This is a genomic window from Citrobacter sp. GW821-FHT02E08, assembly GCF_059421685.1.
On the sequence record NZ_JBWKVL010000021.1, the window covers coordinates 1 to 57,671 of the forward strand.

Consider the following 57,671-nt stretch of genomic DNA (forward strand, 5'->3'; position numbering starts at 1 on the left):
GGCAGACGGAATAAGGCGAATATATCGCGAAGCGACGATTTTCCCGCCGGGAGCCAGGGTTGCAAGGGAGGCGGCGGTGAGCCTCCCTTGCACGTTCACAGGTAGTGTGGCTTCAGAGAAGCAATGAACATAAGGTGAACGTCACCCTTCGCCAGAGTGACAGGTTCTCTAATCAGCATTACAGACGCGATTAGCACCCTTTCCCGAGAAGGCTAGCGCTTAAATGGCCGACTTCGGCCGCAGATTCTCATCAAATTGCAGACGTTTACGGCCCGATTCCTCTTCCCGCAGCGGCTCCACCTGATGCATCGTCAGTTTGCAACGCTCTACCAGCACCTGATACTCACGCGTGCCCTGCTGCTTCCACGCCATCTCCTGTGCGCTCAGCGCACGAATCGCTTTCGCCGGGCTACCGATAATCAGGTAGCCCGCTGGCATTTCGGCTTTCGCTTTCACAAACGCGGCGGCACCGACGATGCTGTTTTCACCGATCACCGCCCCGTCCATCACCACCGCGTTCATACCAACGAGCGCGTTGCGACGGATAGTACAGCCGTGCAGAATCGCACTGTGCCCAATATGGCCGTTCTCTTCCACCACGGTGTCCTGCTCAGGAAAACCATGCATCACGCAGTTATCCTGAATGTTCGCCCCATCTTTAACGACGATACGCCCAAAATCTCCCCGCAGACTGGCGTTCGGCCCCACATAGACCCCTTTGCCCAGGATCACATCGCCAATCAATACGGCCGTCGGATGTACATAACTCTCTTCAGGCACCACCGGGGTCAATCCATCTATTTGATAAACTGGCATACTGCCTCCTGATCTACGCTCAGACCGCCAAAACGCTGGAACCAGAGACTGCCCGGCGACGGCAATTCTCCTACCGAGGTTTCCCCTTTTTCACTGACAAACGCCAGCGCGCCTGGGGCAACACGTTGATAAATATTGATACATAACTGACGCGCCGTCTGTCCTGCCCAATGCGCCGGTAATAACTCTTCGGGCAATAGCGGATCTTTGAGCACCACGCGTCGATAAAAATGGATTAACAGCAGTTGAATATGAAACGCGCGCTGCGGGGTTAATTCGTCTGGCCCCACCTCTTTCAACAGGGGCAGCAACGGGCGAAATGCGTCGATAAACGACTCATACATGACGTTTTGCTCGGTGAGTTGCCAGCACTCTTCAACCCGGGCACGCAGCGCCGCGCGCGACAGTGCCAGCGGAGAATGCGCCTCAAAGCAGATAACGTTCTCCGCGACACCGGCCTCGTGCAACAACGACTGCACATCCGCAAGCTGTTGTGACGGCGACGCCATCAGACTGGGTGCCAGGGTACCAAACCCCTGCCAGATCAGCTGTTTTTTCACATCCGCGAGGGTGTTTTTGTCTAACCCTTCAGACAACAGCAGCAGCCATTTGCCATCCCATGCGGGCTGTTCCGCGCGATAGATTTTGTTTTCTGCTCGTCGGGTTAAACGCAGACCTTTGTCACTCAGACTGTAGAAACTACGGCGGCCCAGACGCGAAACATTCAGCCAGCCCTCTTTATTGAGTCGAAACAGCGCGGTACGCACAAAGCGCTCGCCAAAGCCCAGCCCTTCCAGCAACGCAGCCAGACTCCCGAGCCAGATTTCACCGCCGCGATGAGAGAGCGAGTCGCCATAAAGCGAAGAGATGAGTGAGGTTCCACTGATGTGGCCCGAGCTAACCGCATGCTGGATGAAGGTATCGAGTTTACTCATGTGACTCATTCTGTTGTTATTGTTCAGATTTACGCATCATAGCATAGGTTTATGCGAGGACTTTGTCGGGTGGCGCGACGCTTACCCGACCTACGGTCAACCTGTAGGCCGGATAAGGTGTTTACGCTGCCATCCGGCAAGACTTACACGTTGGCGATGTTGCGTAAATCGAACACGCGGCAGGCTTTCCCCTCTGAACGCGGAATACTGCCGCAGTTCACAATCATCACGTCAGTCGAAATACCGACCATCGATTTGATGCGGTGGCGCAACTGATGGCACACCTGGCAGCGCTGTTCATGGGTCAGCGTCAGGCTGCTCTCTTTCAGTTCCACCTTCACGGAGAGTGAATCCAGATGCCCGCGACGGTTCACCTCAAGCTGGTAATGCGGCGACAGATGCTCGAGCTTGACGATCTCTTCTTCAAGTTGCGATGGGAAGACGTTCACGCCGCGAATAATCAGCATGTCGTCGCTGCGGCCACTGATGCGGTCCATACGGCGCATTGTGCGGGCGGTGCCCGGCAGCAAACGCGTCAGGTCACGGGTACGGTAACGAATCACCGGCAACGCCTCTTTGGTCAGGGTGGTGAACAGTAATTCGCCCTGCTCGCCATCGTCCAGCGGCGTGCCATCATTCGGGTTGACGATTTCCGGGTAGAAGTGATCTTCCCAGATTGTCGGACCGTCCGCCGTTTCGATACACTCCATCGCCACGCCAGGTCCCATCACTTCGGACAAGCCATAAATATCCAGCGCGGTTATCCCCAGACGGCGCTCAATTTCTTTACGCATCGCCTGCGTCCACGGTTCCGCGCCAAACACGCCGACACGCAGAGAGCACTGACTGGCGTCGCCACCCATCTGGCGCTCCAGTTCTTCAATTAAGTTCAGGCAGTAGGACGGCGTCACCATAATCATATCGGGCTGGAAATCACGGATCAGCTGCGCCTGTTTTTCGGTTTGTCCACCGGACATCGGAATCACCGTGGCCCCTAAACGCTCCGCGCCGTAGTGCGCGCCAAGCCCGCCGGTGAACAGTCCGTAACCGTAGGCGACATGAATTTTATCTTTCGCGGTGCCGCCTGCTGCACGCAGTGAACGCGCGACAATATTCGCCCAGGTATCAATATCATTTTGGGTATAGCCGACAACCGTCGGTTTACCGGTGGTTCCTGAAGAAGCGTGGATACGCACCACCTGCTCCATCGGTACCGCAAAGGTGTCGAACGGGTAGTTATCACGCAGATCCTGTTTGGTGGTACACGGGAATTTGCGCAGGTCGGCCAGCTCTTTGAAATCGTCAGGATGCACGCCAGCGGCATCAAATTTGCGGCGATACATCGGAACGTTGTCGTAAGCATGTTTCAGCGTCCACTTCAGGCGCTGGGTTTGCAGCGCCTGTAATTCATCCAGAGACGCGGTTTCAATCGGATCCAGTTGTGTTGTTGTTTTCGTTGTCATTGTAGGGTACTCGCAGGTTGTTATGCTCAAACACGTTCCAGAATCATGGCAATGCCCTGACCCACGCCGATACACATCGTGCACAACGCGTAACGACCGTTGCGACGATGCAGCTCGTGTGTCGCGGCTAACGCCAGCCGGGCACCACTCATCCCCAACGGATGGCCTAACGCAATCGCACCACCATTGGGGTTAACATGCGGGGCATCATCTGCCAGCCCCAGCTCACGCAGCACACCCAGCGCCTGGGCGGCAAACGCTTCATTCAGTTCGATAACGTCCATGTCGTGAATACTCAGACCGGCGCGCTCCAGCACTTTGCGAGTGGCAGGCACCGGACCCAGTCCCATCAGGCGCGGCTCAACCCCGGCTGTCGCCATCGCGACAATACGTGCCCGCGGCGTCAGCCCCTGCGCAATGGCCATCTGTTCGCTGGCGACAATCAGCGCTGCGGCACCGTCGTTAACGCCTGACGCATTACCTGCGGTAACGACGCCATCACGACGAAACGGTGCTTTTAGCGCGTTGAGCTGCGCGAGGGTCGTTTCCGCACGCGGGTGCTCGTCATGTTGTGTTTCTGTTACAGCACCTTTTTTATTCTTCAACACGACCGGAACGATTTCCTGCGCCAGGATACCCATCTCTTGCGCTCTCGCCGTCCGTTGCTGACTGCGTAACGCAAAGGCATCTTGATCTTCGCGCGTTATCCTTAACAACTCAGCTACATTCTCTGCCGTTTCCGGCATGCTGTCAGTACCAAATTGCTGCTCCATGAGCGGGTTCACAAATCGCCAGCCAATGGTGGTATCAAACATCTCTGCCTGACGCGAAAATGCGCTGGTCGCCTTGCCCATCACGAAAGGTGCACGCGACATTGACTCCACGCCGCCCGCGATCAGCAGGTCGCTGTCGCCCGATTTAATGGCGCGCGCGGCAAAGCCCAGCGCGTCCAGACCAGAACCGCACAAACGGTTGATGGTGGTACCGGAAACGGTTTGCGGCAGACCCGCCAACAGTGACGACATGCGCGCCACGTTGCGGTTATCTTCGCCCGCCTGGTTGGCACAGCCGAAAATCACGTCATCAATACAGTGCGCGTCAAGCGTCGGGTTACGCACCAGCAGTTCACGCAGCGGGATGGCCCCTAAATCATCAGCACGTACGCCAGACAACGCGCCGCCGTAGCGACCAATGGGAGTACGGATTCCGTCACAAATAAATGCATCGCGCATCAGGCTTCTCCTGTAATGGTGCCGCCGGTGCGGTGAGATTTACCGCGAAACAGCGCGACCGTTTTCTGCTGTTGGTTAACAATTTCGATATCGTAAACACCGGTTTTTTTGCCCTGATGGCGAACCTGCGCGGTCGCCGTCAGAACATCGCCCACAAATCCCGGGCGTAAAAAATCAATGGTGCAGGCCGAGGCCACCGCCGCCAGACCCTGACTGTTGCAGGCGTAGGCGAACGCGGTATCCGCCAGGGAAAACAGTTGCCCGCCGTGGCAGCTCTGATGCCCATTCAACATTTGCGGCGTGACGGTCATCGTCAACACAGCAAAGCCGTCACCCATCTCAGTAATGTTGATCCCCAGCGCTTTTGCGCAGGCGTCGTTCTCGTACATAGCGTGGGCATTTTGCCAGGCGTTATGACTCATAACCAGACTCCAGAAGCGCACGCTGGCGCAGCAGTGAACAAGGGCGATAACGTTCTTCACCGTAATGGCGTTGCAGGTTTTCCAGCAGAATCAGCAGGCGTTGCCAGCCGAGACGTTCCCCCCATGCGAGAGGCCCGCACGGATAATTAACGCCAAGCCGCATGGCGGTATCGATGTCCTGTTCGCTGGCGACCCCTTTTTGCAGCGTATCCAGCGCTTCGTTCACGATCATCGCGACGGTACGCCAGACCAGTAACCCCGGATAGTCCGCGATGTGCAGCACGTTTTTCCCCTGCTGCTGCAGGTAATAAATGGCTTTTTGCGTCGCTGAGCGTGGATTGCTGTCGGCGGCGGCGACAATCGCCACATCGCCTTCCATGCGATCCACCACCACCACCGCACGCCCGGTGCGCAAGGCCAGCGCCTGGGCGGTTTCGCCCTGCGTTTCAATCAGCAGCACATCGTCAAGCTCAGTGACACCGTCACTTCTCTTTTCAATCTTCACCGGGCCGTAGCTTGCACTCACCGTCCCGACTACCTCGGCGGGGGCACGTTCGGTACGCCAGTCATAGACGCCGTGACCGCTTTTTTTGCCCAGACGCCCCGCCATTACCAGTTCTTGTTGAACCAGCGAAGGCAGAAAACGGCGTTCCTGCCAGAACGCGTTAAACACCGAGCAGGTCACCGCAAAGTTGACGTCCTGACCGATCAGGTCGGTCAATTCCAGCGGTCCCATCGGGAAACCACCGCCGCCACGCAGCGCGGCATCAATGACCTCCGGCGCTGCAACCTGTTCTTCCAGCGCGCGCCAGGCTTCCGAATAGAACGGGCGAGCCACCCGGTTGACGATAAATCCAGGCGTAGACTGGCAGCGTACCGGCTGTTTACCCCAGCTCATCGCCAGATTGCACAGTTGCTCCACCACCGCCTCTGAAGTCGCTAATCCGCTGACGACTTCAACCAGCTTCATCACCGGTGCGGGATTGAAAAAGTGCAGTCCGGCGACACGTTCAGGATGGCTAACGCTGGCGGCGATCGCCGTAATGGAGATCGACGATGTATTACTGGTCAGTAGCGTGTGAGGCTGGCAAATTTCCGCCAACTGGGAAAACAGCGCCTGTTTGATTTCAAGGCGTTCTGACGCCGCTTCAATCACCAGATCCGCCGCCGCCAGCGAGTCGATATCGGTCACCGGAACCAGTCGCGCCAGCGTCGTCTCACAGGCTGCCGCCGTTAATTTGCCGCGCGCCACGCGAGATTCGAGGCGACGGCGAATACCGTCAACACCGCGAGAAACGGCGGCCGCCGAAATGTCATACAGCAGCACCTGATGACCGTGGCTGGCGGCAACTTCTGCGATCCCCGCCCCCATCGTGCCACTGCCAATCACCGCAACGGTCTGTACACGTGTCATCATCTTATTTCCCCGTGAACTGCGGCGAACGTTTGGCGAGAAATGCGCTGACGCCTTCCCGGTAATCGGCACTTCGGCCCGCCAGACGCTGGTAATCGCGCTCCAGATCGAGCTGTGCATCCAGCGTGCTGGTTTCTGCGTGGTTGAGAGCCTGTTTGATCAATCCCAGACCAAAGGTGGGCTGCGCCGCCAGATGAAGCGCCAGTTGCTGTGCGGTGTCGGAGAGTTTTTCATCGTCCACCACCTGCCAGATCATGCCCCAGTTGTGCGCCTGCTCTGCGCTCAGCTTGTCGCCCAGCAGCGCCAGTCCCATCGCACGCGCTCGCCCCGCTACGCGCGGCAACAGCCAGGTGCCGCCACAATCAGGCACTAAACCTAATTTACTGAACGCCATCACAAAATTTGCCGAGCGGGCAGCGATAACGATATCGCAACCCAGCGCCAGCGTTGCCCCAGCGCCCGCCGCGACACCGTTCACTGCGCAGATGACCGGTTTAGGCAGTTTTGCCAGACGGCGCACCAATGGGTTATAGAAACGCTCCACCGACATGCCCAGATCAGGAGCGGGTCCGGTAGGGTCGACGTTACGGTCGTTAAGATCCTGTCCGGCGCAAAAACCGCGACCGGCCCCGGTCACCAGCAGGCAGCGGATGGTGTCATCGCGCTCGGCCTGTTTCAGGCACTCGGACAATTGCTGGTGCATCACGTCATTGAAACTGTTCAGACGCTCCGGGCGGTTGAGCGTAATCGTCATCACGCCCTGTTCTACATGACTCAGAATGAAATCCATGATTAGCGTCCTTTAAAAACCGGTGAGCGTTTTTGTAAAAATGCGTCGATCCCTTCCCTGCGATCTTCCGTTGCCGAAAGCAGCGTAAAGAGCTGGCGTTCTTGCGCCAGTCCTGCCTGGAGGGGGACTTCCTGCGACTGGCGTAGCGCCTGCTTTGCCGCCTGCAGCGCCAGCGGCGAATGGCGCGCCATCAGCGCCGCCTGCTTTAAGGCATACTCCAGCGTCAGCGCTGCCGGGTAGACATCGCTGACCAGCCCCGACTGCAACGCCTGCTGCGCGGTGATGCTCTCACCGGTCAGCACCATTTTGTTGGCAAGTGATTTCCCGACGCTGCGAATCAGACGCTGCGTTCCACCGGCGCCCGGCATAATACCCAGCGTAATCTCCGGCAGACCAAAACGGGCGTTATCCCCGGCAATCACCACATCGCACAGCAAGGCCAGTTCACAACCGGCACCCAGCGCGTAACCGTTGACTGCGGCGATCAACGGCTTATTAAAAGCGTTGATTCGGGCCCACAGATGGACGCGCGCGTCGTTGAGCGTGGCGGGCAGATCTTTTTCCGCCATTTCATTGAGATCGGCACCGGCGGCAAAAAAGCGTTCGTTGCCGGTGATGACGCAGACAGAAATACTGCTGTCGCTCGCGGCGGTTTCCAGTTCGCTCGCCAGTTGCGCCAGCAGGGCATTGTTCAGGGCATTACGCGCCGCCGGACGGTTCAGCGTCAGCTGCAATACGCGGTCGTGACGGGTGACAATAAGTTCGTTCATACCATCCCCTTCGCGTCAAAGTCGACAACCACATCGCTGGTCAGCGGCAGCGCCTGACAGCTCAGAACATAACCCGCCGCCAGTTCGTCCGGCTCCAGGCTGTAGTTGGTGACCATGTCCACTTTTCCACGCACCACTTTGCATTTACAGGTGGCGCATACCCCGCCTTTACAGGCGTACGGTAAGTCAGCGCCCTGACGCAGCGCCGCATCAAGAATGCTTTCGTCATCGGCAGATAGCGTGATTTCACGGTCACGGCCATCCTGACGAACGGTCACTTTCTGCCCTTCCGTCTGGACGCTGGTCGTGCGTTTTACCGCCGAACCTGGGGTGTTGAAGCGCTCCAGATGAACGGCCTTTTCCGGCATGCCGAGCGCTTTGAGCGTGACTTCCGCCTCGTCCATCATCGCCGCCGGACCACAAATAAAGGCTTCGTCGAACTGGCTGTAATCGACCAGATGAGTGGCCAGCGCCGTCAATTTCTCACCGTCAATGCGCCCGTGCAGCAGATCGCTGTCCATCGTCTCCTGACTGAAGACGCAGACCAGTTGCAGACGCTGCGGGTATTTGTCTTTCAGGTCGGCCAGCGCCTGGCGAAACATCATGCTCTGGCTGCTACGGTTACCGTAAATCAGCGTGAACTCGCTGGCGGTTTCGGTTTGCAGGGTGGCAGACAAAATCGCCAGCATCGGCGTGATGCCGGAACCTGCGGCAATCGCCAGATAGCGTCCGCTGCGCTGGGCTTGCGGCTGATAGCCGAAATGGCCCTGCGGCACCATTACCTCAAGCGTCATACCTTGTTTGATCTCGTCGCGGGCATAGCGGGAGAAACGCCCGCCCTCGATCGCTTTTACCGCTACGCTTACCTCGCCCGGATTCAGGCTACGGCAGATGGAGTAGCAGCGGCGTAACTCCGTCCCTGCCAACTGGGCTTTCAGCGTCAGGTGCTGACCTGGACGAAAGCGATACGCGTCCTGTAATGCGGGCGGCACCGCAAAGGTGATGGTCACCGCATCGCGGGTTTCGGGTTCTACTTTTGCCACCGTTAAGGAATGAAACGTTGTCATGGCAACCTCAAATACATTTGAAATAATCGAAGGGTTCACGGCAGCTGTCGCAGCGCCAGAGCGCCTTGCAGGCCGTTGAACCAAATTCACTGATAAGCGACGTGTGAACGCTGCCGCAGCGCGGGCAACTCACCTCGGCCGGAAGATGCGCATGGCAACTGTGTCCGACCGGCGGGCTGATGCCGTACTGGCGCAGGCGTTCACGGGCATCCGGCGTCATCCAGTCGGTAGTCCAGGCAGGATCGAGGCGCAGTACAATGTGAACGGGCGTAAAACCGTGCGTCGTCATCGCCTCGCGGATAGCGCCTATCAGATGTTCCGTCGCCGGGCAGCCGGAATAGGTTGGCGTAAAGCCGATGACCCAACCGTCTCCCTGCTGTGCGACGCTGCGCACCATGCCGAGATCGGTAATGGTCAGCACCGGAATTTCCGGGTCCGGGATCGCGCTAAGCAGATTCCAGATTTCGCGTATTTGTGCCGGGGCTATCTCTGCCAGACGTTGCATGACGACTCCTCCGTTACCACTGCTGACCAGGATAAGCGCGCTGGAGGTACTGCATTTCCGCCAGCATCGGTCCCAGATGTTCGGTGTGCAGCCCTTTTTTACCGCCTGTGCGGTACGCCGCTTCTTCTGGCGTCGTGAGCGTTGCTTCACGCAACCCGGCGAACACTTCCGCTTCCCATTCCGCACGTAATTGCGCGGGATGAACGGCAATACCGGCGTCGCTCAGGGCGATATCAATCTCATCGGCGTCGAACAATTCGGCGGTAAAGCGCCAGAGATTGTTGACCGCCTGCTGCATTTTTTGCGCTGACACGTCAGTACCGTTGCCCAGACGCTCCAGCCAGCCGCGGCTAAAACGCAGGTGATAACGCGCTTCTTTAATCGCTTTGGCGGCGATGGCAGCAAGCTGCTGATCGCGGCTGAGTGTGAGACGGGTAAACAGCGCCACGTGCCAGGCATCAATGAAATACTGGCGCACGAGGGTGTCGGCAAAGTTGCCGTTTGGCTGTTCGACCAGCAGTAAGTTGCGAAACTGGCGCTCATCGCGGCCAAAGGCGAGCGTATCTTCATCGCCCGCGCCTTCCAGTTCGGCGGCATAACTTAAGAAGTTGCGCGCCTGGCCCAGCAAATCCAGACCAATGTTGGCGAGCGCGAGATCAATCTCCAGCTCCGGCGCATGTCCACACCACGCGCCAAGGCGTTGCGACAGAATCAGGCAGTTGTCACCCAGACGCAGGGTATAAGCGGTTAACGTTTTCATTCCCTGCCTCACATGTGCTCAATGCCATCGGGGATGGTGTAAAACGTCGGATGGCGATATACCTTACTTTCCGACGGGTCGAAGAACTCACCACGCTCTTCCGGCTGGGAGGCGACGATTTCGCTCGCCTTCACTACCCAAATCGAACACCCTTCGCTGCGGCGGGTGTAGGCGTCACGCGCATTCTCCAGCGCCATCCGATCGTCGGCTGCGTGCAGGCTACCCACGTGGCGGTGCGATAATCCCTGCTTACCGCGAACAAAAACTTCATATAACGGCCAGTAAACTTTGCTCATTGTGTTTCCCCTTAAGCGACCTTGCAGGCGTGTTGTTTTTGCGCATGTGCCAGTGCGGCTTCGCGCACCCACGCCCCCTCTTCCCACGCTTTGCGTTTGGCATCCAGACGTTCCTGGTTACACACGCCGCGGCCGTTGATCACCTCGTTGAACTCCTGCCAGTCGATCTCGCCAAAGCGGTAGTGGCCGCTTTCAGCGTCAAAGCGCAGATCCGCATCCGGTACGGTCATGCCCAGCATTTCAACCTGCGGGACGGTGTTGTCGACAAAACGCTGACGCAGTTCGTCGTTACCAAAACGTTTGATTTTCCACGCCAGGCTTTGGGCGCTGTTCGGCGAGTTATCGTCGTTCGGTCCAAACATCATCAACGCCGGCCACCAGAAACGATTGATGGCGTCCTGTAGCATCTGACGCTGATCCTCGCTCCCCTGTGCCAGAGCCATACAGGCTTCGAATCCCTGACGCTGGTGAAAGCTTTCCTCTTTACAGATTTTCACCATCGCCCGGGCGTACGGTCCGTAGGAGGTACGGCACAGCGCCACCTGATTCACAATCGCGGCGCCGTCAACCAGCCAGCCGATCACGCCGATGTCCGCCCAGCTCAGGGTGGGATAATTAAAGATGGAGGAGTATTTCATGCGCCCATCGAGCATCTTCTGATAGATGTCTTCCCGGGCGCAGCCCAGGGTTTCCGCCGCGCTATAGAGATACAGACCGTGCCCGGCTTCGTCCTGCACCTTCGCCAGTAAAATGGCTTTACGACGCAGCGTCGGCGCGCGGGTGATCCAGTTGCCTTCCGGCAACATACCGACAATTTCGGAATGCGCATGCTGACCTATCTGGCGGATCAGCGTTTTACGGTAGGCCTCGGGCATCCAATCCTGGGGCTCGATTGCCGTCTCCTGCGCTATGCGTTGCTCAAAGCGTTGTTCTTCGGTCACGTCATCACCTTTACGATTCCAGTTTTCGTGATTTAAAACAAAAAATGAATCACGTTGTTTTACAAACGTTACACAATAGTTAATTAAAACCCCAAGGTTTGTTTGTGTAATTTGTGACGCGATTCGCAGGTGATTTATCATTTCCCTTTATATTCAGGCTTATAAAGGTTTGCGCATAATGCTCCGCGATCACATTGTTAATAAAATATTAAAACAAGGCTTGATTTTTATGATTCATAAATCAACTATTCACAGCGAGATCACGTAACATTTGGAGAGAAGAGATGCAGCAACTAGCCAGCTTCTTGTCCGGTGCCTGGCAATCTGGCCGGGGCCGCGCCCGTACGATTCATCACGCCATCCACGGCGAAGCCTTATGGGAAGTCACCAGCGAGGGCCTCGATATGGCCGCAGCTCGCCGGTATGCCATTGATAAAGGGGGAAATGCGCTTCAGGCCATGACCTTTATTGAACGTGCCGCCCTGTTGAAAGCCGTTGCCAAACATTTGCTCGGCGAAAAAGAGACCTTCTATGCGCTCTCCGCACAAACCGGCGCTACCCGGGCAGACAGCTGGGTCGATATTGAAGGGGGTATTGGTACGCTGTTTGCCTATGCCAGCATGGGCAGCCGTGAACTGCCGGACGATACCCTCTGGCCAGAAGATGAACTGATCCCCCTTTCCAAAGAAGGCGGTTTCGCCGCGCGTCATGTGCTGACGTCAAAATCAGGCGTGGCAGTCCACATCAACGCCTTTAACTTCCCGTGCTGGGGCATGCTCGAAAAACTGGCGCCTACCTGGCTTGCCGGGATGCCGGCAATCATTAAACCGGCAACCGCCACCGCCCAGGTGACACAGGCGATGGTGAAATCGATTGTTGATAGTGGTCTGGTGCCCGACGGCGCTATTAGCCTGATTTGCGGCGGCGCAGGCGATCTACTCGACCAGCTCGACAGCCAGGATGTGGTCACCTTCACCGGTTCCGCCTCAACCGGTCAGTCATTGCGAGTTCACCCGAACATCGTGGCAAACTCGATCCCCTTCACCATGGAAGCCGACTCGCTGAACTGCTGCGTCCTCGGTGAAGACGTGACGCCAGAAAGCCCGGAATTTGCGCTGTTCATCCGTGAAGTGGTCCGTGAAATGACCGCCAAAGCCGGGCAAAAATGTACGGCCATTCGCCGTATCATCGTGCCAAATTCACAGGTTGAAGCGGTCAGCGATGCGTTAATCGCCCGTCTCGGTAAAGTGGTGGTGGGCGACCCGGCTCAGGAAGGGGTCAAAATGGGGGCGCTGGTCAACGCCGAACAGCGTGCCGACGTTCAGGAAAAAGTGAACCTGCTTGTCGAGGCAGGCTGTGAAGTGCGTCTTGGCGGCCAGGCGGATTTAACCGCGCCGGGTGCGTATTTCCCGCCGACGCTGCTGTTCTGCCCTCAGCCGGATGAAACCCCGGCGGTACATGCCACAGAAGCCTTCGGTCCTGTTGCAACGCTGATGCCGTATCAACACGCCGACCACGCGATGGCGCTGGCACGTGCAGGTGGCGGCAGTCTGGCGGGAACGCTGGTGACGGCAGATCCTGCGCTGGCGCGTCAGTTCATCGCCGGGGCCGCCCGTGCCCACGGCCGTATTCAGATCCTCAATGAAGAATCCGCCAAAGAATCCACCGGCCACGGTTCGCCGCTACCGCAACTGGTTCACGGCGGTCCAGGACGTGCTGGCGGTGGTGAAGAGCTGGGCGGTCTGCGTGCAGTGAAACATTACCTGCAACGCACCGCAATTCAGGGCAGCCCAACCATGCTTGCCGCCATCGGCAAACAGTGGGTCCGTGGCGCGCAGGTTCTTGAAGACCGGATCCACCCTTTCCGCAAATACTTCGAAGAGTTGCAGGCGGGCGACAGTTTGCTGACGCCACGTCGCACCATGACCGAAGCAGACATCGTTAATTTTGCCTGTCTGAGTGGCGATCACTTCTATGCGCACATGGACAAAATCGGCGCGGCAGAATCCATTTTTGGCGAGCGCGTCGTACACGGTTACTTTGTGCTTTCTGCCGCTGCAGGGCTGTTTGTCGACGCTGGCGTCGGGCCGGTTATCGCCAACTACGGGCTGGAGAACCTGCGCTTTATCGAGCCGGTGAAACCTGGCGATACAATTCAGGTTCGTCTGACCTGCAAACGCAAAACGCTCAAAAAACAGCGTTCAGCGGAAGAGAAACCGACGGGCGTCGTCGAATGGGCGGTCGAAGTCTTTAACCAGCACCAGACACCGGTCGCGCTCTACTCTATTCTGACGCTGGTCGCACGTCAGCACGGGGATTTCGCGTCCTGATAATGGTTAACCGGGCGGCCTGTTGCGGGCTGCCCGGTTCTTTTTAGTAAAACAGCAGCGCAATCAGCCAGGCTGCCCACAGCAGCGCAATCCACCCCAAAGCCTTGCGAAACTGTTTAAGCGCCCCCTGACGCCGCTCGTTTAGCGTTAAGCTTTGCAGCCGTTCGCGCCGCCAGATGAAAAAGAGCGCAGCCCCCGCCTGTTCATTATTCTCTTGATTGATCACCGCTAAATAATGTGCATCCAGCCAGACTCGCCAACAGCCAAAGAAAGCGAATCCGCACAGCAATGCGATCACCGCGCGGAATATCCCGGCCAGCCCGACAAACACCACCCACATCAGCGGCGGGAGGATAAAAAGCAGCAAGAATCGCCAGCTCGACAGGGTGTGTTGCAGCAGGGGCGACGCTACATCGTCTCCACTGGTTACACTGTCACATTTGTTTTCCATTGTTCCAGTAACTCCAGATGTTCAGGGGTGAAGACCACCTGCGGACGGGCTTCGCGCACACGTGCTACCGCGTGTGCGACGTGCAGTGTCGGGTCGCGCCACAGCAACCATGCCGCGGCCACCAGTGCGCTACGCGAAAGCCCAAGAGCGCAGTGGACAAGCACGCTTCCGTGCGCGGCACGTAACGCTTCAAGCGTATTTACCGCCAGACGCAGCGTTGCCGGGTCCGGGTTCACCAGATCCAACAGGGGGACGCACTGGTAAGCATGATCGCGCACGGCGCGTGAACGCGGAAACTCGCTGGTCAGATCCAGTACCGCGCGCGGCGCTGGCGGCGTTCGCGGGTACACGCCCAGCGAGACCCCGTCCGCAAGCGGGCTGATGGTGGGTAAACGGCGGGTGTAGAGGCGCATGGAAAGCCACATGCCTGCGCGCCAGGGTAACAGCAGCCACCAGGCCGCGCCGCTTAACCGCCCTTTTTCATCTTTTTGCAGCGCGTCGACGCCCAAAACGCTATACGCGAGTGAAACAATCAGCAAGGCAATGGCGGGCCACCATAGCCAGTACGTCACCAGGGTTCCCGCCAGACAGACCAGCGCGCCCGTGAAATAGCGCCCTGCCAGCGTGAGATGTTTTCCGCCAGCCCATTGCCAGCGCCATTTGCCCTGCGCGGGGATCAGCCAGTCAATCAGCATACCGACCGCCAGACCCGTTAGCACATCAATGGCGTGATGCTGCCAGGTCGTCAGCACAGAAACTGCGATCAGCAAAAACCAGCCGGTACTTAGCGTCCGCCAGCCGCCGCTCAGATGACGGTTGAAATGCCGCCACAGCAGCCAGCATAAAATAATATGCAGTGAAGGCGACTGGTTGTAGGGCAAATCAAACTGTTCAAGCTGACCGAATAACCAGCCTGCCAGACCGCTAATTTCCGGTCTGACAAAGGTAAAACGCAGTGGAAACAGCAGGAAACCGGCGCAGGCGATCAGCGACGCCAGCGCCAGTCGCCCGACCAGACGGCGTTGTTCATTCAGCGAAGTGCAAATAAACAGCGACAGGCCGTACAGTAGGTCCAGACTCCAGTAGGGAATGATGGTGAACGGCACAAACGGAATATGCCACTCCCAGTCAAAAACAATGCTGCCAATGCCGTCTCGTCCGGCGGTGAATTGATTGACCTGCCCGTAGGTCAGAAAGAAAAACGGCGCGAGCAACAGCAGCCAGCCGATACCCTGAACAAAAATGGGGCGTTGAACCGTCATGATGTGCGACGCACCGCCATTGAGACAGTGAAAATGCCCCACTCATCAATCAACTGAGCGCATTTATCGAACCCCGCCTCGTGCACCAGCGCATCCATTTCCCCCTGGGTGCGCACGCGCATCACCCACGCTTTACCGTCTTTGTGGCTGGTAAGCGACCAGGCGATGGTTTTTAGCTGCGGATGCCAGGGCTGTCCGGTGTAGATCAAAATGCCGCCCGGTTCTATGGCATCCGCCAGCCCGGCAAGCGAGTTTCGCACCAGCGTGTTGTCTGGAAACAGTTCGTACAGACCGGAGACAATTCCCAGCGTCGGACGCGGCTCAAGCGAGGCCAGTTCCGTACGGTTAAAGGCATCTCCTCGTTCAAAACGCGCTCTTCCCGCCATCCCGCGCTGCGCAATCATCTCCTGGCCTTTCAGCACGTTCAGCTCGCTGTAGTCGCGCAGTAATATTTCGCTCACCGCCGTTTCGCCTTGCAGCGCATCGAGCACGTAGCGGCCGTGACCGGCGGCGATATCAACCACCCGCACGGGCGTTCCCTGCGCGTTCAGTTGCGCGACTGCCTGTTGGATCAACGTTTGAAGATGGGCTTTACGCTGGCGGATGCCTTTCCAGCCGACGCTGTTGAGGTAATTTTTATCAATCAGACGCCCCAGCGCACTGCTGCCCTGCGGCTGATTACGATAGACGTAGTCCAGTGTACTGCCCGAGTCAAAACCGGTTTCAAACCCCACCCGAACGCCCGCAGATTGCGTGCCCAGCATCTTCATGCCGTAGCGCAAACTGCGGTACGCGAGATCGTCGACGGAGAACGGTTCTGGCCCGCCGCTTAATATCCGCCAGTTGTCAGCGCCAGGACTCCAGCGGTCTTCGTGACGATAGTCGAAGAATTGTGGCGGCCTGGTGTAGAGCGTATCGATAAAATCGCGCATTTTGTCAAAGGCCAGATGACGCTCTTTTTCGCCCAGCGTGTCGTGATAAAAACCGGGTAACACATGCAATTCTTTGAGCGGATTGCGCAGACGCTGATAAAAATCGATCTGGGGTTGACGGTGCACGACGAAATCTTCGCCGGAGACCAGCAGTTGTACCGGCAACGTAATCGCGCCAGCGTCGCTGACAATACGTTCCGCCGTTTTGTAGAGATCGAGCAGGATATTGACGGCAATCGGGCGGGTAATCAGCGGGTCCTGATTGAAACTCGCCACCCGCTCGTGATCGTGCGTCAGATACTTGCCTTTGACATAGGAATTTACGAAGAAAAGTCCGCGCAGGCGGTGCATCAGCGCAAGCCCCTGGCGGGCAAACGGGACGTACAACTTCACCTTAAACGCCGGAGATGCCAGCACCATCCCGCGAATGCGCGGGGCATAGTCATGCGCCCAGGTCGCCGCCATCACCGCGCCAACGCTTTGCGCGACGACCACCACCTCTTCCAGCGCCGCCTGGCTGTCGGCAGCGGCAAAACGCACAAATTCATCGACATCCTTCACCGAACGCGCCAGCGACGGACTGTATCCTCGCACGCCGGGTGAACGCCCATGCCCCCGTGCATCCCAGGCATAAAACGCGGTGTCTGGCATCGCCAGTTCGTCGACAATATGCTGCAGACGCCCGGAATGCTCGTGTCCACGATGAAACAGGACAATCACTTTGGCGGCTGTCCCTTCCGTCTGTGCTGGCCAGTGGCGGTAAAACAGTTCGCAGTTGTCGCTGGTCAGAAAATGCCGTTCATCCGGCGTGCGATGTGGGTTCATGAGCGTTGTTTCCTGTTGTTTGTTGCTGAAGCGCCAACAGTTGTTGCTTCAGTTCATCCATAAACACGTTTTTTTCCGGGTGACAAGGCAGCGCCTCACCCACACAGACGTCAATAAAAAGCGGGAGAGGAATACGATTTCCCCGTGCCATCACCTGTTCTGTTCCGCGCAGCCAGACAGGAATAATCGGAACGTCCGGCACCCGTTGACTCAGATGCCACAGCCCGGATTTCAGCGGCGACAGTTTACCTGGCTCGCCCCGCGTCCCTTCCGGAAAGATAATCAGTATTTTGTTGTCGCGAAGCGCCTGTTCACACTGTGCCAGCGGATTGGCTTCGCCCCCCTGGCGAGTGATGGGGATAATATTGATGATATTGAGCGCAAACCAGGCCAACCATTTGTTGCGCAGAAAATAGTCGGCAGCCGCGACCGGATGGATCTGCGCCTGACGGCGTAACGGAAACAGCGACAACAGTGCAAACACATCCATATGGCTGTTGTGATTTGCCACGATGATCGCCGGTCCGTTTTGCGGTAAGCGTTGACGATGTTTAACCCGCAGCCCCAGCCACAACCAAATCACCGGCCAGACGATGCACAATGAAAACAACGTTCTAAGCAGTTTAGTCATCATAGGTTAGTAACAAAAATAACGAATAAAATGGAAAAAGACCGGCGCCGTGAAGATCAGCGAGTCCAGTCGGTCGAGGATCCCACCATGGCCGGGCAATAACGTCCCGCTGTCTTTCACGCCGATATCACGCTTGATAGCCGACATCACCACATCGCCACAGAAACCGGTCACCCCGATGATCACCCCGGCAAGCAGCGCCATCGGCCAGCTTAACGGCGTGAGTAATGGCCCGAGCAGCAGCGCCACCAGCGCCGTGGTGGCCACACCGCCCACCAGTCCTGCCAGCGTTTTATTGGGGCTGACTTTCGGCGTCACCTTGATGCGTCCGATGGATTTCCCCCACAGGTACTGGGCGATGTCGTTAAACTCCGTTAAACCGACCAGAAAGAGAACCAGTAGCGCGCCGGTCTGTTTGTCGTCAGCAGGCAGCACCAGCAGAAAGGCGACGTGACTGAAGGCGAACACAGTCGTCATCAGACTCCAGTGAAGCTGAGAAGCGGTACGCAAAAATCCCTGCGTATCACCGGCAATCACCATCCGCGCCGGTAAAAATAAAAAGACATACACCGGAATAAACACCACAAACATGCCGTACCAGCCAATGCCGATGAGCCAGTAGTTAATGGGAATGGCGATAAACATCCATAACAGCGGCATACGATCGGAATGACGCGAAGGCACCAGCGTCAAAAACTCTTTTAACGCCATAAAACTGACGATTGCGAAAAAGGTCAGCGCCAGCCAGTGCGGACTTAACATCGCCAGCGAAAACAGGATGATAATGACCCACCAGGTGCGGATACGTAACGTAAGCTCGCGCCAGTCTTTGCCGGGGCGTAGCCACACCAGCAACATGTTCACCACCGTTGCCAGCGATAACAGAGCAAAAATGACCGCCAGTGATTTTTCCAGCAACATCATTTCGCCCCCTCTTCACGCAATGCGCTCCGGCAACGGTTCACCACCGTCCACAACAGCAGCGCTATCGCCAGCGCCCAGACAAGGTTGTTCCACTGCACAAGCTGGGGCCAGATGGCCAGCGCCAGCCCCCACGCGCCAAACACCAATGCCCTGTCGCTTTTGCCCAACGGACCGCTGTAGCTACGAACACCGTTAATGGTTTGCACCAGCACGCCGCAGAATTCCGTCATCGCTGCACAGAACAGCATCATCAACACCAGCGCCAGAGAACTGGCGGGCAGAAACAGAAACGGCAGGTAAAGTGCAATATCTGACACGATATCGCCCACTTCATTAAGAATAGCGCCCAGGCGAGATTGTTGATGGCATTCTCGCGCCAGCATACCGTCCAGCGCGTTGAGCGCCATGCGGACAAACAGTACAACGGGCAGCAGGAAAAACAGTTTTGGCTCGGGGAAGTAACTCAATATCGCCCCGGTGACCAGGGAAAGCGCCATTGCGGCAAGAGTAACGTGATTCGCCGTCACATGGCGTCGGTTCAGCCAGAACATCAGTGGACGCAGAAGTGCCTGAAACGCGGGTTTTATCTGATAAAGCGTCATTACCTTTCCCTGATAATTGATAGACTTCCCTATAGTGTATCAAGTATTAACAATGGGCTAACGCTTTTCACCCTGGCGGTGAGTATTTCCGAAATGACTCGCAAAAAAATGATAACAAGTGAGCGTCATCGTCCCGCGTCTGCCATCGGTTGGCCGGTATCTGGCAAATCTGACAAATAACCTGGCAAATGCAAGCAAACCGTTTCCACAGCCATATTGCTATGTTAGCGATAGATAAACCGCGCACAAAAGCGGTCACAAACGCAGAACAACACAACAAGACGAGGTTATATATGGACCTGACTCCCCGCAAAACAGCGCTGGCGTTGGCTGTCGCCCTGCTGTGCTCCTGGCAGTCGCAGGCATTCGCACATGGCAGTGAAGCACATATGCTGCCAATGACAAAAACCCTGCAGGATTTTGGCGCAGATGTGCAGTGGGATGACTACGCGCAGATGTTTACCATCAGCAAAGACGGCGCTTTCGTTAAAGTTAAGCCGGGAGCGAAAACGGCCATCGTCAATGGTAAATCCCTGACGTTACAGGTTCCGGTGGTGATGAAGAATAAAAAAGCCTGGATCTCCGACGGCTTCATTAATGAAGTTTTTCAGTCCGATCTGGATCAAACCTTCCAGGTCGAGAAGCGCCCCCACCCGCTTAACTCGTTGACCGCCGACGAGATCAAACAGGCCGTCGAGATCGTCAAAACTTCGCCTGATTTCAAACCGAATACCCGCTTTACCGAAATTTCACTGCGTGAGCCGAATAAAGAGGAAGTCTGGGATTTCGCCCTGAACGGAACCCCGGTGAAACAGCCCCGTAAGGCCGATGTCATCATGCTGGATGGCAAAAACATCATTGAAGGCGTGGTCTCCCTGGATGACAAAAAGATTGAATCCTGGACTCCCATCAAAGATGCCCACGGCATGGTCTTGCTGGACGATTTCGCTACCGTACAAAACGTGATTAATGGCAGCGAAGAGTATGCCCAGGCGCTGGCAAAACACGGCATCACCGACCCGAAAAAAGTGATCACCACCCCGCTGACCGTCGGCTACTTTGACGGTAAAGATGGCTTAAAACAGGATGCACGTTTACTGAAAGTGATCAGCTACCTGGATGTCGGCGACGGTAACTACTGGGCGCATCCAATTGAAAACCTCGTCGCCGTGGTCGATCTTGAGCAGAAGAAAATCATCAAAATTGAAGATGGCCCGGTGATTCCGGTTCCGTTGACGCCGCGTGCGTATGACGGTCGCGATCGCCATGCCCCGACGGTAAAACCGCTGCAAATCGTCGAACCTGAAGGCAAGAACTACACCATTACTGGCGACATGATCCACTGGCAAAACTGGGACTTCCACCTGCGCCTGAATTCGCGCGTCGGACCGATCATTTCAACCGTCACGTTTAACGATAATGGTAAGAAGCGCAAAGTGATGTACGAAGGATCGCTCGGCGGCATGATCGTGCCTTACGGCGACCCGGACATTGGCTGGTATTTTAAAGCCTATCTTGATTCCGGCGATTACGGGATGGGGACACTGACCTCGCCTATCGAGCGCGGTAAAGATGCGCCAGGCAACGCCGTACTGCTGAATGAAACTATCGCGGACTATACCGGTAAACCGACCGAGATCCCGCGCGCCGTGGCTATTTTTGAGCGCTACGCGGGCCCGGAATATAAGCACCAGGAGATGGGGCAACCTAACGTCAGTACTGAACGTCGTGAACTGGTGGTGCGTTGGATCAGTACCGTCGGCAACTATGACTACATTTTTGACTGGGTTTTCCATCAGAACGGCACTATCGGTATTGATGCTGGCGCCACCGGGATTGAAGCGGTGAAAGGCGTACAAGCGAAAACGATGCACGATCCGAGCGCGAAAGACGATACCCGTTACGGGACGCTTATCGATCACAATATTGTCGGTACCACCCATCAGCATATTTATAACTTCCGCCTGGACTTAGACGTCGATGGCGAGAATAACAGCCTGGTGGCCATGGATCCGGTGGTGAAACCCAACACCGCTGGCGGGCCGCGTACCAGCACCATGCAGATTGATCAGTACAATATCAGTAATGAGAAAGATGCCGCGCAGAAGTTTGACCCAGGCACCATCCGTTTACTGAGTAACACCAACAAAGAAAACCGCATGGGCAACCCGGTCTCCTATCAGATCATTCCTTACGCTGGCGGTACCCACCCTGTGGCGACAGGCGCGAAATTCGCCCCGGATGAGTGGATCTACCACCGTCTGAGCTTTATGGACAAACAGCTGTGGGTCACGCGTTACCATGCCGATGAACGTTTCCCGGAAGGCAAATACCCGAACCGTTCAACGCATGATACGGGGCTTGGCGAGTACACCAAAGACAACGAGTCGCTGGACAATACCGACACCGTGGTCTGGATGACAACCGGCACTACCCACGTTGCCCGCGCGGAAGAGTGGCCGATTATGCCAACCGAGTGGGTTCATACCCTGTTGAAACCGTGGAACTTCTTTGACGAAACGCCGTCGTTAGGGGCGAAGAAAGAGAAGTAAGTCAGGCGAAGTGACCGCCCCGGCGGTCACTTCACTCAAAACAACGCGGTTCATGTCCCTCTGCCAGCCCTGAAATGATATCCCTATCGGCAACAGAAAAAAGATGTGACAGGAAATACTGTTTTCATTTGTATTTTCCTTTTTTGACCTCAGCGCGGTGCGGCTAATTTTTCCATTATCAAAACATGCCCCTGACAAAATGAAATAGCCACGTCACCCTCCCGTCGTGGTATGACGTCAACCCCAGTGAAATCAGGTATCGCAAGTTTGGCACCGCAGGCAATTAGTTCCTCGCTACCGATTCCAACGCAAAAAGTGCCTGCTGAAACAGCAGAAGTTACACCACTTCTGGAATCTTCAAATACGATTGTTTTCCCGGCTGGAATAGCGAGGCGTTTAGCGGCGAGAAGATATGGTTCAGGAAATGGCTTTCCCCGTGTGACATCATCCCGTTCGACAATAACTGAAATGCAGGACTGAATCTGCAGCATGTCCATCACGCGATCAATTTTCTCTCTCCAGCCGCTGGTCACAATGCCAACGCAAATTCCTGCCGCGTGCAATGCTGTAATGAGTTTTGCCACGCCAGGGATGGGGTCGTAGTTTGCTGTATTTTCAGTATGAATAATATGAGCCTGAACTTTTTGCCGATCGCTCAGTGGCAGGTCGTTAAAAAGCGTCTGAAGAGTATGGGGACCGGGTTGTCCGTGAATATGTTTGACCATATCGTCTGCGGAAATTGTTTTCCCATACATTTCAGCCGCTTCACTCCAGGCTCTTTCTATAACCGCATTTGAATCGATGAGCACTCCATCCATATCAAATAGTACGGCTACAATGCTGGTTGTATAATTATTCATGAATAAATCCCTTATTAGGAGTATCACTTATTTCTATAAGGCTGTAGCGACAACGTTGTTAAAATCAGAGACGAAAGAACAGATTTCTTGATCAGCCTGGATTGATATCATGTGCTCATTATGGGTACGGGTATAATTCCATTTTTTCAGGATTCGATAAATGAAAGGAATAGATATAAAACTGTTGCGTGCTTTTGTTACGTTAGCGAATAAAGGTCGTTACAGTGATGCTGCGAAAGCACTTTTTATTACACAACCCGCGCTGTCAAAGCAGATACAGATGCTGGAAACATTGACTGGTGGACCGCTTTTCCTGCGCGGCCGCCACGGTGCAACGTTGACCGTATTCGGAACACAGCTTTTGCCCAGGGCGAATACGCTTTTGCAAGCCCATGCTGATTTTCTGAGTTATGCCAAAGAAATCACTATAAAAAATAATGAAAAGTTATTAATGGGGTTTGGGATTTCGTCCTTTCATAAGGTTCCCGTATGGATAAATCGATTTCGCCAACAATTTCCTGAATGTGAAGTGGTCATTAATCAACTTCACTCCAGTGTACAGATGGAGATGCTGCTGGAAGGAAATCTCCATGTCGGATTTGTTCGAATGCCGGTTACTGAAGGTCTGTCTTCGCATATTATTCATGAAGAAATACTCGCTCTCGCGGTACCGTCAGAGAGTAATATTGAATTTATGAATATTCAGGATCTCCTATCAACATATTCGTTGCTCCAGTTAGATCCATCTACCAGTCCTTGTCTTGCAGAGCAAACCGCATTGTTCCTGCAAAATAATCAGCTTAATGCAAATCCAGTCCCGGTAACGGATGATATGACGACGCTTTTAGCATTGGTTGCGGGTGGGAACGGAATCGCCTTTTTACCTGAGAGTGTCCGGCACTTTTTGCCAGCGGAAGTAAAACTTATTAAGCCTGCAGAAAAACAAATTCGATGGCATATCGGCGTTGCATGGAATGCAAAAATAAAAAACACCTGGCGGGACGACTTTCTCAGGATGGTAATGGCAGAGGAATATACCAGCTTCAAAAAGGGTTAGGTGCCCGGTAAACTACACGCTACCGGGCACCCGTTCAGAGATTAATAACGTACGCACACCGACTTGGTTTCACACCAGCCGTCCAGCCAGTCAGGGCCGAAATCACGCCCGGTACCGGACTGTTTCATTCCGCCAAACGGCAGGTTGGCATCGATCAGCGTATGGCTGTTAACCCACACCGTTCCAGCCTGTAAACGGTCAGTGTATTCCAGCGCTTTGCTGATATTTTGCGTCCAGACACTCGCCGTCAGACCGTATTCCGTATCGTTGGCCAGTTGAAGCGCTTCTTCGCCATCCGCCACGCGTACGAGGTTAACGACCGGGCCGAACACTTCTTCTCGCGTCAGGCGCAGTTTCGCATCCGGGTTCACCACCAGCGTCGGCGTCACGTAGTAGCCTTTCGCGTCCGGTACAGTCGCGCCAGAGATAAGTTCCGCGTGGTTGGCACGGGCATCATCGAGGAAGGTCTGTACTTTGTCGCAGTGCGCCCGGGAAACCAGCGGGTTAATCTGCGCCTGTAGCGACATTCCCGGCCCGATGGTCAACGATTTGACGGCCTGCTCAAAGCCGCTCACCAGTGTGTCAAATAGCGGGGCTTCAATGTAAATACGCGAACTGGCCGCACACACTTGTCCCTGATTCAGGAAGCTTCCGGTCATCAGACCTTCAATCACCCACTGCGGGTCGGCATCTTTCAGTACAATCGCCGGGTTTTTACCGCCTAATTCCAGCGTCACGCCCGTCAGCCGGTCTGCCGCCGAACGCGCGATGTTTTTACCCGTCGCCGTAGAACCCGTAAAGCTGACTTTCGCGATATGCGGATGGGTGGTTAACGCTGCGCCACACACCGCGCCGCTGCCAGTTACCACGTTGAAGACGCCATCCGGGATCCCCGCTTCTGTCGCCAGTTCCGCGACGCGCAGTAGCGTGAGCGGCGTGGTTTCAGAAGGTTTGATAACGATTGAGCATCCTGCCGCCAGCGCAGGCATCACTTTCCACATTCCGATCATCAGCGGGAAGTTCCACGGCACAATCCCGGCGACCACCCCCACCGGCTCTTTGCGCGTCCAGGCCTGATAACGCGCGCCCTGCGGCAGCGGAATCGAAAGGTCCAGCGTTTTACCGGCAATTTTGGTCGTTAACCCGGAGGTATAGCGCATCCAGTTCAGCGTGCAACCGACTTCGAAGGCCCGGGCAATCGCGATCGATTTCCCCTGCTCCAGCGTTTCGAGCTGCGCCAGCTCCTCGCTGTGCTGTTCGACCAGATCGGCGAAACGCAGCAGGATTCGCTCACGTTCAGCGGGTAATTTTCCTGCCCAGGTGCGAGAAACAAAAGCACGCCAGCCGGACATCACCGCGCGATCGACATCGGCGATGCTGGCGTCTGCCGTTGAGCCGATTACCTCACCGGTGGCCGGGTTGTAGAGACTAAGCCGCTTATCGCCATCGGAGGGCGTCTGGCGCCCATCAATCCAGAGCCCATGCTGCCTGTCCAGAAAGTGTTGTACCGCTGCGAGGACGGTGACCTGTGTATCAGACATACATTCTCCTTAGTATTGCAGGTTGTCCAGACAGTCTATGCCGCCTTCACGAAACCGGCTTTTTGCTCTGTGACAATCGCTTTGTTTGCTGTGACAGGCTCCGCAAATACCAAGAATAACCCTTACAAACGCTATGCCCGGCGAGCGTTATTTCCTATAGTCACCCACAACGCCCTTGCTATTTGCAACATTAACGCAACAGAAATAAAACAATGCATAAGGCAGCGAGATAAAAATGGCTGGTGTGAGCGAGAAAGACCAATACGAACAGTGGCTGGCGCAGATCAATCAGGTTTGCGGCAGTTTTGCCGCCCGCCCATTGGCGGGAGAATTTGTTGGCGAACTGGAATCCAGTTTTGCGAACAATCTGAAGTTAAGCACGGTCACGGTGGGAGGGGTAAATCTGTTCCGAACCCGCCAGGAAATTAAGCACAGCAATGACGCCTGGTTTTATACCGTGTTCCAGCTCGACGGTAAGGCCGTGATGGAACAGGACGATCGCCAGATTGAACTTGAAACCGGCGACATTACGCTCATTGACGCCTCGCGCCCCTGCTCTTTTTACTGGCCGGCAAAAGCCCGTCAGGTTTCACTGTTGCTGCCACGGCAGATGCTCGAACAACACTTTCGCTTTCAGGAAGTCAGCTGTGCGCAAAAGCTCTCGCGGGATCTGCCTACCGTGCAACTGAGTCACCGACTTTTGCAGGAAAGCATGAGCAACACGGGCATGAGCGAGACAGAAAGCGAAGCGGCGCTGGAAGCGATAGTGTGTCTGTTACGGCCGGTCCTGCAACAGCAGGAGACCGTGCAGCCGCGTAAAGAGCGGCAGTTTCGCAATGTATTGTCGCTGATCGACGCGCATATTCAGTCAGAGACGCTACGCCCGGAATGGGTCGCCACCGAGAGTGGTATGTCGGTACGCAGTTTATACCGCATGTTCGCGGATAAAGGTCTGGTGGTGGCGCAATACATTAAAAATCGCCGTCTTGATCTTTGCGCCCAAATGCTGCGTACGGCCAACGGAGAAGAGAAGCTGGCGGGTATTGGCTATGCCTGGGGATTTACAGATCATAGCCATTTTTCGACGGCGTTTAAGCAGCGCTTCGGCATTTCGCCGGGAGAATACCGTAAGCGCTATCGCTGATTATTTTTGCAACCATTTCCCGTTGATGCCCTGAACATACTCGCCGGGCTTCGCACGGTCGACCAGTTTTTGCCCTGCCATTTTCGCCACTTGATCAACCGGAATATGATTGGTTTCGGCCAGTTGTTGGTAGCTGGCGCTGCGCGCCTCATTGATCTTTTTCACCAGCGTTTGCGTTTCCGCGTCGTTTTTCAGCGCGACCAGATAGCCATTCAACGTTTCCCCGACGCGCCCCTGGGTTCGGGCATCGTTGAGAGTCAACGCCATCACATTGCCGCTCAGCAAACTCAGAATAAGCACCGTCAGTGTTAGCTGTTTTTTCATCATGACCTCAGAATAAATCGCTGCGCGACTTCAGTAAGCTTTCCACGTCTTTATCCACTTTGATATGAATTTCATGTTCAATTTTGACATTCATATTAATGGTTATCGGTTCCTTCGGCGCGGCAACTTCAATACGGGGCGTACAGCCGGTCACTAACGCAGAGGCACACAGCGCCAGCATGGCAGTCATCATTTTCATTGTGGTTCCTCACATTCCTTGCCTTCCGGGCAATGGGTTTCTGGCAACGCTGTATTTTGTTCTAGCCATGCCTGTAAATTGTCGCCAAAACGCAGACTGCGCCAGAGCGTAAACACATTTTCTTCATGGGTGTAGTTCAGATTTACCCGTCCCACTTTTCCATCAACGCGACTGCTGCCTGCAATCGTCGCCTGCATGGTTAATACTCCCAGATTATCTAAATTGATTTTCGTCCAGGAATGGGCAATTTCCATATAACGTAGCCAGTTGATCGCGGCACCCGCAGCCATATTGTCTTTGACCACGGCATCGGCAGTGTCTTTATCAATTCGCAAAGTCATGGGGCCAGGATTCGTCAGCCAGCCATCTTTGATGATCCATTTTTCATTGTTTAACCACAGCGGTAACGCACCGCTCACCGGACCGGACATGGCAAACTGTTTAGGATTGACCGCGCTGATAAGCTCGCTTGACGAGATATTCTGTACCCGCAGGAGTGCCGGCTCGTGCTGTGGCATCCGCAACTGCTGCATGGTGACTTTCCCGCCCAACACATCGACGCTGACATCGCTTAACAGCAGAGGATCCTCTTCGCTCCAGGGATAATTCCCCTGCAGGTCGGCCGTAATATTTTTCGCCGTCACCTGGTTGATGACTTCTGCTATACGCAACGACACCGGCCCCCGCGTACCCAGTTGCCAGACGCCTGCGCTAAAACGAAACGGCAGCACAAAATCCACGCCATTGATTTCGTTGTCAGGCATCCACGCACTACCGCCTTTCAGCACGCCGTGACCGCCCGCTTCAAAACCCTGCTCTTGCGCGGCGGAGAACGCTATCTGCGCATACAGCTCGCCTTCGCGTAATTTCATCTTCCATTCAGGCGGTATTAACGGCTGAAAGACCGTCAGTGACTGCTTTGGCCACCAGGCCTGCCCGCGCAGACGCACGCCATCCCAGCGCCCGATCACCCGTACCGGGCCGATTGCCCCCGCGTGCAGATCGCCTTTATATTGGAAAAACGTCGGATCGCGGCCTTCGACACTGAATTTCAACGTTGAAGGCGGTAACACACTGCCGCCGGTAAAGGTTGTTTTCCCCGCATCAAAGGACAATGCGCCGCTAAAGGCGGGTTTCTTCGCGTCGCGAACCCACACAACCGGGTGTTCAAGGATCAGACGCGGGCTGTCCACCTTCATGGTGCCGTACTGCAGTTGGTCAAATCCGGTAGACAGATCGGTGAGGGTGATCGTTTCGTCATGCCACTCGCCACGACCGGCGACGTCCCAGTGGGCATGCATCGGGGTAAAACTGCCCGTTCCCCAGTAGCGCCACTGCCAACGCCCCGCATCCGGAAGAAAGTCATTGGCCATGCCATCCAGGTGCAGAACAAAATCGCCCATTTTGTTTTCGTGTGCGCGCAAGATAGCCTGCAAACGGCCGTCGACCCCACGCGGCGTCACCTTCACGCCCGCCAGCGGCCAGCGGATCTCATCAATATCCAGAGAATCGATGACCCGGCCACGGGAACGCAGCAATGCGCCTGGCGCGAAGTCCAGTTGCGGCGCGGCCAGACTCCCGGTGAGTTGTGCAGGCAAAATGGCGTAGAAAATCAGATCGCCCTGTTTCGCTTCCCCGGTGACCTGCAAGGGCATCTCACTGTTATCCATGCTGAGTTTCCCCGGTCCGAACGTCAGCACCGCGTTCCCTTTCCCCGCATCGCCCTGGGTCAGCACATTCAACCGCCCGCTCACGAGCGCATTTTCGGGTCCGGCCTGCCAGTTCTCTATTTTGAGTCCCATCCGCCCGCTGAGCGGAAAGCCCTGGTACGGCCACGCCCAGCGCCCGTCGCTAATGGTGAACTGTTGACGCGTCACTTCCCAGGGAAGATCCAGCAGCGGATCCGGATTATCGCGCGCCATCACCACCAGTTGACCGGCGTTGTCCTGCCAGTCAATTTCGGCATCCACCAACGAGGGTTCTTGCGGCAAACTGAGTGTGGTCACGGCATGGCCGCTCACGGGCAGCCCATCGGGCACGAGCGGCAGAGTGAACTCCCCAACCAGTTTCACCGGCGGCTGCTGCTCGAAAGCCGACACTTCCAGTTCACTGACGGTGAGCGTCTGCCCGCGCAGGTGACCCTGGAATGTGACTTTATCGCCCTGATAACGAAGTTGCTGGAGAGTGGGCGTCAGAGAGACCGACAGTTTCCCCTGCCACTCCTGCCAGGGCGAAAGGATAATTTTATCGATATTAATCCAGGTATTGGGCAGCATCGACTGCCATTCAGCCAGCGTTTTGGGGGCAGCCGGTGATTGTGTGGCCTCGGGGAGTTTTGCCAGACAGGCTGAATCAAGCTCGATTGCGCCAACATTTAACCGCCAGCGGCTCGGGTGAGAAAGCCCGGCCTCGGTCACCTTCGCTAACTGGCAGTCGCCGACCAGATAGCGCAGTTCAGGAATGTGTAATCCATCACGCGTAAGACGCGGACTCTTATCCAACGCGATACGCGTACCCACGGGCAGCCAGATCCCTGCCAGTGTGGGAACCCATAACCCCAGCGTCATAATCAACGTCAGCGGTATCAGGGTCAATAATAGAAGTAGTGCGAGAACGGCTTTATATTTACCCTTCATGGGTAGTTAATGTCCTGATTTAGCGAAAAATATAGCCGGTTAAGGCCCGTATTGTGGCATGTTTGATGGTTCACTTGAACAAGGCGCCACTAATAAGGATAGATGCTCTTGAATTATATGTAGTATTTATAGAATACAGATTTTTCATAAAGATATCTAATTAATCAGGTACATAGCACTTAAGGCCCTCGCGGCAATAGTGTGCAATTTTGCTGCCAAATACCCCACAAGCCCCCCAGAGACCCCCAGAATCTGGATATCTGACGCCAGATAAGTGCGATTCCTGAAGCGCTTTCCAGAACCCCAATTCTCTCATTGACGGTGAACATCAACGCAAGCGCCGCGGGATGTACACTGAGCGATACAGTCGCAGGAGTATTCTTCGATCAGTTTTTTGGGCTGCTTATCATTCATTCCGGAATCGGTTGCCTGTGAGTACCACGTAGCCCATCTCTCATCTTTACCCGACTCGCTATGAAGGGAGTAAACCGTACAAGGCGGATTAAGACGCTACGACGGCGAGTGGTGGAGGCGTTATTCTGAACACGTCTGGTTTCAGTATCGCTTTAATATATAAGGGCAAAAAAACAAACAAACGATCCACAGATGCCTCAGCATCTTTTTATACAGATAGCAAACTTAATTTAGTCCGAAAAAAAAGCAAATTTAATCAAAAATGTAATATGTAAAATTGACATAATATTATGATATCTTTTATTGAGCATCATCATGATCACTTCATTGCAAACAAAACACAAAAATAATATAACGCTTTTTTCACTATTATCTATCAGTGCATTCTTGCTTCTGTGGCTCACGCCTTTAAACAACAACCATTACGCGCTTTCACTCTACCCAATCATTGCCACTTTTACGGGTGCCCTGTACATCCAGATAGGTAGCTTTATGATAATGAATTATTTAAGCTACCGTAAAAACAAACATCTACTGCCCCTGGCATGCGCGTTTCATAGTTCAGGGATACTTTTATTTATTGCACTCTACATTTATTTCGCACATTCAGTTCCTAAGAGTATCATTTTTAATGACATTGCTATATTACATACTCTGCGAACAACGCTCACTACCGGTTTGTTTATCGTCGCCCTATATTTATATAAAAAAGAAAAAAACCAACAAAAATATCAAAAAGTTATTGTTTGTTCCGTTTTCCTCTGGTGCATTTTACATCTGGTAGTCGCTGTTCTTTATTCAACCAATACACTGCCACTGTCTTTACTACTGATCGATCCTGTCACCTTCGAGTGGTTATTTCCCTGGCACGGATTGGTTATCTGCTTTTTTATCTCACTTTGGGTAGGTATCGTGTACTTTATCCTCAGCCTGACTCAACTAAAAAACCAGTTCTGGCTTAGCATGTCTCTCGTGGCGTTGAGCAACCTACTGATTTTTACTACGTTATTTAAATATTCCTATATGAACTCAGCTGGCTGGTATCTGGCCCGGGGAGTGGAATGCCTGAGTTCAATGGCGGTGATGACCGTATTAATGTCCGATATATTCCATCGCTTTAAAGCGTCACGCCAGGCCTATGAGCTTTCGTACGAGAATTCAGTTCGCGATCCCATGACCCGCCTGTTTAATCGCGGATTTTTTTATAATTCGCTAAGCCATGAAATCAAAAGCGTTCACCCACAAAAGCCACTCAGTATCATTTTTTGCGATATTGATCATTTCAAATCAGTGAATGATACGTGGGGGCATTTGCAGGGAGACAGAGTCATTATCAAACTTGCAGAATTAATGGTAAGTCTGGTTCGGGAGCGCGATATCGTTGCCAGAATTGGGGGTGAGGAGTTTGCGATTCTACTCCCTGACTGTGATTCAGAAAGTGCGCAAAATATTGCCGAAAGGATGCGAAAACAGATAGAGCAGGCAACCCCTGCAACAACGAACGGTGATTTCCCACGAACCATCACTGTCAGCCTGGGTATCGTTTCTTCTGGTGATTGTGCGGTGGCTGCCGAGCAACTCGCTGATTGGGCAGATCGCGCACTCTATATGGCAAAAAACCAGGGGCGCAATCAGGCTGTCGTCTTTCCCCAGGCCCTGATGTCGCAAAGCACCGTGTGATAGTTAATTTGCCACAGCCTCCATTCTCCTGAATGGAGGCTCACCTTCCCCCTCCGTCAACAACCCGAATCACATCAACGAATGCCTGTGGCGCTTTCTCTGGGTGTCGAAAGTAAAGAACGCGATCTGATTTTAATGAGCTACGTGCATGGACTACAGATGCTCTAGAATTATTCATTATGTCTATGTCTATCAATTACTTTTTAGATTTTGTAAGATAATTTTAATCATGTTAATGTGAAGCCATTATCACTGGAGAAAGTCTTATGAAACTCGCTATCTATAGCACTAAACAGTACGACAAGAAGTACTTGCAGCAGGTTAACGAGGAATTTGGTTTTGAACTTGAATTTTTTGACTTTCTGCTGACCGAAAAAACAGCAAAAACGGCGTATGGCTGCGAAGCGGTGTGTATTTTTGTTAACGATGACGGCAGCCGTCCGGTGCTGGAAGAGCTGAAAAAGCATGGCGTTAAGTACATCGCCTTGCGTTGTGCCGGGTTCAATAATGTGGATCTGGATGCGGCAAAAGAACTGGGGCTGCAGGTTGTGCGTGTCCCGGCCTATTCTCCTGAAGCCGTGGCTGAACATGCGATAGGCATGATGATGACGCTCAACCGTCGTATCCACCGCGCTTATCAGCGCACCCGTGATGCGAACTTCTCTCTGGAAGGTCTGACCGGTTTTACGATGCACGGTAAAACCGCCGGGGTAATCGGTACGGGGAAAATTGGCGTTGCCACGCTGCGTATTCTGAAAGGGTTTGGCATGCGTCTGCTGGCGTTTGATCCCTATCCCAGCGCAGCAGCCCTTGAACTGGGCGTCGAGTACGTCGACCTGCCCACGCTGTTTGCCGAATCGGACGTGATCTCCCTGCACTGTCCGTTAACGCCGGAGAACTACCATTTGCTCAACCACGCTGCATTTGATCAAATGAAAAATGGCGTGATGGTCATTAACACCAGTCGTGGCGCGCTGATCGATTCCCAGGCGGCAATCGACGCGTTGAAAAACCAGAAAATTGGTTCACTGGGGATGGACGTTTACGAGAACGAACGCGATCTGTTCTTTGAAGACAAATCGAATGATGTGATTCAGGATGACGTTTTCCGTCGCCTTTCAGCCTGCCATAACGTGCTGTTCACGGGACATCAGGCCTTCCTGACGGCTGAAGCGTTGATCAGCATTTCTGAAACGACGTTACAGAACCTGAATCAACTTTCCAACGGCGAAACCTGCCCGAACGCACTGTTCTAACCTTTTCGCTCCCCTGCCGTCAGGGGAGCATTTTCAGATAATCACCAATGATTTATCTGACCATATTATTATTATGGTAAATATTCCCCATTATCGAATGTAGAGAACCGTCATGCAAAAAATCGTCACGCTGGTAGCACTCAGCATGCTAATGGCTGGTTGTGTGAGTAACAGCAAAGTGTCCGTTAACAGCGATCAGCTTCAGCACCACCGTTTTGTTCTTGAGAGCGTTAACGGTAAGCCGTTCCCCGCCAGTAAAAATCCCCCGGAACTCAGTTTTGGTGAAAAGATGACGGTTTCGGGAAAAATGTGTAATCGCTTCTCCGGCGAAGGCAAACTGTCTGACGGCGAACTGAAAGTGAAAGAGATGGCGATGACGCGCATGATGTGTGCCGATCCGCAGTTAAACGAACTGGATAACACCATCAGCACCATGCTCAGGAAAGGCGCGCAGGTAGACTTAACCGCCAACCAGTTGACACTGGCGACGGCGGAACAGACGTTAACGTATAAACTGTCAGATTTAGTGCAGTAAATCGGCTGCGATTAATAGCTGCCGCAGCTCCCGGCGGCGAGCGACTGTTCACTACAGCGTTTGCCGTTGGGTAATGCGCACATGCCGATGGCCGAACCATCAAGCTGGCGAGCTACTGAGAGCGAACCGCCAATCATGGCGCAGCCAGCCTCACCAGAGCTGGACATTGCCGCTCTTAAACCGGGCGTCACATGCGCTGCCGTTGCCTGCTGAACAGGTTCACTACTGCAGGCCGACAATAATAAGGCGGCACACCCCACCAAAAATGCTGCGCGCATTTCTCTCCCCTCTAAAAATTTACCCAGGACAACACCGCCATAAATAATAGGCAGCGGAATCTGCGGCGTCGAGAGGCAATGTGCGCATTTATGCGCCCTGGTTACATTTTCTGGCAATTTTTTTCGCGTCTGTTTGATCAAACACTTCATTCTTTTTAATGCATGGACACAAAAGCGAAAATGCGGCCCGACGGAGTTTGCTAAAATTAGAGGATAACTACAGGACTCGCCGATGTTTCGCGCGTCCCTTTATTTTGCGCAATGTAAGGGTGTCATATGATTACTATTGACGGTAATGGCGCGGTTGCTTCAGTCGCATTCCGTACCAGTGAAGTTATCGCCATCTACCCGATTACGCCAAGTTCGACAATGGCTGAGCTGGCAGATGCCTGGGCCGGAGACGGGCTTAAAAACGTGTGGGGGGACATCCCGCGCGTCGTAGAAATGCAGTCGGAAGGCGGCGCAATCGCCACTGTTCACGGCGCATTACAGACCGGGGCATTGTCTACCTCGTTTACGTCCTCGCAGGGTCTGCTGCTGATGATCCCGACGCTGTACAAACTGGCGGGTCAGCTTACCCCGTTTGTCCTCCATGTTGCTGCCCGAACCCTCGCTACACACGCGCTGTCTATTTTCGGCGACCATTCCGACGTGATGGCCGTTCGCCAGACCGGTTGCGCCCTACTGTGTGCCAGCAGCGTTCAGGAAGCCCAGGATTTTGCGCTGATTTCGCACATTGCTACCCTGAAAAGCCGCGTGCCGTTTATTCATTTCTTTGATGGTTTCCGTACCTCACATGAGATCAATAAAATTGTCCCGCTGGCCGATGACACGATCCTCAACCTGATGCCGCAGGCTGAAATTGATGCGCACCGCGCCCGCGCACTGAACCCGGAGCATCCGGTGATCCGTGGTACGTCAGCCAACCCGGACACTTATTTCCAGTCTCGCGAGGCGACCAACCCGTGGTATAACGCCGTTTACGACCACGTTGAACAGGCGATGGATGACTTCGCCGCCGCCACCGGGCGTCAGTACAAACCGTTTGAGTACTACGGTCACCCGCAGGCCGAACGCGTCATCATTCTGATGGGCTCCGCGATCGGCACCTGTGAAGAGGTCGTGGATGAGTTGCTTACACGCGGCGAAAAAGTCGGCGTGCTGAAAGTCCGCCTGTATCGCCCCTTCTCCGCTCGCCATTTACTGCAGGCTTTACCGGAATCCGCACGTGTCGTTGCCGTGCTGGATCGCACCAAAGAACCTGGCGCGCAGGCGGAACCGTTGTATCTGGATGTCATGACGGCCCTGGCCGAAGCCTTCAATGCCGGTGAGCGCGAAACCTTACCGCGCGTCATCGGTGGCCGTTATGGTCTCTCTTCAAAAGAGTTTGGCCCGGACTGTGTACTGGCCGTCTTTAACGAACTGAACAGCGCTAAACCGAAACCGCGTTTTACGGTAGGTATTTATGATGATGTGACCAATCTGTCACTTCACTTGCCTGAAAACACCCTTCCCGGCAGCGCAAAACTCGAAGCGCTGTTTTATGGTTTAGGCAGCGACGGTAGCGTTTCAGCAACCAAAAATAATATCAAGATTATCGGTAACTCAACGCCGTGGTATGCGCAGGGGTATTTTGTCTACGACTCCAAAAAAGCGGGTGGCCTGACCGTTTCGCATCTGCGGGTGAGCGAGCAGCCGATCCGCTCTGCATATCTGGTGTCCCAGGCGGATTTCGTCGGCTGTCACCAGGTGCAGTTTATCGATAAATATCAAATGGCAGAGCGTCTGAAACCGGGCGGTATTTTCCTGCTTAACACCCCCTACCACGCCGATGAGGTGTGGTCGCGGCTACCGCAGGAAGTGCAGGCGGTTCTTAACCAGAAAAAAGCCCGCTTTTACGTGATCAATGCCGTCAAAATTGCCCGTGAATGCGGTCTGGCTGCACGTATCAACACCGTCATGCAGATGGCGTTCTTCCATCTGACGCAAATTTTACCGGGCGACAGTGCGCTGGCAGAGTTGCAGGGCGCGATTGCGAAAAGCTACAGCAGCAAAGGTCAGGATCTGGTGGAGCGTAACTGGCAGGCTTTGGCGCTGGCCCGTGAGTCGGTCGCCGAAGTTCCTCTACAGGCTGTGGATCCGCACAGCGCAAATCGTCCTCCGGTCGTTTCCGACGCTGCGCCTGATTTTGTGAAAACGGTCACCGCCGCGATGCTCGCCGGTCTTGGCGATGCCCTGCCCGTTTCCGCGCTGCCGCCGGACGGCACCTGGCCGATGGGCACCACCCGTTGGGAAAAACGCAACATCGCGGAAGAGATCCCCATCTGGAAAGAAGAGCTGTGTACCCAGTGTAACCACTGCGTCGCCGCCTGCCCTCACTCGGCCATCCGCGCCAAAGTGGTGTCACCTGAGGCCCTGGAAAACGCGCCGGCCAGTCTGCATTCGCTGGATGTGAAATCACGCGATATGCGCGGTCAGAAATACGTTCTGCAGGTTGCGCCTGAAGACTGCACCGGGTGTAATTTGTGTGTTGAAGTTTGCCCGGCGAAAGATCGTCAAAATCCGGATATCAAGGCCATCAACATGATGTCGCGCCTTGAGCACGTTGAAGAGGAGAAAATAAATTATGACTTCTTCCTCAGCCTGCCGGAGATTGATCGCAGCAAACTGGAACGTATCGATATCCGTACCTCGCAGTTGATTACACCGCTGTTCGAGTATTCCGGCGCCTGTTCCGGCTGCGGTGAGACGCCGTATATCAAACTGCTGACGCAGTTGTACGGCGACAGAATGTTGATCGCCAACGCCACCGGTTGTTCTTCAATCTATGGCGGCAACCTGCCCTCAACGCCTTACACCACCGACATTCATGGTCGCGGGCCTGCATGGGCGAACTCATTGTTTGAAGACAACGCCGAGTTTGGCCTGGGCTTCCGTCTGACGGTGGATCAACACCGGGTACGCGTTTTGCGCCTGCTGGAACAGTTTGCAGAGCAGATCCCCGCAGAATTAAATGATGCGCTGCATGCCGATGCAACGCCGGAAGTGCGCCGCGAACAGGTCGCCGCTTTACGCCTGCATCTTAAAGATGTAGACGCTGCGCGTGAGCTGTTAACCGATGCCGATGCGCTGGTAGAAAAATCGATCTGGCTTATCGGCGGTGACGGATGGGCCTATGATATTGGCTTTGGCGGTCTTGACCATGTATTAAGTCTGACCGAAAACGTCAATATTCTGGTGCTGGATACCCAGTGTTACTCCAATACCGGTGGGCAAGCGTCAAAAGCGACACCTCTGGGCGCAGTGACTAAATTTGGCGAGCACGGGAAACGTAAGGCACGTAAAGATTTGGGCGTCAGTATGATGATGTACGGTCATGTTTATGTCGCACAGATTTCATTGGGCGCGCAACTGAACCAGACGGTGAAGGCGATTCAGGAAGCCGAATCTTATCCGGGACCGTCGCTGATCATTGCCTACAGCCCCTGCGAAGAGCATGGCTACGACCTGGCGTTAAGTCACGAGCAGATGCGTCAGCTAACCGCGACCGGCTTCTGGCCACTGTATCGCTTTGACCCACGTCGGGCCGATGAAGGTAAACGACCGCTGGCGTTGGATTCTCGCCCGCCGTCAGACGCGCTGGCCGAGACGTTGCTCAACGAGCAGCGCTTCCGTCGCCTGAATACCCAACAGCCGGAAGTGGCCGAGCAGTTGTGGAAAGATGCCGCAGCGGATCTGCAAAAACGCTATGACTTCCTTGCCCAATTAGCCGGGAAGGCAGAAAAGAGTGATACGGAGTGATCCTGAAAGTAAAAAATTAGCTTTCAGATAAAAAAAAGCCCGAACAATCGTTCGGGCTTGTCAATTTATTCGCTGGGAAATAAATACCCATCGCAATGGCCAACGAAAAAAGCAAAAAGTGACAATAAAGGCATATAACCCGCGCAGAATATCGCAACAAGTTTCGCTTGTATAATTTTTATTTTGTATATATCACACCAATACATTCACGAAAATTATCACCATTTCAACTGAATTATTTATTTAAGATTTTACTTAACACGTAACAATTCATACTTATCGATTTACGGAACTTCTCATTTAGCATGCTTTCACTCCCTCATATGGGTAGTCACAGGTAATTAAAAAAAACTAAAGGATTATTTCGATGAAAAGAAAAGTACTGGCCCTCGTTATTCCTGCCATGTTAGCCGCAGGTGCTACCCACGCCGCTGAAGTTTATAACAGCAACGGCAACAAATTAGATCTTTACGGTAAAGTAGTCGGTCTGCACTACATGTCTGACGACGCCAGCAGTGATGGCGACCAGTCGTATATGCGTATGGGTTTCAAAGGCGAAACTCAGATCAATGACGAACTGATCGGCTTCGGTCAGTGGGAATACCAGGTTAACACCAACACCACTGAAAGCGACCACGGCAACAACTTCACCCGTCTGGGTTTCGCGGGTCTGAAATTCGGTGACTACGGTTCATTCGACTACGGACGTAACTACGGCGTAATGTACGACGTAGAAGGCTGGGTGGATATGCTGCCAGAATTCGGTGGCGACTCTTACACCAAAGCGGATAACTTCATGACCGGCCGTGCCAACGGCGTTGCCACTTACCGTAACAACAACATGTTCGGTATGGTTGACGGCCTGAGCTTCGCATTGCAGTTCCAGGGCGCTAACGAAAGCCAGGTTACTGACGAAAATGGCCAGGAGATCCAGGAAGGTACTGGTAACGGTAACGACAAACGTAATATCAAAAACTCCAACGGTGACGGTTTCGGTATCTCCACCTCTTACGACTTCGGTATGGGTGTAACGCTGGGTGCGGCGTATACCTCTTCTGACCGTACTAACGAGCAGGTTGAATTCTCTACTGCAGGCGGCGACAAAGCTGACGCATGGACTGTCGGTGGTAAATACGATGCGAACAACATCTATTTTGCTGCAATGTACTCCGAAACCCGTAACATGACCCCGTATGGTGACAGCTACAACACCATCGCCGACAAAACACAGAACTTTGAAGTGACTGCTCAGTACCAGTTCGACTTCGGTCTGCGTCCGAACATTTCTTACCTGATGTCTAAAGGCAAGGATCTGGGCACCGACGGTGACCAGGATCTGGTAAATTATGCTGAAATCGGCCTGAGTTACTACTTCAACAAAAACATGTCCACCTTTATTGATTACAAAATCAACCTGCTGGACGAAGACGACAGCTTCTATGCTGACAACGGCATCGCCACTGACGACATCGTAGCACTGGGTCTGATTTACCAGTTCTAAGTCTACCGGCCCGCTGGAAACAGCGGGCTACTCTCCCTTCCCTGCCCTTCATAACACTGTTTTATTTCTGCTAAAACAATATATCTGTTGCGTAAAAATCCCTGCCTGATAGATGATAGCTGGCATAAGAACCTGTCATAAAGGACGCCTGCCATGCACCATCATCCTGTAAAATCATCGCGCATTGCATCCGTCGGTTATGATGAAACATCCCGCACGCTGGAAATTCTTTTTCATCACACTGATGCCGTTCTGCAATACCATGATGTTCCCGCCCGTATATTTCATAATTTTCTTAGCGTTGTCTCGAAAGGGCGATTTTATGACGGCGTTATCAAAGGAAAATTCCCGGAACGGAAATTGAAATGACACAAAATGTGACTCCCGTCATTATACATAAAGTGCCATTAGGGGGTAGAATCCAGGCGGATACTTAAACAGGAGATTTTATGAGCAGAATGATTCTTGTCCCTATCGATATTTCAGATTCAGAATTAACTCAACGCGTAATTGCCCATGTCGAAGCGGAGGCAAAAATTGACGATGCACAGGTCCATTTTTTGACCGTGATCCCGTCACTGCCCTACTACGCCTCGTTAGGTCTGGCTTATTCGGCTGAGTTACCCGCGATGGACGATCTGAAAGCCGAAGCAAAATCTCAGCTGGAAGACATTACCAGGAAGTTCACTATCCCCAGAGACAGAGTGCACCTGCATGTTGAGGAAGGCTCTCCGAAAGATAAAATACTGGAAATGGCGAAAAAGTTACCGGCCGAGATGGTGATTATTGCCTCGCATCGCCCGGATATCACCACGTATCTGCTTGGCTCCAACGCCGCCGCCGTGGTGCGTCACGCGGAGTGTTCCGTGCTGGTTGTTCGCTAAACATGGCAGCCCGCAACGGCGTTGCGGGCTTTTAAGCGATTTTCGTTACAAAGAAATCCGGTGAAAGCCAAATAACAGCGCGGGCGCCAGTCGATAAAAAGGCACTGGACGCCAGAAATAATACCCCTGTAAAAAATGAATCCCTTTTGAATTCAAGTAGTCAGCCTGATGCTGCGTTTCAACGCCTTCTGCGATGATTTTTAACGACAGCTTTTTCGCCATATCAATAACGCAGTCAACCAACAGAGTTGAATCCGGGGAGTTGCTGATCCGTCGCACAAAGCTTTTATCAATCTTAATGAAATCAACAGGAAATTCGTTGAGATAAGAAATGCCAGAATAGCCGGTACCAAAATCATCCAGCGCCACCAGTACACCATGGCTACGCAGACGAGCAAACATCGAGAGGGTTTTCGGCGTCAAGGCCATCGGTTCCCGCTCTGTCACTTCCAGTACCAGCGTGATTTTTTTGGCGGACAATGCATCCAGTAAATGCAAGCAGTCATACTCCAGCACTTCGCTTTGCCCATGCGCCGCACTGATATTGATACCAATATGCAAACCTTCCGGTAAGTGCGGCATCACCGGAGTAAGATCCTCAATAACCCGCATCATGAGCTTATGTGTCAGTTCGATAATCAGACCGGTCTTTTCTGCTAGAGGAATAAAAACGTCAGGCGGTATAAAGCCCGCTTCAGGGTGCTTCCAGCGAGCCAGTATTTCGAAACCGTCAATTTTTCCACTCGCCCCATTCACCACCGGTTGATAAAAAGGGACGATCTCTCCTTTGTCGATGGCCCGGCGCAAGTTCTCTTCAGGGGTCGTATATTTACTCAGGTAACGATGGAGTATCCACCCGGTGATTAGCGACATGATCGCAAGGATAGCGGTAAGAAAACCGCCCTGGGAGATCAAACGTCCCAGACTAAAAAATGGCGGTGGGTCGTATTCAATTCTGAAAGGATAACGCAACGATTGCTGATGCGCCTTGTCCTGCCGAACTGACGTGAAAGGTCTGACAACATCATTGTAATCTAACATTTTATTACCTACCACGAGGGTAAGCTGTATTCGGTTTGACGCGGTCTTCAGCGCGGTGTTGAGATGTACAAACCCAATACTCGCCCCCACATAACCAGAAATGCCCGGCGCCAGATAAAAGAGCACTGGGGTTCCCCCGGTGATTTCATCGCCTGGATAGAGCGTAAGACTGGCCGCCGTCGATTTATCTTCGTGAATTTTTTGGGTCTGACTCCCCAGCAGTGAGGAACACCATACTTCGTGATTACGGATCAGAACGACATAACGTAAATGTGGTCCCATTGCCGCTTCGCGATTCAATATCCGTTGTGCATCGGTAGTACAGGAACCGGCCGTCAGCGGACGAACAACGCTAACCGCTTTTATGGCCTCATCCACCATACTGTCTGCCAGGGATACCGACAGTTTTGCTTCCTGTACTCTGTCTGTATATGCCGCGCGCCAGAGTTGCCAGTTCAGCGCCGTAACACCGACAATAAAAAACACGAAACCACAGAGTAAGGAGACCAGCGTTGCTCGCATAATGGCTTTCCAGTTTGGGATATTTTTTATAGCTTTCCTGAATCGTAAAAATAGCCTGCTTTCAGGAAAAAAGTGTGATTAATCAATAAATATTGAAAAGACCCGTTATCAGCATATTTGATGCGCTGAGAACACAGGTAAAGGCAAAGCCCTACACGGCGCGCAGTCGCCTTGGTGCAAGATAGAACGTTGCTATAAAACGTGCTGACATTCGTCGCCGTAATCCGTACCATACGCGACATACTTTTGCCTGTTGGCTTTTGCCAGCCGGAGCTAACCCGTCATTTATCACTAACCAGATGGGCATAATAACGCGCCCGCTTTTGGTGTCTGAGACAGTAAATAATGCAAGAAAATCAAGAAGTAACAAAGAAAGAACAATACAACCTGAACAAATTACAAAAACGTTTGCGTCGTAACGTGGGCGAAGCGATTGCTGACTTCAACATGATTGAAGACGGCGACCGTATTATGGTGTGCCTTTCCGGCGGGAAAGACAGCTACACCATGCTGGAAATTCTGCGTAATTTGCAGCAAAGCGCGCCGATCAGTTTTTCCCTGGTTGCCGTTAACCTTGATCAGAAGCAACCGGGTTTCCCGGAGCATATTCTGCCGGAGTACCTCGAGCAGTTAGGTGTAGAGTATAAAATTGTCGAAGAAAACACTTACGGGATCGTAAAAGAGAAAATCCCGGAAGGTAAAACGACCTGTTCCCTCTGCTCACGTCTGCGCCGCGGGATTCTTTATCGCACGGCGACTGAACTTGGCGCGACAAAGATTGCGCTTGGTCACCATCGTGACGACATTCTGCAGACACTGTTTTTGAATATGTTCTACGGCGGCAAAATGAAAGGTATGCCACCGAAGCTGATGAGCGATGATGGTAAACACATTGTCATTCGCCCGCTGGCCTATTGCCGCGAAAAAGACATTGAACGTTTTGCGCAGGCCAAAGGTTACCCGATTATTCCGTGTAACCTTTGCGGCTCACAGCCTAATCTGCAACGTCAGGTGATTGCCGACATGCTGCGCGACTGGGATAAACGTTACCCAGGGCGAATTGAAACCATGTTCAGCGCAATGCAAAATGTGGTCCCTTCTCACCTGAGCGATATCAATCTGTTTGACTTCAAAGGGATCAAGCACGGTTCCGACGTCGTGGACGGTGGCGATCTGGCGTTTGACCGCGAAGAAATTCCGCTGCAACCCGCAGGCTGGCAGCCAGAAGAAGACGAAAACCAACTGGATGAATTACGACTGAATGTCGTCGAAGTGAAGTGATCTTTCAGCGTCTCAGGTGTGATACCTGAGACGCCCTCTTAACGCTTATTTCAACAAACGAACCCGGCAATTCTTGCCTTTAATCTTGCCGTTTTGCAATTGTTTCCACGCTTTGTGCGCGACCGACTGGCGAACCGCCACGTAGACATGCGCCGGATGCACGGTAATCTTGCCAATGTCGGCGCCATCCAGACCCATATCACCGGTCAACGCCCCCAGCACATCGCCAGGACGCATTTTGGCTTTTTTGCCGCCGTCGATACACAGCGTCGCCATCTCAGCCTCCAGGGGTACAATCGGGCTGCTTCCCGGCGTCACCAGCCAGTTGAGTTTAAGCTGTAGCATTTCGGACAAAATATTCGCGCGTTGTGCTTCTTCCGGCGCGCAAAAGCTAATGGCCAGCCCGCTGTTACCCGCACGGGCGGTACGACCAATACGGTGTACGTGAACTTCCGGATCCCATGCCAGTTCGAAGTTGACCACCAGCTCCAGCGATTTGATATCAAGACCACGGGCGGCGACATCAGTTGCTACCAGCACGCGGGCGCTGCCGTTTGCAAAGCGAACCAACGTCTGGTCACGATCGCGCTGTTCAAGATCGCCGTGCAATGCCAGCGCGCTTTGCCCTGCGGCATTCAGCGCATCGCAAACTGACTGGCAATCTTTTTTGGTGTTACAGAACACCACGCAGGATGCTGGCTGATGCTGGCTGAGCAATTTTTGCAGCAGCGAAATTTTGCCGTGCGAAGAGGTTTCAAAAAATTGTTGCTCAATCGCGGGAAGTGCGTCGACAGAGTCGATTTCGATGGTGAGAGGGTCCCGCTGAACCCGCCCACTGATGGCGGCGATAGCGTCAGGCCAGGTGGCAGAAAACAACAACGTCTGGCGTGAGGCGGGGGCAAAACGGATCACCTCGTCAATGGCGTCGCTGAATCCCATATCGAGCATACGATCGGCTTCGTCCATCACCAGAGTATTCAGGGCATCCAGCGAAACGGTGCCTTTTTGCAGGTGATCGAGTAAGCGCCCTGGCGTTGCCACAATGATATGCGGCGCATGCTGGAGAGAATCACGTTGAGCGCCGAAAGGCTGCCCACCGCAGAGCGTTAAAATTTTGGTGTTGGGCAGAAAACGGGCCAGACGACGCAACTCTCCCGCGACCTGATCGGCCAGTTCGCGGGTGGGGCAAAGCACCAGGGATTGCGTCTGGAACAGACCCGCATCAATATGCTGCAAAAGCCCAAGGCCAAATGCGGCCGTCTTACCACTGCCGGTTTTTGCCTGCACGCGGACATCACGCCCGGACAGAATGGCTGGCAGCGCGGCAGCCTGTACCGGCGTCATCTCAAGGTAACCCAACTCGTTAAGATTCTCGAGTTGAGCGGTGGGCAAAACATTCAGGGTTGAAAAAGCGGTCACAATAAAATCTCGTCGTAAATGGCTGGTAATCAGCAGGCGCGTATCCTCGCAGATCTCAGCTTACGATGCGACATTTTAATCGGTTCTTCATCTGGCGGCGGATCGGGCATGGGCTGCGGACGAGGAATGGGGTCGGGCATCGGTATCGGATCGGTTGGCAGGGGTTCCGGCTGACGCGTTTGTAGGTGCAGTAGGGTTAAAAAGCGGTTCATGTTACCCTCCGGTCGTTGAGGCTGACACTTTTAGGGTAGTCCCGCAGGCAAAAAAAAGCCGACTAATCTAAGTCGGCGTCGTACGAATCAATTGTGCTATGCAGTAATTCAAAAAAGGAAGTAAGACAATATGGAGCGCAACGCCCATCGCTTGACGTTGCATTCACCTGCGAGAGAGATATTGCCCCGAATAGGTAGATGGTTTATTGACTTCGCTCAAACTATACGGCGTTTTTACACTCACACAGGGCAAAAAATCGTTGATGTTACAACCATTTACTGCGATGCAACCATAAAGTAACACCGCTAATCAGCACCACTAACAGAATGCAAAACAGGGAAAACCCAAATCGCCACCCCCCTCCGGGTATTCCGCCAAGGTTAACACCGAACAAACCGGTCAAAAATGTGCTTGGCAAGAAAACCATTGCCATCAATGACATGGTATAGGTTCTGCGAGACAGTGATTCCTGCATCACCTGCGCAATTTCATCGGCCATAATGCCTGTGCGCGCGATGCACGCGTCAATCTCATCCAGCCCTCTTCCCAGGCGATCGGCAATGTCCTGCATCCGACGACGCTGATCGTCATTCATCCACGGCAGGCGTTCGCTGGATAACCGCGCGTAAACGTCTCGCTGCGGCGCCATGTATCGGCGCATCACAATCAGCTGTTTACGCAGCAACGCCATAAAACCTCGTGGTGGAATTTGCTGATCGAGAAGGTTGTCTTCCAGGTCGATAATTTTATCGTGAAGCTGTTCAATGAACTCGCTGGCGTGGTCGGTTAATGCGTCGCAAACATCCACCAGCCAGCGGCCGCAATCTTCTGGGCCAGTGCCTTCCTGCAGATCGCTCACCACATCATCCAGCGCCAGAACTTTACGCTGCCGGGTGGAGACAATCAGACGCTCATCCATATAGAGACGCATCGCAACCAGTTGGTCGGGGCGTTCGTCGGTATTGCCGTTGATGCAGCGTAATGTGATTAACGTCCCTTCCCCCATCCGGCTCACTCTTGGACGCATGCTTTCGCCCGCCAGCGCGTTGCGCACACTATTGGGCAGTAACGGCGTGGTCGCCAGCCACTGCGCGCTGTCAGGATGGGTATAATTAAGATGCAGCCAGCAGGGGTGTGCGTTGTCAATAATGTCGTTATCTTCTAACGGCTTCACGCCGCCATTGCCGTCCAGCAGCCAGGCAAAGACAGCATCCGGTACGTTAACTTCCGATCCCTTAATGGCTTCCACAACGCCTCCACAGTCATTCATTCTCACCGATAGTCTAGCCTTCGGCGCATGTTAAGCAATATCTCATTATCACATTGTGCTGAAATGATTCAGAAATATCGCTCAACTCGCCAGCAGGGATCCCTTCGCTTGTGCATCCCCTCTGGATCCGTGTTTTCTACCGGTTTAGTGAGTGTAATGTGGTTGTTCTATGTGAAAAAAATGTTATTCGTGGCGTGTTTTGCCAGGTCGGTGACACAAATTACTGCTAGATTTATCTGCACGATATTCTCTCAATGGAGAGCCAGATGTTGCACGTTGCCTGGGACCCCGTTCTGATTGGCATTTCGTTTTTAGTCGCTTTTATCGCTTCTTTCGTTGCCCTCGACAGTGCAGGTAAAGTGGCGATCTCCAGTCGTCGTGGTTCGGCTTTCTGGCGTTTTTCTGGTGGAGCGACACTTGGCATGGGCATCTGGTCAATGCATTTCATCGGGATGCTGGCGATGAAAATGAGCATGCCAATGAATTATCATTTTCTCCTCACCGCGTTATCGTTGCTGATCGCCCTGGTGGCCGCCACGCTGGCTATCACTATCGCCATTTCCGGCGATACGCTTTCAGGGAAAAGGCTCGTGGTGGCGACAGGAATTTTGAGTTCTGGCGTGGTGAGTATGCATTATGTCGGGATGGCCGCCATTCAGGAGCATTCCGCGATTATCTGGGATGCGAGCCTCATTTTGCTCTCCGTCGTGATTGCCGTGCTCGCCTCCGGCGCCGGATTATGGCTGGCATTTCATCTACGACAACATTCCCGCAGAGTACTCATCAATCGTCTTATCGCCGCGCTGGTGATGGCGCTGGCGATTTGTGCGATGCATTACACAGGCATGGGGGCAGCCACATTTACGCATTATGCGCATACACAGCACACCGGCATCAATACGGTCGAGTTGTCGGTCTGGGTTTCTGCCATTACGCTGATGATTCTGGGTATTATGCTGATTATTTCGATGGTCGATTCGCAGTTGCGAACCTCGCGACTGGCAGACAATTTACATCAGTTAAATTCCCGTCTTGAATACCAAACCCAGTTTGATGCCCTCACCGGTCTTGCTAACCGCACACAAATCGATATGTGCCTGCAAGATTGTCTGCACCATTGTGCCCTGCACCAGCAACATTTTGCCCTGGTGTTTATCGATTTAGACCGGTTCAAAATGGTGAATGATACATGGGGCCATCACATTGGCGATCAGCTACTGATTGCCAGTGCACAGCGGATCCAAAAATGCCTCGACGACACGATGACGCTAGCCCGACTGGGTGGGGACGAGTTTATTCTGCTCGTGCCGGGGAGCACGAAAGCATCGCTATCCTCCTTACTGACGCGGATTGCCGGGGAAATCAATACCCCCTTCTCGCTCTCCGGGCACATGATTCGTGTCTCGCTGAGCGCCGGGAGCAGTTTTTATCCTGAACATGGTTCCACGCTGCACGACCTCAAAGTGAAAGCCGACGTGGCCATGTATCATGTTAAGCAGAAAGGCAGAAATGGCTGGGCGATTTATACGCCTGAAATGGAGGCCCTTGTGGCCTCCGCGGCAGGGATCCTGCAGGGCCTCCCTCTGGCGCTCGAGCAACAGCAATTTGAGTTGTGGTTTCAGCCTAAATACACGGCCGGGGACCATGCTCTCACCGGTTTTGAGGCCCTACTTCGCTGGCGGCATCCTGAACAAGGACTGCTGTTGCCGGGTGTATTCCTGCAAGCGCTGGAAGATACAGGGCTTATCATCCCGGTAGGAAACTGGGTGATTCAGCAAGCCTGTTTCCAGCTTCATCAGTGGAAACAACAAGGGCACCCAGAATGGTCACTGGCCATCAATCTTTCCCCTACCCAATTTGAGCAACATGATATCGTCGACATTGTTTCTAAGTCGCTGAAACGTTATCACCTCTCGCCGACGCAATTAACGCTGGAAATCACTGAAAGTGTTGCCTTTAAAAATTTAACGCGCAGCGTGGAAATATTGAATACATTTTCTGAAGCAGGGATCATCGTTTCTATTGATGATTTCGGGACCGGTTATTCAAATATGTTGATGTTAAAATCACTTCCGGCCCGTGAGTTAAAAATTGACAGGGTATTTATTAAAGATCTCGCTGAAAACAGCAAGAATATGAAAATAGTGTCTACTATTATCGACATTGCGCATTCCATGAATATGCGCGTGGTCGCTGAAGGTATCGAGACCCCTGAGCAAGAAATGCTGTTAACCCGCATGGGCTGCGGCGTTCTGCAAGGTTTTTTGTTTGCAAAACCGATTCCAGCGAATAGAATCCCAGAATTGATCCAAAGAGACAGTATCGTAAAGCAGTTGAAAGCTGTGTCCCCATTAACTCCGCAGCAAACTATTTCGCTGTAAGAGATTGATGATAAAAATGATCTGCCAATAATTGGCTGCACAGCATGTGAAGATAACAGGATTATCGATGATTGCACACGAATTCAATGCCCTTGATTTATTAACCGTTCCTGTTTGGATTGTCTCACCACATAAAGAAGCGCTGGTATTTGCCAATACCGCAGCGCGGGAACTGATGCAGGAAAATACATTCAGCCAACTGCGAAAAGGGTTATTTTCGGCACATGCGCAAATTGAATTGTCCATGTATATCACTGACCTACGAAATAAGCGGGATATTGTCGAAATCCTGACAGTGAATTCTCATGGTCAGGAAAATGCGCTGACCTGCCGACTTTCCATCAAAACACTCGCAACTGAGGACGATGTGATTGTCTTTGAGGGGTTCGAAGTGCAGGCGGTTCAGGGACTCAAGGCTAGCCGTTCGGCAAACTATCAACGCAAGAAACAGGGCTTCTATGCCCGTTTTTTCCAGACAAACACCGCGCCCATGCTGCTTATCGATCCTTCACGTGAGGGGCTGATTGTGGATGCAAACCTGGCGGCCATGAACTTCTACGGCTACAGCCACGAGGTGATATGCCAAAAGCATACGTGGGAAATTAATGAATTAGGCCGTCATGTGTTGCCTGTTATGCATGAAGTCGCGCGCCTGCCCGGAGGGCATAAGCCGCTCAATTTCGTGCACAAACTGGCTGACGGCTCCACCCGTCATGTACAAACGTATGCCGGCCCAATCGAAATCTACGGCGAACGGCTGATGTTGTGCATCATCCACGACATCACCGAACAAAAGCGGCTTGAGCAGGAACTGGAGCGAGCTGCAATGCATGACGAGCTCACCGGTTTATTGAACCGAAGGCAGTTTTACCAGCTTACCGAGCAGAGCCAGACGCCCCATTTAGCGCTGACACAGGATTACAGTTTGCTGCTGATCGACACCGATCGCTTTAAGAGCATCAACGATCTTTATGGCCATCTGAAAGGCGATGAGGTGTTGTGTGCCCTTTCACGCACGCTTGAAGCCCATGCCCGTAAAGGCGATCTGGTTTTTCGCTGGGGGGGCGAGGAGTTTGTGTTGCTGTTGCCGCGAACACCACTGGATACGGCAATGACCATTGCCGAAACCCTGCGCGCCAGTGTCGCCAAAATCAGTATCGCTGGCTTACCGCGTTTTACGGTCAGTATTGGTGTGGCGCGACATGAACAGAATGAAAGTATCGATGAGCTGTTTAAACGCGTGGACGATGCGCTATACAAAGCCAAAAATGACGGACGTAACAGGGTACTCGCCGCCTGACTTCGCGTGAAACTGTTGATGCGTCTTGGAAGACGCTGGTTATTCTGTCCTGACGTTGCGGCCCGCCCCTGGCGGCGCAGGCGCATTTTTACCGTGATAATACTAGCGGCTGCGTTTGGCGTGACGTTCCCAGTTTTCTTGTTTCGCCTGCGCGGTTTTGCGCAGCGCAACATAGCATGCACCGCTACCGCCATGATGCGGTAACGCCGAACAATAGGCCTGTACATCGTCGAATTCTGTCAGCCATCGGGCGACATAGCTGCGAACAACATTAGCATGTGAACTGTCTTCCCGTCCTTTACCGTGGATAATCAGTACATTACGTAAGCCGTCCTGCAGTGCCTGTAAAATGAAACTGAACAGCATCTTGCGGCACTCTTCAACCGGTTGGCGCAACAAATTCAGACTCGCCTGCTGGCTGTACTTACCTAAACGCAGTTTGTCGGTTACCCCTTGCTGCAAACCTTCCCGGCGAAATTCCAGTGGCTGACTGAGCGGGATAACATCCAAAAAACCGGTGGTGAGAAAATTATCAAGCTGGAGCGTATCCAGACGCTGCGGGGCGCGCTGATTACGCGTGGGCTGCCAGTGTATATCCGTGCAACTCTTTAGCGGCTGGACATCCTCCATGGCGTCAAGAAATAGCGATGTGTCGTCAAGGTTCATGATTCATCCTCCAGCTTTAGCCTCTGTACTATCATAACCGCACGGTATTATGCCGACAACGCTTTACAGTTGTTTCCAATAACAGGTCTGGATGCACCGCAGTGTGGGGCGCAGAGCGACCCCACCTTCTCTTTTTAGGGTATAGATGGCGATCATCGTCGCATGATATCTTGTCTTTTTTACCGACCGTGTCGGTGATATCCCCGTTCAGAATAAGGGAAACGGATGCTGAAATTACTTCAAGACAACATTGCGACCCGGCTGGGGCCGCTGTGGGTGATTTGCGATGAACAATTTCGCCTGCGCGCTATCGAGTGGGAGCAGCACAGCGAGCGTATGGAGCAATTGCTGGATATTCACTACCGCAGCGAAGGGTACGAGCGTGTTGTCGCCAAAAATCCCGGCGGCCTGAGCGATAAACTCGCTGACTATTTTGAGGGCAATCTCAGCATTATCGATACGCTGGAAACCGCCACCGGCGGCACCGATTTTCAACGTGAGGTGTGGCGGGCGCTACGGTCCATTCCGTGCGGCCATGTCATGCATTACGGTCATTTAGCCGAACAGTTAGGTCGTCCTGGCGCCGCACGCGCTGTCGGTGCCGCCAATGGCGCGAATCCCGTCAGCATTGTTGTGCCCTGCCACCGCGTCATTGGACGTAATGGCACGATGACCGGGTATGCCGGCGGCGTGCAGCGAAAAGAGTGGCTACTGCGCCATGAAGGTTACCTGCTACTTTAAAATCCAGGCAATTCGTGCCATCTACTTCACAGTTTACTGTAAAGTAACTGCAGATATTTTAATGTTTTTCAAAGAGATATAAATATTCACTCCACTTATGTCTGAATTATCCCCTATTGGGAGTAGCTCAGACTTACGTGCTCACCAAAAAGATGTTAAAATTGACAAATATCAATTACGGCTTGAGCAGACCTATGATCCCGGAAAAGCGAATTATACGGCGCATTCAGTCTGGCGGTTGTGCTATCCATTGCCAGGATTGCAGCATCAGCCAGCTTTGCATCCCGTTCACACTTAACGAGCATGAGCTTGACCAGCTTGATAATATCATCGAGCGTAAAAAGCCTATTCAAAAAGGCCAGACGCTGTTCAAAGCAGGTGATGAGCTGAAGTCACTCTATGCTATCCGTTCCGGCACGATTAAAAGCTACACCATCACCGAACAAGGCGATGAGCAGATCACCGGTTTTCATCTTGCAGGGGATCTGGTCGGTTTTGACGCCATTGGTACCGGTCATCACCCGAGTTTTGCCCAGGCGCTGGAAACCTCAATGGTATGCGAAATCCCGTTCGAGACGCTGGATGACCTGTCGGGCAAAATGCCGAATCTGCGTCAACAGATGATGCGTCTGATGAGTGGCGAGATCAAAGGCGATCAGGATATGATCCTGTTATTGTCGAAGAAAAATGCGGAAGAACGTCTGGCTGCCTTTATCTACAATCTGTCTCGCCGGTTTGCGCAACGTGGTTTCTCACCGCGTGAATTCCGCCTGACCATGACGCGTGGCGATATCGGTAATTACCTTGGGTTAACGGTTGAAACCATTAGCCGTCTGCTGGGGCGTTTTCAGAAAAGCGGCATGCTGGCGGTCAAAGGTAAATACATTACGATCGAAAACAGCGATGCGCTGGCAGTTCTGGCGGGTCATACGCGTAACGTTGCCTAATCATTTCGCAAACGTGTCAGTTATCCTTCTGTCAAATCGGTAGATTTCCCCGATTTATTGATCTGGCAGAAGGTTCTTCCCTGTTTCAATTAGCATATATGGGTTACTCTTTTAAATACAAACTGCGGTGACAGTTGTAAGGAGACCCTGTATGGCTATGTATCAAAACATGCTGGTGGTCATCGATCCGAACCAGGACGATCAACCAGCATTACGGCGAGCTGTTTATTTGCATCAACGGATTGGTGGAACAATCAAAGCCTTTCTGCCGATCTATGACTTTTCCTATGAGATGACTACCCTGCTGTCGCCTGATGAGCGCACGGCAATGCGTCAGGGCGTCATCAGCCAGCGAACAGCATGGATACGTGAACAAGCAAAATACTATATTGATGCAGGCATTCCTGTTGATATTAAAGTGGTCTGGCACAACCGTCCCTTTGAGGCGATTATCCAGGAAGTCGTCAGTAACAAGCACGACCTGGTTCTGAAAATGGCGCACCAGCACGACCGACTGGAAGCCGTCATCTTTACCCCTACTGACTGGCATCTGTTACGGAAATGTCCAAGTCCGGTCTGGATGGTGAAAGATCAGCCCTGGCCAGAAGGTGGCAAGGCACTGGTTGCGGTAAATCTGGCAAGTGAAGAACCGTACCATAATGCGTTGAACGAAAAACTGGTCAAAGAGACGATACAACTCGCAGCGCAGGTCAACCATACCGAAGTGCATTTGGTTGGCGCTTATCCTGTTACGCCTATCAATATTGCCATTGAATTGCCTGAATTTGATCCGAGCGTTTATAACGATGCGATCCGCGGACAGCACCTGCTGGCGATGAAGGCGCTGCGTCAGAAATTCAGTATTAATGAGGATGTCACGCACGTTGAAAAAGGCCTGCCGGAAGAAGTGATTCCTGATTTAGCAGAACATCTGCAAGCGGGGATTGTGGTATTGGGTACGGTCGGACGCACGGGGCTCTCCGCAGCGTTCCTCGGTAATACGGCGGAACAGGTCATCGACCATTTGCGCTGTGACCTGCTGGTCATCAAACCCGATCAGTATCAGACGCCGGTTGAGCTGGACGACGAAGAAGACGATTAATTAGCTAATGAAAATGCCGGATGGCGGTGTAAACACCCTTTCCGGCCTGCTATCAAGGCCCGGCCGATGCGTCGGGCCTTTTTCTGCTCAGTGTTTATCCTCACCGCCCAGGAAATAGATCCCCAACGGAATCGCCAGCAAGATCGTAAAGACCAGGCTGTAGACGAAAATCATCGAAGATTGAATGGCATACATTGACGTCGTCCAGTCAGACAGCGGGATATCGTATTGCTCTATCACCCCTCCGATGGTCGCTCGCGTCACCACTGACGCCGCGATGATAAATACCCCCAGCAGGCACAACAGAAACTTCTTCCCCTTTGCTGTCTTCAGCGTTGCCATGATCATAGTATCGTCCTTTTGCTGATGAAAACCCTGTTACTTGCGCGTAACAATACCATGACAATACGCGATTGTCTGCCCGAGAAACCGTGACATTACGTTCACATTATCGGCATTCTTCTACAATTAGCGCTAAATGCGCTATTTTTTTCGCCCATTCCATTATCCGCGATGCGTCTATGCTGCATAAAATGTCATCCTTTCAGATTGGCCGTAATACATAAATACTCCTCCAGGAACAACAACGATACCTATGACTGCGGATCTCATTTTAAAAAATTCATTCAATCTGGCAGTGATTTTCAGTTGTAGCGCCGCACTGGTCATGATGCGATTTTGGCTTTACCGTAAATTAAAATGGCAGAAAGGTTTTATTTTTCACGCGGCCCAGTTCTTTATTTACGCGATTATCATCGGTACGATGGGTTGCATCATCAATAACGCCATCGAGAGCTACAGGCTAACGTTCATTTCAGCCAGCGTGATCGACTTTATCTGCACCTCACTGATTGCGCTTATCCTGACGATAAAACTGTTTTTAGTGATCAACCAATTTGAGAAAGCGCAGATCGATAAAGGCCGGGATGTCACCAGCGCCAGAATCGTGTCACGTATTATCAAGATCACAATTATTATTTCGATCGTTTTACTGTACGGCGAACATTTTGGCATGAGTTTATCCGGTCTGCTGACCTTTGGCGGGATCGGCGGTATCGCCGTCGGGATGGCGGGTAAAGATATTCTCAGTAACTTCTTTTCTGGCATCATGCTTTATTTCGACAGACCGTTTAGCATCGGCGACTGGATCCGTTCTCCCGACAGAAACATCGAAGGCACAGTGGCTGAAATTGGCTGGCGGATCACCAAAATTAATACTTTCGACCACCGTCCACTGTACGTTCCGAACTCGATATTCTCTTCAATTAGCGTAGAAAACCCAGGCAGAATGACCAACAGACGCATCAAAACGGTGATCGGGTTACGTTATGAGGATGCCGGTAAAGTCCGCGAGATTGTCCAGGCAGTCACAAGTATGCTTCAACACCATCCTGATATTGACCAAAAGCAGACGCTGCTGGTTTATCTCAACGAGTTCGGCGATTCATCACTGAATATTCTGGTCTATTGTTTTAGCAAAACCACGGTATGGAAAGAATGGCTCGCAGTCCAGCAAGATGTTTATTTGAACATTATTGATATCGTGCAGAGCCACGGCGCTGATTTCGCGTTTCCCAGCCAGACGCTGTATATCGATGATGCCAGTCTTCGGTCCCAGTAGTTCGCATTCCCGCGTCCTCCAGGCTATATCTTAGACATCTTTATTCATACAGGGGTGGTGAGGATGGGCAAGAAAATTCTAATGCTGGTGGGTGATTACGCTGAAGATTACGAAACCATGGTACCGTTTCAGGCATTGCAGATGATTGGTCATCAGGTTGATGCGGTCTGCCCTGACAAAACCAGAGGCGACTATATCATGACGGCGATTCATGATTTTGATGGTGCCCAAACCTACAGCGAGAAACCCGGTCACCGTTTTACGCTCAACGCCGACTTTGCGGCGGCGGAAGAAAAGAATTATGACGCGCTGTTGATCCCCGGTGGGCGGGCGCCGGAATATCTGCGCTTAAATGATAAAGCCATCAAACTGGTGCAGGCGTTTGACGCGGCGGGTAAACCTATTGCCGCCGTTTGCCACGGCGCCCAATTGTTGGCTGCCGCCGGAATACTCAAAGGACGCACATGTAGCGCCTACCCGGCCTGTGCGCCGGAAGTCCGGCTCAGCGGCGGGCAGTATGCTGACATCGGTATCGACCAGGCACATGTTGACGGCAATCTGGTCACCGCCCCCGCCTGGCCTGCACATCCACAATGGTTAGCAAAATTTGCCGAACTATTACAGTAGTCAAAGGTTGAACGGATAAAGAGACGCTGGCGCGATTATAGCGCCAGCGTTGGGTTTATTGTTGACTGTATATCAGTGTTTCACAATATACATGGTCCGGCTGTAGGCCACGTCTTCCGGGTTGGTGATGGGATAACCTTTAAGCCAGGGTTTAATTAAGCGACCATTGGTGTACTGATAAATTGGCGCAATCGGCGCCTGCTCCATCAGGATTTTTTCCGCGGCATTATAATCCGCATTACGTGCCTGCGCGGTATTTTCCAGGGTTGCCTGAGTCAGAACCTTATCGTATGCCGGGTTGTTGAAACGAGAAATATTACCGGAATGCGTTGAGGTCAGCAGCGAAAGGAAAGTAGACGGCTCGTTGTAATCCCCGACCCAGGACGCACGGATCACATCAAAATTACCGGTATTACGGCTATCAATATAGGTTTTCCATTCCTGGTTTTGCAGTTTCACATCCACACCGAGGTTTTTCTTCCACATCGATGCCACGGCAATCGCAATTTTCTGATGATTTTCAGACGTATTATACAGCAGCGTCAGATTTAACGGACGATTCGGACCGTAGCCTGCCGCCCTCAGTAACGTTTTGGCCTGCGCATTCAGTTCTTCCTGACTCATTTGCTCAAACGGTGAAGGTTCAGGTGTAAATCCTGCCGTCACATCCGGGGTAAAATGCCAGGCCGGTTTTTCCCCGGTGCCTAACACTTTTTCAGCCATAATACGTCGGTCGATGGTCATGCTTAATGCCAGGCGCACACGAGAATCCGCGGTAGGTCCTTTTTGTGTGTTAAAGGCGTAATAATACGTCCCCAGTTGCGGCGGGGTATAAACCTGATTGGGAATATCCTTCATCAATTTCTGATACAGATTTTTCGGGAAGGACTCCGTGATATCAATATCACCCGCCAGATAACGTTTGGTCGCGGATGATTCCTGGTTGATGGGCAGGAACGTCACTTTTTGGATGACGGTTTTCGCATTATCCCAGTAATACGTGTTCGGCTCGACGACCAGCTTTTCATTGACCACGCGATCTTTTAAAACATAAGCGCCGTTGCCGATCAAATGGCCTGGCTTAGTCCAGTCCTTTCCACTCTCTACGTTGGCTTTCTGCACCGGATAAAAGGCAAAGTTGGCGGTCAGATTCGCAAACCAGGGTAACGGTTTATCCAACTGGACTTTTAAGGTTCGCGCATCAACGGCAGTCACGCCCAGTTTATCTGGCGTGGCTTTCCCATCGATAATGGCCTGCGCATTATTAATTCCCGCCAGCGCCGCAAACCAGGCGAACGGTGACAGTGTCTTCGGATCCACCAGACGCTGCCAGCTATAGACAAAATCCTGTGCCGTAACCGGGCTTCCATCTGCCCATTTGGCGTTGTCGCGCAGGGTAAACGTCCAGACACGGTTGTCATTACTCTTCCACTGGGTGGCGACACCCGGAATAATTTCACCTTTGTCGTTTTGATTGACCAGGCCTTCGAACAGGTCACGAATCACCTGAATTTCTGGTAATCCAACGGCTTTAGCCGGATCAAGCGACGCAGGCTCATCTTTAATATGGCGCACCAGCTCTTGTTTTTCTGCCAGAACCGTTCCGTTGGGAACATCGGCAGCATGTGTCTGAAAAATGCTGCTAACCAACAGCGCACAACAGGTTACTGAAACAGAGAGCTTCATAAGGTACCCCAATCGATAAGTTAATCCTGAATAAAATGACGGCGTAATTATTTGTTTTAACTATGGGAAAAGCAAATAACTTCCCGCACAAAATTGATATTACAACGAGAATAAGAAGTCTATGAAAACGATTTGATTATCCGCGAAATTTGCACAACACTGCGAATAATAACTCCAGCATTCAGAGACGCTTATGACCGTTACTCGCCCTCGCGCCGAACGCGGCGCATTTCCGCCTGGCACAGAACACTATGGACGTTCACTCTTAGGGGCGCCGTTGATCTGGTTCCCGGCTCCTGCCGCCGATCGTGAAAGCGGTCTGATTTTAGCGGGCACCCACGGTGATGAAAATTCATCGATGGTCACGCTCTCCTGCGCGCTGCGCACCCTCACCCCGTCTTTACGTCGTCATCATGTGGTGCTGGCCGTCAATCCGGATGGTTGCCAGCTCGGGCTGCGCGCCAATGCCAACGGTGTCGATTTAAATCGTAACTTTCCGGCGGCAAACTGGAGGGCGGGCGAAACGGTGTATCGCTGGAACAGCGCCGCAGAAGAGCGCGATGTTGTGTTACTTACCGGAGAACATTCGGGGTCGGAGCCGGAAACCCAGGCGTTGTGCCAGCTCATACACCGTATTCACCCTGCCTGGGTCGTGTCATTCCACGATCCGCTGGCCTGCATTGAAGATCCAAAAAACAGTGAATTGGGTGCGTGGCTGGCGCAGATGTTCGAATTGCCACTGGTGACAAGCGTAGGTTACGAGACGCCAGGATCCTTTGGCAGTTGGTGTGCCGATCTCAACCTGCACTGCATCACCGCCGAGT

52 protein-coding genes and 1 pseudogene (1 of these 53 running past the window's edge) are annotated in these 57,671 nt (G+C 53.1%); 21 read left to right on the top strand and 32 right to left on the bottom strand.

From position 1 onward, the window contains the following. Positions 1-219: 219 nt before the first annotated feature. The 13 genes from paaY to paaA form a co-directional block, all read right to left on the bottom strand. Positions 220-816 (bottom strand): phenylacetic acid degradation protein PaaY, encoded by a 597-nt coding sequence (gene paaY, locus AC07UY_RS20250; RefSeq protein ID WP_494701852.1) that lies wholly within the window; start codon positions 814-816, stop codon positions 220-222. Continuing rightward, complete coding sequence (paaX, locus tag AC07UY_RS20255; RefSeq protein WP_203361115.1) at positions 798-1,751, bottom strand: phenylacetic acid degradation operon negative regulatory protein PaaX; 954 nt, start codon at positions 1,749-1,751, stop codon at positions 798-800. Before paaX ends, paaY begins: the two co-directional genes overlap by 19 nt. 143 nt (positions 1,752-1,894) lie before the next feature. Further along, positions 1,895-3,214, bottom strand: a complete 1,320-nt coding sequence (paaK, locus tag AC07UY_RS20260; protein ID WP_203361114.1) for a phenylacetate--CoA ligase PaaK — start codon at positions 3,212-3,214, stop codon at positions 1,895-1,897. Positions 3,215-3,240: 26 nt separating this feature from the next. After that, the gene (gene pcaF, locus AC07UY_RS20265) at positions 3,241-4,446 is read right to left on the bottom strand and encodes a 3-oxoadipyl-CoA thiolase (protein ID WP_494701851.1); all 1,206 of its coding nucleotides are present in this window, start codon (positions 4,444-4,446) and stop codon (positions 3,241-3,243) included. After that, entirely contained in the window at positions 4,446-4,868 is a 423-nt protein-coding gene (paaI, locus tag AC07UY_RS20270; RefSeq protein ID WP_494660525.1) for a hydroxyphenylacetyl-CoA thioesterase PaaI, read from the bottom strand. Before paaI ends, pcaF begins: the two co-directional genes overlap by 1 nt. Next, a complete protein-coding gene (gene paaH, locus AC07UY_RS20275; protein ID WP_494701850.1) occupies positions 4,858-6,285 on the bottom strand; it encodes a 3-hydroxyacyl-CoA dehydrogenase PaaH in 1,428 nt (475 codons plus the stop codon). Before paaH ends, paaI begins: the two co-directional genes overlap by 11 nt. Position 6,286: 1 nt before the next feature. Further along, a complete protein-coding gene (gene paaG, locus AC07UY_RS20280; protein WP_494701853.1) occupies positions 6,287-7,075 on the bottom strand; it encodes a 2-(1,2-epoxy-1,2-dihydrophenyl)acetyl-CoA isomerase PaaG in 789 nt (262 codons plus the stop codon). Beyond that, positions 7,075-7,842, bottom strand: a complete 768-nt coding sequence (gene paaF / locus AC07UY_RS20285) for a 2,3-dehydroadipyl-CoA hydratase PaaF (protein ID WP_494701849.1) — start codon at positions 7,840-7,842, stop codon at positions 7,075-7,077. Before paaF ends, paaG begins: the two co-directional genes overlap by 1 nt. Next, positions 7,839-8,909, bottom strand: a complete 1,071-nt coding sequence (paaE, locus tag AC07UY_RS20290) for a 1,2-phenylacetyl-CoA epoxidase subunit PaaE (protein ID WP_494701848.1) — start codon at positions 8,907-8,909, stop codon at positions 7,839-7,841. Before paaE ends, paaF begins: the two co-directional genes overlap by 4 nt. Before the next feature lie 7 nt (positions 8,910-8,916). After that, a complete protein-coding gene (paaD, locus tag AC07UY_RS20295; RefSeq protein ID WP_494660529.1) occupies positions 8,917-9,414 on the bottom strand; it encodes a 1,2-phenylacetyl-CoA epoxidase subunit PaaD in 498 nt (165 codons plus the stop codon). 13 nt (positions 9,415-9,427) lie between these two features. Next, entirely contained in the window at positions 9,428-10,174 is a 747-nt protein-coding gene (paaC, locus tag AC07UY_RS20300; RefSeq protein WP_192612302.1) for a 1,2-phenylacetyl-CoA epoxidase subunit PaaC, read from the bottom strand. Between the two features lie 8 nt (positions 10,175-10,182). Further along, positions 10,183-10,470: a 1,2-phenylacetyl-CoA epoxidase subunit PaaB gene (gene paaB, locus AC07UY_RS20305; protein ID WP_162382198.1), complete on the bottom strand. Its 288-nt coding sequence runs from the start codon at positions 10,468-10,470 to the stop codon at positions 10,183-10,185. Positions 10,471-10,481: 11 nt separating this feature from the next. Next, a complete protein-coding gene (paaA, locus tag AC07UY_RS20310; RefSeq protein ID WP_203361106.1) occupies positions 10,482-11,411 on the bottom strand; it encodes a 1,2-phenylacetyl-CoA epoxidase subunit PaaA in 930 nt (309 codons plus the stop codon). 284 nt (positions 11,412-11,695) lie between these two features. Between paaA and paaZ the strand changes: the two genes are divergently transcribed. Beyond that, positions 11,696-13,741: a phenylacetic acid degradation bifunctional protein PaaZ gene (paaZ, locus tag AC07UY_RS20315; RefSeq protein ID WP_494660530.1), complete on the top strand. Its 2,046-nt coding sequence runs from the start codon at positions 11,696-11,698 to the stop codon at positions 13,739-13,741. A 43-nt stretch (positions 13,742-13,784) separates the two neighbouring features. On the opposite strand, the gene AC07UY_RS20320 is transcribed toward paaZ, so the two are convergent. The 6 genes from AC07UY_RS20320 to AC07UY_RS20345 are packed head-to-tail and all read right to left on the bottom strand — an operon-like array spanning position 13,785 to position 19,368. Then, complete coding sequence (locus AC07UY_RS20320) at positions 13,785-14,192, bottom strand: hypothetical protein (RefSeq protein WP_494660531.1); 408 nt, start codon at positions 14,190-14,192, stop codon at positions 13,785-13,787. Continuing rightward, positions 14,168-15,454 carry a phosphatase PAP2/dual specificity phosphatase family protein gene (locus tag AC07UY_RS20325; protein ID WP_494701847.1) on the bottom strand — a complete coding sequence of 429 codons (1,287 nt, stop codon included), beginning with the start codon at positions 15,452-15,454 and terminating at the stop codon, positions 14,168-14,170. Before AC07UY_RS20325 ends, AC07UY_RS20320 begins: the two co-directional genes overlap by 25 nt. Beyond that, positions 15,451-17,211: a bifunctional alpha/beta hydrolase/class I SAM-dependent methyltransferase gene (locus AC07UY_RS20330; protein ID WP_494701846.1), complete on the bottom strand. Its 1,761-nt coding sequence runs from the start codon at positions 17,209-17,211 to the stop codon at positions 15,451-15,453. The genes AC07UY_RS20325 and AC07UY_RS20330 overlap by 4 nt, the downstream gene beginning before the upstream one ends. Then, complete coding sequence (locus AC07UY_RS20335) at positions 17,186-17,842, bottom strand: lysophospholipid acyltransferase family protein (RefSeq protein WP_494660596.1); 657 nt, start codon at positions 17,840-17,842, stop codon at positions 17,186-17,188. The genes AC07UY_RS20330 and AC07UY_RS20335 overlap by 26 nt, the downstream gene beginning before the upstream one ends. A gap of 6 nt (positions 17,843-17,848) precedes the next feature. Then, complete coding sequence (locus tag AC07UY_RS20340; RefSeq protein ID WP_494701845.1) at positions 17,849-18,766, bottom strand: phosphatidate cytidylyltransferase; 918 nt, start codon at positions 18,764-18,766, stop codon at positions 17,849-17,851. Beyond that, a complete protein-coding gene (locus AC07UY_RS20345; protein ID WP_494701844.1) occupies positions 18,763-19,368 on the bottom strand; it encodes a CDP-alcohol phosphatidyltransferase family protein in 606 nt (201 codons plus the stop codon). The genes AC07UY_RS20340 and AC07UY_RS20345 overlap by 4 nt, the downstream gene beginning before the upstream one ends. 293 nt (positions 19,369-19,661) lie before the next feature. Here AC07UY_RS20345 and tynA point away from each other — a divergent pair, with 293 nt between their 5' ends. Next, a complete protein-coding gene (gene tynA / locus AC07UY_RS20350; RefSeq protein WP_494660536.1) occupies positions 19,662-21,920 on the top strand; it encodes a primary-amine oxidase in 2,259 nt (752 codons plus the stop codon). Positions 21,921-22,069: 149 nt separating this feature from the next. Here the strand turns inward: tynA and AC07UY_RS20355 are convergent, their stop codons facing one another. Then, positions 22,070-22,780, bottom strand: coding sequence for an HAD family hydrolase (locus tag AC07UY_RS20355; RefSeq protein ID WP_494660537.1), 711 nt, complete (start codon positions 22,778-22,780; stop codon positions 22,070-22,072). 160 nt (positions 22,781-22,940) lie between these two features. On the opposite strand from AC07UY_RS20355, the gene AC07UY_RS20360 reads away from it, so the two are divergent. Next, on the top strand, positions 22,941-23,837 hold the full coding sequence (locus tag AC07UY_RS20360) for a LysR family transcriptional regulator (RefSeq protein WP_494660538.1): 897 nt from the start codon (positions 22,941-22,943) through the stop codon (positions 23,835-23,837). Positions 23,838-23,878: 41 nt separating this feature from the next. Here AC07UY_RS20360 and AC07UY_RS20365 read toward each other — a convergent pair whose 3' ends face one another. Then, positions 23,879-25,378, bottom strand: coding sequence for an aldehyde dehydrogenase family protein (locus AC07UY_RS20365; protein WP_494660539.1), 1,500 nt, complete (start codon positions 25,376-25,378; stop codon positions 23,879-23,881). Between the two features lie 235 nt (positions 25,379-25,613). Between AC07UY_RS20365 and feaR the strand changes: the two genes are divergently transcribed. Next, positions 25,614-26,522 (top strand): transcriptional regulator FeaR, encoded by a 909-nt coding sequence (gene feaR, locus AC07UY_RS20370; RefSeq protein WP_494660540.1) that lies wholly within the window; start codon positions 25,614-25,616, stop codon positions 26,520-26,522. Here the strand turns inward: feaR and AC07UY_RS20375 are convergent, their stop codons facing one another. Genes AC07UY_RS20375 through AC07UY_RS20385 form a run of 3 tightly spaced genes read right to left on the bottom strand, consistent with a single transcriptional unit; the run spans position 26,523 to position 29,681 of the window. Next, positions 26,523-26,846 carry a YdbL family probable chaperone protein gene (locus AC07UY_RS20375; protein ID WP_494660541.1) on the bottom strand — a complete coding sequence of 108 codons (324 nt, stop codon included), beginning with the start codon at positions 26,844-26,846 and terminating at the stop codon, positions 26,523-26,525. It lies immediately after the preceding gene. A 7-nt stretch (positions 26,847-26,853) separates the two neighbouring features. After that, complete coding sequence (locus tag AC07UY_RS20380) at positions 26,854-27,045, bottom strand: YnbE family lipoprotein (protein WP_203361095.1); 192 nt, start codon at positions 27,043-27,045, stop codon at positions 26,854-26,856. Continuing rightward, positions 27,042-29,681, bottom strand: coding sequence for a YdbH family protein (locus AC07UY_RS20385; RefSeq protein ID WP_494701843.1), 2,640 nt, complete (start codon positions 29,679-29,681; stop codon positions 27,042-27,044). The genes AC07UY_RS20380 and AC07UY_RS20385 overlap by 4 nt, the downstream gene beginning before the upstream one ends. A gap of 729 nt (positions 29,682-30,410) precedes the next feature. On the opposite strand from AC07UY_RS20385, the gene AC07UY_RS20390 reads away from it, so the two are divergent. The 3 genes from AC07UY_RS20390 (at position 30,411) to hslJ (ending at position 33,566) form a co-directional block, all read left to right on the top strand. Then, complete coding sequence (locus tag AC07UY_RS20390; RefSeq protein WP_494701842.1) at positions 30,411-31,775, top strand: sensor domain-containing diguanylate cyclase; 1,365 nt, start codon at positions 30,411-30,413, stop codon at positions 31,773-31,775. Positions 31,776-32,041: 266 nt separating this feature from the next. Beyond that, the gene (locus AC07UY_RS20395; RefSeq protein ID WP_203361092.1) at positions 32,042-33,031 is read left to right on the top strand and encodes a 2-hydroxyacid dehydrogenase; all 990 of its coding nucleotides are present in this window, start codon (positions 32,042-32,044) and stop codon (positions 33,029-33,031) included. 112 nt (positions 33,032-33,143) lie between these two features. Beyond that, positions 33,144-33,566, top strand: coding sequence for a heat shock protein HslJ (hslJ, locus tag AC07UY_RS20400; protein WP_192612319.1), 423 nt, complete (start codon positions 33,144-33,146; stop codon positions 33,564-33,566). Between the two features lie 11 nt (positions 33,567-33,577). On the opposite strand, the gene AC07UY_RS20405 is transcribed toward hslJ, so the two are convergent. Beyond that, complete coding sequence (locus AC07UY_RS20405) at positions 33,578-33,844, bottom strand: putative hemolysin (RefSeq protein WP_494701841.1); 267 nt, start codon at positions 33,842-33,844, stop codon at positions 33,578-33,580. 276 nt (positions 33,845-34,120) lie between these two features. Here AC07UY_RS20405 and nifJ point away from each other — a divergent pair, with 276 nt between their 5' ends. The 4 genes from nifJ to uspF all read left to right on the top strand — a co-directional run bounded on the left by nifJ (position 34,121) and on the right by uspF (position 40,030). Further along, entirely contained in the window at positions 34,121-37,645 is a 3,525-nt protein-coding gene (nifJ, locus tag AC07UY_RS20410; RefSeq protein WP_494701840.1) for a pyruvate:ferredoxin (flavodoxin) oxidoreductase, read from the top strand. A gap of 367 nt (positions 37,646-38,012) precedes the next feature. After that, a complete protein-coding gene (ompC, locus tag AC07UY_RS20415; RefSeq protein ID WP_494660545.1) occupies positions 38,013-39,146 on the top strand; it encodes a porin OmpC in 1,134 nt (377 codons plus the stop codon). A 153-nt stretch (positions 39,147-39,299) separates the two neighbouring features. Then, positions 39,300-39,515: a KTSC domain-containing protein gene (locus tag AC07UY_RS20420; protein ID WP_494701839.1), complete on the top strand. Its 216-nt coding sequence runs from the start codon at positions 39,300-39,302 to the stop codon at positions 39,513-39,515. Positions 39,516-39,595: 80 nt separating this feature from the next. Then, complete coding sequence (gene uspF / locus AC07UY_RS20425) at positions 39,596-40,030, top strand: universal stress protein UspF (RefSeq protein ID WP_494701838.1); 435 nt, start codon at positions 39,596-39,598, stop codon at positions 40,028-40,030. 45 nt (positions 40,031-40,075) lie between these two features. Here the strand turns inward: uspF and AC07UY_RS20430 are convergent, their stop codons facing one another. Next, the gene (locus tag AC07UY_RS20430; RefSeq protein WP_494701837.1) at positions 40,076-41,593 is read right to left on the bottom strand and encodes an EAL domain-containing protein; all 1,518 of its coding nucleotides are present in this window, start codon (positions 41,591-41,593) and stop codon (positions 40,076-40,078) included. Between the two features lie 140 nt (positions 41,594-41,733). Between AC07UY_RS20430 and AC07UY_RS20435 the strand changes: the two are divergent. Beyond that, positions 41,734-41,898, top strand: a pseudogene (locus AC07UY_RS20435) (site-specific integrase); the annotation flags it as partial. 40 nt (positions 41,899-41,938) lie between these two features. Then, the gene (gene ttcA, locus AC07UY_RS20440; protein WP_203361085.1) at positions 41,939-42,874 is read left to right on the top strand and encodes a tRNA 2-thiocytidine(32) synthetase TtcA; all 936 of its coding nucleotides are present in this window, start codon (positions 41,939-41,941) and stop codon (positions 42,872-42,874) included. A gap of 45 nt (positions 42,875-42,919) precedes the next feature. Here the strand turns inward: ttcA and dbpA are convergent, their stop codons facing one another. From dbpA to zntB, 3 genes are all read right to left on the bottom strand, one after another. Then, complete coding sequence (gene dbpA / locus AC07UY_RS20445; RefSeq protein ID WP_494701836.1) at positions 42,920-44,293, bottom strand: ATP-dependent RNA helicase DbpA; 1,374 nt, start codon at positions 44,291-44,293, stop codon at positions 42,920-42,922. A gap of 29 nt (positions 44,294-44,322) precedes the next feature. After that, positions 44,323-44,505, bottom strand: coding sequence for a proline-rich small protein YnaL (ynaL, locus tag AC07UY_RS20450; protein ID WP_203361083.1), 183 nt, complete (start codon positions 44,503-44,505; stop codon positions 44,323-44,325). A 266-nt stretch (positions 44,506-44,771) separates the two neighbouring features. After that, positions 44,772-45,755: a zinc transporter ZntB gene (zntB, locus tag AC07UY_RS20455; protein WP_494660548.1), complete on the bottom strand. Its 984-nt coding sequence runs from the start codon at positions 45,753-45,755 to the stop codon at positions 44,772-44,774. A gap of 287 nt (positions 45,756-46,042) precedes the next feature. On the opposite strand from zntB, the gene AC07UY_RS20460 reads away from it, so the two are divergent. Further along, complete coding sequence (locus AC07UY_RS20460; RefSeq protein ID WP_494660549.1) at positions 46,043-48,157, top strand: putative bifunctional diguanylate cyclase/phosphodiesterase; 2,115 nt, start codon at positions 46,043-46,045, stop codon at positions 48,155-48,157. A 67-nt stretch (positions 48,158-48,224) separates the two neighbouring features. After that, positions 48,225-49,457, top strand: coding sequence for a GGDEF domain-containing protein (locus AC07UY_RS20465; RefSeq protein WP_494660550.1), 1,233 nt, complete (start codon positions 48,225-48,227; stop codon positions 49,455-49,457). A 102-nt stretch (positions 49,458-49,559) separates the two neighbouring features. On the opposite strand, the gene smrA is transcribed toward AC07UY_RS20465, so the two are convergent. Continuing rightward, complete coding sequence (gene smrA, locus AC07UY_RS20470) at positions 49,560-50,123, bottom strand: DNA endonuclease SmrA (RefSeq protein WP_494660551.1); 564 nt, start codon at positions 50,121-50,123, stop codon at positions 49,560-49,562. A gap of 225 nt (positions 50,124-50,348) precedes the next feature. Here smrA and ogt point away from each other — a divergent pair, with 225 nt between their 5' ends. From ogt to uspE, 3 genes are all read left to right on the top strand, one after another. After that, positions 50,349-50,864, top strand: coding sequence for a methylated-DNA--[protein]-cysteine S-methyltransferase (gene ogt, locus AC07UY_RS20475; RefSeq protein ID WP_494701835.1), 516 nt, complete (start codon positions 50,349-50,351; stop codon positions 50,862-50,864). Between the two features lie 194 nt (positions 50,865-51,058). Further along, positions 51,059-51,811: a fumarate/nitrate reduction transcriptional regulator Fnr gene (gene fnr, locus AC07UY_RS20480; RefSeq protein WP_015964308.1), complete on the top strand. Its 753-nt coding sequence runs from the start codon at positions 51,059-51,061 to the stop codon at positions 51,809-51,811. Between the two features lie 151 nt (positions 51,812-51,962). Beyond that, positions 51,963-52,913 carry a universal stress protein UspE gene (gene uspE, locus AC07UY_RS20485; protein ID WP_494660552.1) on the top strand — a complete coding sequence of 317 codons (951 nt, stop codon included), beginning with the start codon at positions 51,963-51,965 and terminating at the stop codon, positions 52,911-52,913. Between the two features lie 87 nt (positions 52,914-53,000). Here the strand turns inward: uspE and AC07UY_RS20490 are convergent, their stop codons facing one another. Further along, the gene (locus tag AC07UY_RS20490; protein WP_494701834.1) at positions 53,001-53,261 is read right to left on the bottom strand and encodes a DUF2534 family protein; all 261 of its coding nucleotides are present in this window, start codon (positions 53,259-53,261) and stop codon (positions 53,001-53,003) included. A 247-nt stretch (positions 53,262-53,508) separates the two neighbouring features. Between AC07UY_RS20490 and AC07UY_RS20495 the strand changes: the two genes are divergently transcribed. Together AC07UY_RS20495 and AC07UY_RS20500 are read left to right on the top strand one after the other, a co-directional pair. Beyond that, the gene (locus AC07UY_RS20495; RefSeq protein ID WP_494701833.1) at positions 53,509-54,534 is read left to right on the top strand and encodes a mechanosensitive ion channel family protein; all 1,026 of its coding nucleotides are present in this window, start codon (positions 53,509-53,511) and stop codon (positions 54,532-54,534) included. A 63-nt stretch (positions 54,535-54,597) separates the two neighbouring features. Then, positions 54,598-55,161: a DJ-1/PfpI family protein gene (locus tag AC07UY_RS20500; protein ID WP_494660555.1), complete on the top strand. Its 564-nt coding sequence runs from the start codon at positions 54,598-54,600 to the stop codon at positions 55,159-55,161. A 72-nt stretch (positions 55,162-55,233) separates the two neighbouring features. On the opposite strand, the gene AC07UY_RS20505 is transcribed toward AC07UY_RS20500, so the two are convergent. Then, positions 55,234-56,847, bottom strand: a complete 1,614-nt coding sequence (locus tag AC07UY_RS20505; RefSeq protein ID WP_494701832.1) for a peptide ABC transporter substrate-binding protein — start codon at positions 56,845-56,847, stop codon at positions 55,234-55,236. Positions 56,848-57,040: 193 nt separating this feature from the next. Between AC07UY_RS20505 and mpaA the strand changes: the two genes are divergently transcribed. Beyond that, positions 57,041-57,671, top strand: the 5' portion of a protein-coding gene (gene mpaA / locus AC07UY_RS20510; RefSeq protein ID WP_494660557.1) for a murein tripeptide amidase MpaA. Its footprint extends 98 nt past the window's final position; only the first 631 of its 729 coding nucleotides appear in the window; its start codon is at positions 57,041-57,043; the stop codon falls past the right edge of the window.

Bases quoted from the DNA above. Each gene is read 5' to 3' on its own strand.
- AC07UY_RS20355 (WP_494660537.1), bottom strand. From the start codon at position 22,780: ATGAATAATTATACAACCAGCATTGTAGCCGTACTATTTGATATGGAT.
- paaI (WP_494660525.1), bottom strand. From the start codon at position 4,868: ATGAGTCATAACGCCTGGCAAAATGCCCACGCTATGTACGAGAACGAC.
- paaH (WP_494701850.1), bottom strand. From the start codon at position 6,285: ATGATGACACGTGTACAGACCGTTGCGGTGATTGGCAGTGGCACGATG.
- paaE (WP_494701848.1), bottom strand. From the start codon at position 8,909: ATGACAACGTTTCATTCCTTAACGGTGGCAAAAGTAGAACCCGAAACC.
- AC07UY_RS20465 (WP_494660550.1), top strand. From the start codon at position 48,225: ATGATTGCACACGAATTCAATGCCCTTGATTTATTAACCGTTCCTGTT.
- AC07UY_RS20360 (WP_494660538.1), top strand. From the start codon at position 22,941: ATGAAAGGAATAGATATAAAACTGTTGCGTGCTTTTGTTACGTTAGCG.
- AC07UY_RS20325 (WP_494701847.1), bottom strand. From the start codon at position 15,454: ATGACGGTTCAACGCCCCATTTTTGTTCAGGGTATCGGCTGGCTGCTG.
- ogt (WP_494701835.1), top strand. From the start codon at position 50,349: ATGCTGAAATTACTTCAAGACAACATTGCGACCCGGCTGGGGCCGCTG.
- ynaL (WP_203361083.1), bottom strand. From the start codon at position 44,505: ATGAACCGCTTTTTAACCCTACTGCACCTACAAACGCGTCAGCCGGAA.
- paaC (WP_192612302.1), bottom strand. From the start codon at position 10,174: ATGAAAACGTTAACCGCTTATACCCTGCGTCTGGGTGACAACTGCCTG.
- AC07UY_RS20340 (WP_494701845.1), bottom strand. From the start codon at position 18,766: ATGATGTTGCTGGAAAAATCACTGGCGGTCATTTTTGCTCTGTTATCG.
- paaX (WP_203361115.1), bottom strand. From the start codon at position 1,751: ATGAGTAAACTCGATACCTTCATCCAGCATGCGGTTAGCTCGGGCCAC.
- smrA (WP_494660551.1), bottom strand. From the start codon at position 50,123: ATGAACCTTGACGACACATCGCTATTTCTTGACGCCATGGAGGATGTC.
- AC07UY_RS20490 (WP_494701834.1), bottom strand. From the start codon at position 53,261: ATGATCATGGCAACGCTGAAGACAGCAAAGGGGAAGAAGTTTCTGTTG.
- AC07UY_RS20330 (WP_494701846.1), bottom strand. From the start codon at position 17,211: ATGAACCCACATCGCACGCCGGATGAACGGCATTTTCTGACCAGCGAC.
- paaD (WP_494660529.1), bottom strand. From the start codon at position 9,414: ATGCAACGTCTGGCAGAGATAGCCCCGGCACAAATACGCGAAATCTGG.
- AC07UY_RS20385 (WP_494701843.1), bottom strand. From the start codon at position 29,681: ATGAAGGGTAAATATAAAGCCGTTCTCGCACTACTTCTATTATTGACC.
- paaK (WP_203361114.1), bottom strand. From the start codon at position 3,214: ATGACAACGAAAACAACAACACAACTGGATCCGATTGAAACCGCGTCT.
- ttcA (WP_203361085.1), top strand. From the start codon at position 41,939: ATGCAAGAAAATCAAGAAGTAACAAAGAAAGAACAATACAACCTGAAC.
- uspE (WP_494660552.1), top strand. From the start codon at position 51,963: ATGGCTATGTATCAAAACATGCTGGTGGTCATCGATCCGAACCAGGAC.
- AC07UY_RS20500 (WP_494660555.1), top strand. From the start codon at position 54,598: ATGGGCAAGAAAATTCTAATGCTGGTGGGTGATTACGCTGAAGATTAC.
- AC07UY_RS20335 (WP_494660596.1), bottom strand. From the start codon at position 17,842: ATGACTAAACTGCTTAGAACGTTGTTTTCATTGTGCATCGTCTGGCCG.
- AC07UY_RS20380 (WP_203361095.1), bottom strand. From the start codon at position 27,045: ATGAAAATGATGACTGCCATGCTGGCGCTGTGTGCCTCTGCGTTAGTG.
- AC07UY_RS20495 (WP_494701833.1), top strand. From the start codon at position 53,509: ATGACTGCGGATCTCATTTTAAAAAATTCATTCAATCTGGCAGTGATT.
- AC07UY_RS20345 (WP_494701844.1), bottom strand. From the start codon at position 19,368: ATGACGCTTTATCAGATAAAACCCGCGTTTCAGGCACTTCTGCGTCCA.
- AC07UY_RS20405 (WP_494701841.1), bottom strand. From the start codon at position 33,844: ATGCGCGCAGCATTTTTGGTGGGGTGTGCCGCCTTATTATTGTCGGCC.
- paaZ (WP_494660530.1), top strand. From the start codon at position 11,696: ATGCAGCAACTAGCCAGCTTCTTGTCCGGTGCCTGGCAATCTGGCCGG.
- paaF (WP_494701849.1), bottom strand. From the start codon at position 7,842: ATGAACGAACTTATTGTCACCCGTCACGACCGCGTATTGCAGCTGACG.
- uspF (WP_494701838.1), top strand. From the start codon at position 39,596: ATGAGCAGAATGATTCTTGTCCCTATCGATATTTCAGATTCAGAATTA.
- feaR (WP_494660540.1), top strand. From the start codon at position 25,614: ATGGCTGGTGTGAGCGAGAAAGACCAATACGAACAGTGGCTGGCGCAG.
- AC07UY_RS20420 (WP_494701839.1), top strand. From the start codon at position 39,300: ATGCACCATCATCCTGTAAAATCATCGCGCATTGCATCCGTCGGTTAT.
- fnr (WP_015964308.1), top strand. From the start codon at position 51,059: ATGATCCCGGAAAAGCGAATTATACGGCGCATTCAGTCTGGCGGTTGT.
- tynA (WP_494660536.1), top strand. From the start codon at position 19,662: ATGGACCTGACTCCCCGCAAAACAGCGCTGGCGTTGGCTGTCGCCCTG.
- AC07UY_RS20320 (WP_494660531.1), bottom strand. From the start codon at position 14,192: ATGGAAAACAAATGTGACAGTGTAACCAGTGGAGACGATGTAGCGTCG.
- AC07UY_RS20375 (WP_494660541.1), bottom strand. From the start codon at position 26,846: ATGAAAAAACAGCTAACACTGACGGTGCTTATTCTGAGTTTGCTGAGC.
- nifJ (WP_494701840.1), top strand. From the start codon at position 34,121: ATGATTACTATTGACGGTAATGGCGCGGTTGCTTCAGTCGCATTCCGT.
- AC07UY_RS20395 (WP_203361092.1), top strand. From the start codon at position 32,042: ATGAAACTCGCTATCTATAGCACTAAACAGTACGACAAGAAGTACTTG.
- AC07UY_RS20505 (WP_494701832.1), bottom strand. From the start codon at position 56,847: ATGAAGCTCTCTGTTTCAGTAACCTGTTGTGCGCTGTTGGTTAGCAGC.
- paaB (WP_162382198.1), bottom strand. From the start codon at position 10,470: ATGAGCAAAGTTTACTGGCCGTTATATGAAGTTTTTGTTCGCGGTAAG.
- AC07UY_RS20365 (WP_494660539.1), bottom strand. From the start codon at position 25,378: ATGTCTGATACACAGGTCACCGTCCTCGCAGCGGTACAACACTTTCTG.
- AC07UY_RS20430 (WP_494701837.1), bottom strand. From the start codon at position 41,593: ATGCGAGCAACGCTGGTCTCCTTACTCTGTGGTTTCGTGTTTTTTATT.
- AC07UY_RS20460 (WP_494660549.1), top strand. From the start codon at position 46,043: ATGTTGCACGTTGCCTGGGACCCCGTTCTGATTGGCATTTCGTTTTTA.
- paaY (WP_494701852.1), bottom strand. From the start codon at position 816: ATGCCAGTTTATCAAATAGATGGATTGACCCCGGTGGTGCCTGAAGAG.
- pcaF (WP_494701851.1), bottom strand. From the start codon at position 4,446: ATGCGCGATGCATTTATTTGTGACGGAATCCGTACTCCCATTGGTCGC.
- AC07UY_RS20390 (WP_494701842.1), top strand. From the start codon at position 30,411: ATGATCACTTCATTGCAAACAAAACACAAAAATAATATAACGCTTTTT.
- ompC (WP_494660545.1), top strand. From the start codon at position 38,013: ATGAAAAGAAAAGTACTGGCCCTCGTTATTCCTGCCATGTTAGCCGCA.
- hslJ (WP_192612319.1), top strand. From the start codon at position 33,144: ATGCAAAAAATCGTCACGCTGGTAGCACTCAGCATGCTAATGGCTGGT.